The organism is Devosia sp. 67-54 (genome assembly GCF_001899075.1).
GTDB lineage: Bacteria > Pseudomonadota > Alphaproteobacteria > Rhizobiales > Devosiaceae > Devosia_A.
The window spans coordinates 287,939-329,877 of sequence record NZ_MKVA01000009.1 but is presented as its reverse complement, the minus strand read 5'-3'; the positions used below and the strand labels follow the sequence as shown (position 1 = coordinate 329,877).

Here is a 41,939-nt window from a genome sequence, read left to right as displayed (position 1 = left end):
GCTCGAGCATCTGGTATTCCTTGCCGGTCAGGTGCACGCGCTGCGCCTGCACCTCCACCGTCTTGGTGTCGAGGTTGACGGTCAGATCGCCGGTCTGGATCACCGATTGCGCATGGCCCTTGGAGCGGCGCACGATGGCGTGGATGCGCGCCACCAGCTCGTCCTTGTGGAACGGCTTGGTCATGTAGTCGTCGGCGCCGAAGCCGAGGCCGCGCACCTTGTCCTCGATGCCGGCGAGGCCGGACAGGATCAGGATGGGAGTCTGCACCTTGGCGACACGGAGCGTGCGCAGCACCTCGTAGCCGCTCATGTCGGGCAGGTTCAGGTCAAGCAGGATGATGTCGTAGTCATACAACTTGCCGAGATCGACGCCCTCTTCACCGAGGTCCGTCGTGTACACATTGAAACTTTCCGATTTGAGCATCAATTCGATGCTCTGCGCCGTCGCGCTGTCGTCCTCAATCAGGAGCACACGCATGCCGTTCCCCTTAAAGTCGTTCCTGCCTGGAACCGGGGAGCAGCCTTTTGACTGCCACCCCTAACCGAACCCTACTGGATATGACTCAAACCTAACCGGCATTAGTTAACAAAGTTTAATTCTGATCCGCAATATGCAAAGCAATTGCTATGGCATCTTAACTAAGGCATTGATTTCAAATGTTAAAACGCGGCAAGGAAACTTAATATTTTAGGTTAAGAAAGGCTTTTAATCGACTCTGTCGACTCATGCTTGTGGGGTTTTGGGCTGTGGAAAAGCCGCGGGCGTCAAGAGGCGCGCAAGGCGGGGCTCAAAGCCCATGGTTAACGCTTTTTGCTTAACGTTCGGTTACGTTCCCACCGATGCGATTCGAGGACAGCCGATGCGGGCCCTGACCGCCGATATCGAGGCGATCGACGAGGTCGAGGTGTTCGGCCGGGTCAAGACGGTGCAGGGGCTGCTGATCGAGGTCGTGGGCCCGGTGCGCGAGCTGCGCGTCGGCGGCCGCGTCAGGATCGACACCACCGGCGGCGGCACGCTGCAGGCGGAAATCATCGGCTTTCGCGACGGCCACGCGCTCTGCCTGCCCTATGGGCCGCTGACCGGCGTGCGGCTCGGCTGCAAGGCGGTGTTCCAGAGCCATGACGGCGCCGTCTATCCCGGCGAGGCCTGGCTCGGCCGCGTGGTCAACGCCAATGGCGAGCCGATCGACGGCAAGGGGCCGATCGCGCGCGGCATCGCCGGCTATCCGCTGAAGCAGCAGCCGCTGCCGGCGCATGAGCGGGCCCGGGTCGGCGCGCCGATGGATCTGGGGGTGCGGGTGATGAACACCTTCACCACCATGTGCGAGGGCCAGCGCATGGGCATCTTCGCCGGCTCCGGCGTCGGCAAGTCGGTGCTGATGTCGATGCTGGTGCGCAACGCCACCGCCGACGTCGCCGTGGTCGGGCTGATCGGCGAGCGCGGCCGCGAGGTGCAGGAATTCATCACCGAATATCTGGGCGAGGCCGGACTCAGGCGCGCCGTCGTGGTGGTCGCCACCTCCGACGAAGCGGCGCTGATGCGGCGGCAGGCGGCGTATCTGACGCTTACCCTCGCCGAATATTTCCGCGACCAGGGGCAGCGCGTGCTGTGCATGATGGACAGCCTCACGCGCTTTGCCATGGCGCAGCGCGAGATCGGCCTCGCCATCGGCGAGCCGCCGACCGCCAAGGGCTATCCGCCGACGGTGTTCACCGAATTGCCGCGGCTGCTCGAGCGGGCCGGGCCGGGGCTGGTGAATTCGGGCAGCATTACGGGTCTATTTACCGTTTTAGTCGAAGGTGATGACCACAATGAACCCATTGCAGATGCCGTGCGCGGCATCCTCGACGGGCACATTGTGATGGAGCGGGCCATTGCCGAACGGGGACGTTATCCCGCCGTCAATGTGCTGAGATCCATCTCGCGCACGATGCCTGGATGCGTCCCTACCGCGGTGCGGCCGGTCCTCCAGAAGGCGCGGGAGTTCATGTCGGTGTTCGCCGACATGGAGGAACTGATCCGGCTGGGGGCTTACCGGAAGGGATCGGATCCGCAGGTCGATCGCGCCATCGCTCTCAACCCCGCCTTCGAGGCCTTTCTGGGCCAGCAGCGGGAAGAGCGAACCAGTATCGCCGATGGCTACACCATGCTGGAGGCGATCCTGGACAAGGCGGGGAAATGACCCAGTACGTGGTCAATGACTTGAATGTGTAAGGAGTACAAGTCATGAAGTCGCGCAGCGAGAGCCTGATCCGGCTCAAGAAATTCCAGGTCGACGAGAAGCGTCGCCAGGTTGCGCAGATCGAGATGATGGTTGCCGATTTCGAGCGCATGGCCGCCGAGCTCGACCAGCAGATCGAAATCGAACAGCAGAAGACCGGCATCTCCGATGTCGCGCATTTCGCCTATTCCACCTTCGCCAAGGCGGCGATGGCGCGGCGCGACAATCTGCTGGCGTCGGCCGCCGACATGCGCGACCAGCTCGAGGGGGCGCAGGACGCGCTCGCCGAGGCGGTCGAGGACCTCAAGAAGGTCGAGCTGCTCGACCAGCGCGAGCATGGCCGGGAGATGGCGGAAGAGGCCAAGGCCGAGCAGGCCGATTACGACGAGATCGGCCGGCTGCGGCATCGCCGCTGACATCGCTGCCCTGGCGATCCGATACGGGGCGCCGCCGGCGCCCTTTGCCGCTCAGTACGTCTTCATCGTGCGGTGCCGGATGCCGCTGATCTCGATCTCGTCGCCATAGGCCACGAAGCCGAGCTTTTCGTAGAGGCCGACCTTGTCGAGCTGGGCGGTGAGGGCGAAGCGCGTCTCGCCCGCGCCGCGCGCCAGATGCAGGGCGTGCAGCATCATCGCCCTGGCGATCCCCTGGCCCCGACGTTCGCGCCGCACCGCGACCCGGCCGAACTTGGTGTGCTCTGGCAATTTCTGCAGGCGCAACGTGCCGACGACGTCGCCATCGGCAATCGCCACCACGTGCACCGCGGTCGCGTCATGGGCGTCCCGCTCGATCGCCTCCGGTACGTTCTGCTCGAGCACGAACACCTCATGGCGCAGCGCCAAGGCGAGCCGGCCCAGATCGGAGGCAATCGGTACGGCGACAATCAGCGGCAGGGGCATGGCAGGGTCCGGCGGAAACGGCCTGCGACCTCAGCATTGCCGGACGCAAAAAGAAAGGGTCCATGCGATTGCATGGACCCAGGGGTCAGGGAGGGCGCGGCGGTTACATTGCCGCCGAGCTGCTGGCCGGAGCGGTCGACTCCGGAGCGGGTGTCATCGTGTCCGAGGCCGGGGCGTTGGACGCGCCGGGCTGGTCGTCGACGGTCTTGAAGTCCGGCGCGTTGGTCAAATCGTCCTTGCTGGCGTTGAGCACGAAGCGTTCGGTGTTGTCGGCGGCGACGACCCATTGCAGCGCCGAATAGTCCACCGCGACCTGCTTTTCGCCGATGCCGAGGAAGCCGCCGACGCCCAGCACGACCGCGGCGATGGTGCCGTCTTCGTTCACGACGATGTCGCTGATCTTGCCGAGGTTGTTGGCGTCTGCCGCGGTGCCGTCATAGACCGGCGAGCCGATGATCTTGCTGGCTAGGCGGTCGGTGTCGACTCGCGTGTAGCCAGACAGGATGTCGACCGGCTGGCGCGGCGCCGGGGTGGCCATCATGGACGACTCCATCGAGCTTGCCGTCGACATCTGCGACGACATCGCCGAGCTTTCCATCGCCGATGACGGCATCGCCGACGTGTCGGCCGGAGTGGACGAGGTGTCGGCCGGGGTCGAGGCGGAGGTGTCGGCCGGTGCGGACGAGCTTTCCATGGCCGATGAGGAGGCCATCGAGGCATCCGCGGACGAAGAGGATTGCGCAAACGCGCCGCCGATCAGCAGGGCGGTCAAAGCCGTGCCGGTCATCAAAAGCCGGATCATTGGTTTCTCCTAATTTTTGGCTGCCGCAGGGCAGGGTCCAAATTGACAACTTTCTGCGGCGGGAGCTGTTCCAAGGAATTTTTGTGGAACCCGATCGACTTCTTCTGCTGCGTCGGCGATGAGAATTTCATGCTAGGGTGACGCTCGTGTTCCTTTCGGTCTTCGACATCTTCAAGGTTGGCATTGGACCCTCGTCGTCGCACACGATGGGGCCGATGCTCGCTGCGGCGCGGTTTCTCGAACTGGTGTCGTCGCGGCCGTTGCCGCCCGAGCCGCTGGCTCTGGGCTGCCGGCTCTATGGCTCGCTGGCCTATACGGGGGAGGGGCACGGCACCATCCGCGCCGTGCTCTGCGGGTTGTGCGGCATGGTGCCGGCGAGCTACGACCGCGCAATGGCCGATGCGGCCCTGGCCGAGCTGGCGGTATCGGAAACCGTAAGGTTGCCGAATGGCCGGCAGGTGCATCTCAGCCCGCATGCAGTGACGGTGGAGAAGGGCCACAGGCTGCCGGCCCATCCCAATGGAATGACATTCGTTCTGAGCGCGGACGAGGGTCGGGAGGTCGCAGCCGAAAGCTACTATTCGATCGGCGGCGGCTTCGTGCTCACGGCCGAGGAAATGGCTGCCGGGCCGCTCAAGCCCAGCGATGCGGGTGTGCCGTATCCGTTCGACACGGCGGCCCAGATGCTGCAGATGGGTGAGGCCGCAGGCCTCAGCATCGCGGCGATGAAGCGCGCCAACGAGATCGCCGACGGCAGCGGCGATCTCGATGGACGGCTGATGGCGATCTGGGACGTGATGTACCGCTGCATCGATCGCGGCCTCAACTCCGATGGCGTGCTGCCGGGCGGGCTCAACGTGCGGCGCCGGGCCAAGGGTCTCAACGACAAGCTGCATTTGCGCGCCGGCAGCAACGACGCGCCGCTGCATTCGGCGGTCGACTGGCTGCAGGCCTATGCCATGGCGGTCAACGAGGAGAACGCCGCCGGCGGGCAGGTGGTGACGGCGCCGACCAATGGTGCGGCGGGCGTCATCCCGGCGGTGATCCGCTACTATCTCGACCTGGTGCCGGGCGCGTCGCGAGAGCGGGTGCCCGACATGCTGCTGACCGCAGCGGCGATCGGCGGGCTGATCAAGTACAATGCCTCGATCTCGGGGGCGGAGGTCGGCTGCCAGGGCGAGGTCGGCTCCGCGTCGGCGATGGCCGCCGCCGCGCTTTGCGCCGTGCTCGGGGGCAGCAACATGCAGATCGAAAATGCCGCGGAAATCGCGCTCGAGCATCATCTGGGCATGACCTGCGATCCGGTGCGCGGCCTGGTGCAGGTGCCGTGTATCGAACGCAATGGCATGGGCGCGGTGAAGGCGGTCGCCGCCGCATCCCTGGCCGCGCTGGGCGACGGCAAGCACATCGTGCCGCTCGATGCCGCGATCGAGACGATGCGGCAGACCGGCCGCGACATGGACGAACGCTACAAGGAAACCAGCCTCGGCGGTCTGAGCGTCAGCCTGCCGGAGTGCTGATCTAGAAGCCCAGCATGTCCTTGAGGAACATCAAATCGACACCGATGGCGCCGATCGCCGTTGCCGCATACCAGGGCGCCAGCAGTACCCAGGCGATTATCCGGCCGGCGCTCCAGGCGCGTCGTTCCCGGGGCTCGTCATAGCCGTCGAGGCGAGACGTGCGCAGGTTCTGGTTGCTGGCCGGTCTGGGCCGGAGCCGAGGGCGCTCAGGAGCGTCCGGTTCCACCGTAGGTATGGCGACGATCGGGCGTATGGGCGGCCGCGGCGCTTCGCCGGCGGGCCCGGGGCCACGTGCGGCTTCTGAGGCAAGGCGAGCTGCATCCTCCCGGTAAAAACCCCCGGTGGTCTTGGGTTTGACGTCCGACACTTCCGCCCCGACGCAGTCCGCCACTGGCATTCAATGAATCATCGGCACGGCCATTAGTAAACCCGGGGGCTTGTGTGCAATTGCTGCTAATCCACTACTTCGCGCATCCGGCGCCTCACGGGGCTGGCCGATTGATCGGGATCGGACCGTCGGGACCGGGGACGGTCCATGGCGCAGAGCCCGCTGCGAGCACGGTTTTCTGGATGAAGCCGAGCTTGGCGACGACGTGCGGCGTGAGCACGAACGGATAGGCATCGTGCTGCCCCACAGCCCTGTTGAGGTTGTTGATAAGTGAGCTCAGCGGCACCCAGTGTGCGAACAATTCGCCCATCGAGGCGAGCCGGTAGGGGTCGAAATCGATGCGTGTCCGCAGTTCCCCGACCACGTCGACATGGGGGGCGAGACGCACGCCAAAGGCCGCCGCCATCTCAGTTGTGTCGATTATGTGCAGGTGGTGCGCCCACGTCTCCGCCCAGTCCTCCCAGGGATGCGCGGTGGCGTAGGCTGAAATGAAATTCTGCTGCCAATTGGCGGGGGCGCCGGTTTCGTAGTGGCGCTGCAGGGCGGCCGCATAGTCCGCCCGCTCATCGCCGAACAGGGTGCGAAACTCGTCCAGCGCCGGCGTGTTGGCGATCAGCAGGTCCCAATAATAGTGCCCGATCTCGTGACGGAAATGGCCGAGCAGCGTCCGGTAGGGCTCGTTCATCTGCAGGCGACGGCGCTCGCGCTCGGCATCGTCGGCTTCCCCCAGCGCCAGGGTGATGATGCCGCTATCGTGTCCGGTCAGCACCGGGTGTGGCGCGGCCTCCTCCGCCAGGAATTCGAAACGGAGGCCGTGCACGGGGTCCTCACTGCGCGTGGCAAGGGGCAGGTTGAGCCGAAGCAGTGAATAGATCAGCCGCTTCTTGGCGCGTTCGATGATGCGCCAGTTCTCGAGGTTCCGGGCGCTGTCCATCGGCGGGACGATGCCGTTGTGGCGGCAGGCGCGGCAATAGGGATCGGCGCCAGGCTGGTCTTCGACCAGCCAGTTGCAGGCGCCGAAGCCGGCATTGGCGCAATAGACGAAACGTCTGCCGGGCAGGGCCGGCGCGTGGAAATGGCCGCCGCCCTCGTCTTCCAGCGACACCAGCATGTTGGCGTCCGGCCAATAGCCCAGCGTATGGCCGCACTTCTCGCAGACGATGTTCTCGAAATAGAGGACATTGTCGCAATGGTCGCAGCGGAAAAGCTTCATCGATGTCCCCGGTTCACCCGCTGAAAACGCCTGGACCGCATGTCTTCGTTCCGCCGATTGGCGCTTCTTTAGGAAAATCGGTGTCAGGATACTGCATTCACAGGGAGTCCGGCGATGCCGCTGACGCGCTTTCACGACCTGCGGCCTGGCCTCGCCCGGGCGGTGCTGGCGGTATTTGCCGCCGTCACCCTGCTGCTGGTGCTGCAGGCGCTGTCGATCGTGGAACCGCAGCAGGCCGCTGCCGATCGCAAGGGCGACCTCTATATGTACAGCCAGGTGGTCGAGCGCCTGAAGGCCGGGGAACCCTATTATCAGGCGCTGCACACCGAACTGGTCGACGGCGGGTACGGCCTGCAGTCGGTGTTCAACTGGCGGCCGCCCTTCTTCCTGTCGGCGCTGGCGCTGTCGCCGTCGTGGCTGCTGTCGCAGGGCGTGCTGCTGGCGCTGGCGCTGGCCGGGCTGGTGCTGGGGCGACGCCTCGTCTCGGACGTGCAGAGCCTTTGGCTCAAGGTCCTGCTCAGCGCTATGTTCGTGTTCAGCCTGCTGTCGGCCGCAGCGCCGCAGGCCGAGTTGATGTGCGAGCTCTACGCCGGCGCCCTGATCCTGATTTCGGTGTCCGCCTACGGCCAGAAACTGCCTTGGCTCGGCTTCGCCGCCGCGGTGCTGGCGCTGCTGGTGCGGGAGCTGACGGTCGTCTACGCGCTGGTTTGCGTCGGGCTCGCGGTCCGCGACCGGCGCTGGCGTGAGGTCGCGGCATGGGCGGGAGCGCTGGCACTGTTCCTGCTCTATTATGGCTGGCATGCCCAGATGGCGATGTCGACGGTGGGCCCGAGCGATACCGCCTATCGCGATGGCTGGCTGCAGTTCCAGGGCATGGCGTTCGACATCGTCACGGCGCATTTCAACGGCCTGCTGATGCTGCTGCCGTTCTGGGTCAGCGCGCTGCTGCTGGCGCTGGCGGTGCTGGGGCTCCTGGCCTGGCCGGCGGCCGCGGCGGAGCGTGTGCTGCTCGCGGTGCTCGCCTATCTCGCGGTCTTCGCCATCGGCGGCAAGCCGTTCAACAGCTATTGGGGCGCGCTCTATACGCCGCTGCTCTGCTTCGGCATCGCCTGGGCGCTGCCGGCGCTGCGCGACCTGCTGCAGGCGGCCTCGCGCCGTCCGGCGCTGCAGGGCTAGACCGCTCCAACGGTCCTGAGGCGCACTCGCGGGTGCACTTCGTTCTGGCTCATCACCACGGTCTGCGGCCGGAAGCGCTCGATGATGACGCGGACGTGCGGGCGCACCGAGGGCGAGGTGATCAGTACCGGCAATTCGCCCATCTGCGCGGCGTTCTCAAAACCCTGCTGGATGTTGAGGATGAACTGCTGCAGCCGTGACGGCGCCATTGCCAGATGGCGGTCGGCGCCATCGCCCACCATCGCCTCGGCGAATTCGCGCTCCCATTGCGGCGACAGCGTCAGCAACGGCAAATTGCCGTCGGGCCCGAGATTGGCGGCGCAAATCTGGCGGGCGAGGCGCGAGCGCACGTGCTCGGCGATCATCTGCGTGGTGCGGTTGCCGCCGGCGATCTCGGCGATGCCTTCGAGGATGGTCGGCAGGTCGCGGATCGAGATGCGCTCGCTCAGCAGATGCTGCAGCACGCGCTGGATGCCCGACACCGAAATCTGCGACGGGATGATGTCCTCGAGCAGCTTCTGCTGCTCCTTGCTCATGCCGTTGAGCAGGGTCTGCACATTGGCGTAGCTCAGGAGGTCGGCGACGTTGGCCTTCAGCACCTCGGTCAGATGCGTCGAGATCACCGTCGAGGGATCGATGATCGAATAGCCCTTGAGCTCGGCCTCGTCGCGCAGCGCCGGCTCGATCCAGGTGGCGGGCAGGCCGAAGGTGGGTTCGGTGGTGTGATAGCCGGGCAGGGTGATCTCCTTGCCCATCGGGTCCATCACCATCAGCTGGTTGGCGTAGATGCGGCCCTTGCCGGCTTCGACCTCCTTGATCTTGACCATGTAGTCGTTGGGCTCGAGCTGCATGTTGTCGAGGATGCGCACCGGCGGCATGACGAAGCCGAGCTCGGTGGCGAGCTGGCGGCGTAGCGCCTTGATCTGCTCGGTCAGCCGGTCCGAGCCGGTCTCGTCTTCCTTCACCAGGCTCAGCAGGCCATAGCCGAGCTCGAGCTTCAGTTCGTCGATCTTGAGGCTGTCGGCGATCGGCACCTCGTCGGCCGGCTTGGCGCCGGCCTTGGCGGTCATCGTCTCGGCCGCGGCCAGCGCCGCCGCTGCGGCTTTCTTGCCGGTCGAGCGGAAGGCGAGGTAACCGATGCCGCCGGCGAGCGCCAGGAAGGGCAGGATCGGCATGCCGGGCAGGAACGCCATGACGCCGATCACCGCCGACGACATGCCGAGCGCCTTGGGATAGCTGGTGAACTGCGCCACCAGCGCCTTATCGGCCGAGCCGAGCACGCCGGCCTTGGAGACCAGCAGGCCCGCCGCCGTCGAGACGATCAGCGACGGGATCTGGCTGACGAGGCCGTCGCCCACGGTCAGCAGCGTGTAGTTGTTGCCGGCTTCCTGGAAGCTCAGCCCCTGCTGCAGCACGCCGATCACCATGCCGGCGATGATGTTGATGAAGGTGATCAGGAGGCCGGCGATGGCGTCGCCGCGCACGAATTTGCTGGCGCCGTCCATGTTGCCGAAGAAGGCGCTCTCGGCCTCGAGCGTCTTGCGGCGTTCGCGGGCGGTGGCCTCGTCGATCAGGCCAGCGCTCAGATCGGCGTCGATCGCCATCTGCTTGCCGGGCATGGCGTCGAGGTTGAAGCGCGCCGCGACCTCGGCGATGCGGCCCGAGCCCTTGGTGATGACGATGAAGTTGACGATGATCAGGATCGCGAACACCACGACGCCGATTACGAAATTGCCGCGCATCACGAAGCTGCCGAAGGCTTCGATGACGTGGCCGGCGGCGTCCGGGCCGTTGTGGCCGTTGGCGAGGATCAGTCGGGTGGTGGCGAGGTTGAGCGCCAACCGCATCATGGCGGCGATCAGCAGCACGGTCGGAAACGACGAGAATTCGAGCGGCGTCTGGATGAAGAGCGCCGTCATCATGATCAGGACCGAAAATACGATCGAGATCGCCAGCAGGATGTCGAGCAGGAACGGCGGCAGCGGCAGGATCAGGACGACGATGATCGCCATGACGCCGATGGCGAGTCCGATATCGGTCGAGCGCAGCAGCCGGTTGAGGTCGCCGAGCGAGGGCAGGCGGAAGCCGGCCCGCGGGGCAGGGGCGTTGGTCAGGTCAGCCACGGCCCACCTCGGACATCAGTGGAGGGGCTGGGTGGGGGCAGAGTGCATCCAGCTTCAGGACAGTCACTAGGCGCTCTTCCGCACTTCGCCGGGGCCCGGCACGTGCGTGCCTTCGTCGGCGTACTGGTTGAGCTTGTTGCGCAGCGTGCGGATCGAAATGCCGAGGATGTTGGCGGCGTGCGTGCGGTTGCCGAGCACGTGGTCGAGCGTTTCGAGGATCAAATCGCGCTCGACGTCGGCCACGGTGCGGCCCACCATGGAGCGCGAGATCGACTCCGCCACCTGCGCGGCCTGCGTCGCCAGCGACGCGGTGCGGACGACATCGGAGAGGCCGGCGCCGTCGGGCATGACGATCGCTTCGGGTCCGATCTCGCTGCCCTGCGACAGCAGCACAGCGCGATGCAGCGTGTTTTCGAGCTCGCGGACATTGCCGGGCCAGGGTGCGGCGAGCAGCGCCTGCCGGGCCGCGGGCGACAGCGCACGGCCGGGAAGGCCGTTGGCCTTGGCGTATTTGTCGACGAAATGGTCCGACAGCGCGGCGATGTCGCCCGGGCGGTCGCGCAGCGGCGGCAATTTCAGGTTCACGACGTTGAGGCGGAACAGCAGGTCTTCGCGGAAGCTGCCATTGCGCACCGCCTCGCCGAGGTTGCGGTTGGAGGTGGCGATGATGCGGATGTCGACCGGCACCGGCCGGGTGCCGCCGACGCGGTCGATCAGCCGCTCCTGGATGGCGCGCAGGAGCTTGGCCTGCAGCCGCACATCCATTTCGGAGATTTCGTCGAGCAGGAGCGTTCCGCCCGAAGCCTCCTCGAACTTGCCGATGCGGCGGCCGATGGCGCCGGTGAAGGCGCCCTTCTCGTGGCCGAAAAGCTCGCTCTCCAGCAGGTTCTCAGGAATGGCGGCGCAATTGACCGAGATGAAGGCGCGGCTGGCGCGCTTCGACTTGGAGTGCAGGTACTTCGCCATCACCTCCTTGCCGGTGCCGCTCTCGCCGGTGATCAGCACCGAGGCGTCGGACGGGGCGATCTGCTCGGCCAGATGCACGACGCGCGCCATGGCCGGGTCGCGGAACAGGAAGTCGGTGCTTTCGCGCGCCACGGCGGCGATCACCGCCGCGATCAGCTCGGCGTCCGGCGGCAGCGGGATATATTCCTTGGCGCCGGCGCGGATGGCGTTCACGGCGGCGGCGGCATTGGTTTCGGTGCCGCAGGCGACCACCGGAATGTGGATGCGCTCGGCCTCGAGCCCGGCGATCAGGCCGGGAATATCGACCATCACATCGACCAGCAGCAGGTCGGCGCCCTTGCCGCTCCTGAGGCTCGCGAGGGCGATGTCGATGGTGGCCGCATGGGCGACCTTGGCGCCCCCTTGCATGGCAAGTTTGGTGGCTTCCGAGAGCTGGCCTTCGAGAGCGCCGATGATCAATAGTCGCATGCTGCGCTCCTAGGCTGCCTTGACGATTTCGGTCATGGTGACGCCGAGCCGGTTCTCGACGAGCACGATCTCGCCGCGGGCGACGAGCCGATCGTTGATGTAGATTTCCACCGCCTCGCCGACCTGGCGGTCGAGCTCGACCACGGTGCCGATGTCCATCTTCAACAGGTTCGCGACCGGAATCTTGGCGCGGCCGAGGACCACCGACACGCGGACGGGAACGTCGAATACGGCCTCGAGATCGCCGGCGGCGCGTTCGACGATCTGCGAGGGACCGCCACGGTCGGGCGGAGCCATCTCCTCGAGGCCGAGGTCGCCGGATTCGTTGCTCATTGCTCGGGTCCTTCGACAAGTGCGTGGGAATGGCCGCCATGCGCGGCAACATAGGAGGCGACACGGCGGTCGATCTCGGCTTCGAGCGCCGCCCGGTCGCGGGCGATGCCGCCATCCACCCATTCGAGCCGCGCGTCGCCGGTCGCCTGGTCGGGATCGCCGAGCACCACGAGCCGTCCGGTGAAGCCGGAGGTGGCGATGCGGGCGGCGGCGATCTCGCGAACGGCCTCGGCCAACTCCGGGGCACAGCGGATGACGAGGTGCGGAACGGCGTCGAGCGAGGCCAGGCACTCGGCGATCAGCGCTTCGATCTCGGCGGTGGGCTGCGCCGCCACGAGGCTCGAAGCCAGTTTCTTGCCGATGACGGCGGCGAGGTCCGCGGCTTCGGCCAGCGTCTGCCGGCGATGGTCGTCGAGCGCGGCGTTCAGCGCGGCGGCGTGGTCGGCGAGATGCTCGGCGGCCGCGGCGAGGCGTTCGGCAGCCTTCACCACGGCGTTGCGCTCGCCCTCGGCGAGGCCGTCGCGATAGCCCTCGGCGCGGGCGTTGGTGACGATGCTGGCGAGAGCGCTCTCGGTGAGCACCGAATTGCGCTCCTGCCGATGGCCGAGATCGAGGTCGAAGCGGAATTTTGCGGGGGCCGCCGTCATCCGATCATCTCCTCATCGGCCTTGCCTTTGTTGAGGACGATTTCGCCGCGCGCCGCCATGTCCTTGGCGAAGGACACCAGCCGGCTCTGAGCCTCGTCGACGTCCTTGAGGCGCACCGGCCCCATGGCTTCCATGTCGTCGCGCAGCAGCTTGCCGGAACGGGTCGACATGTTGGCGAAGAAGAATTCCTTCACCGCGTCGTTGGCGCCCTTGAGGGCCAGCGCCAGCTCCTTCTTGTCGACCTTGGAGAGCAGCGCCTGGATGGCCGAAGGATCGAGCCGCGACAAATCCTCGAAGGTGAACATCAGCGCCTTGATGCGCTCGGCGCCGTCGCGGTCGCTTTCCTCGAGATTGGTGATGAAGCGCGCTTCGGTCTGGCGGTCGAAGGCGTTGAAGATTTCCGCCATCTGCTCGTGGCTGTCGCGGCGCTTGGAGTGCGACAGCGTCGACATGAATTCGGTACGCAGCGTCGATTCGATCTTTTCGAGGATTTCCTTCTGCACCGGATCGAGGCTCAGCATGCGCTTGACCACATCCATGGCGAGCTCTTCGGGCAGCACCGCCAGCACTTTGCTCGCGTGCTCGGTGGAGATCTTGGACAGGACGACCGCTATGGTCTGCGGGTATTCGTTCTTGAGGTAGGAGGCGAGCACGTCCTCCTGCACGTTGGAGAGCTTCTCCCACATGTTGCGGCCGGCAGGGCCGCGGATTTCCTCCATGATCGCATCGACGCGATCGGGCGGCAGGAACGACAGCAGCAGGCGCTGCGTGGTGTCGGAATTGCCTGCGACGGTGCCGTTGGCCGAGATGTGGGTGACGAACTCCGCGAACAGCGAGTCCAGCATCTCCTGGGTGATCGGGCCCATGCGCACCATGGTGCGCGACAGCACCTTGATCTCCATCTCGTCGAGCTCTTCGAGGATGGGCTTGCCGAAATCGGGGCCGAGCGAGAGCAGCAGCACCGCGGCCTTCTCGTCGCCGGAGAGCTCGCGATGCTGGGCGTCGCCGCCGATCACGAGCTGGCGACGCATCCCCTGGTCGATGCTGGGAGCGGCGGTGGCGACGCTGGTTCCGGCCATGGGCTAGCTCACACTGCGCTCGACAGCCAATCGCGAACGATCAGCGCGGCCTGCTTGGGGTTGTCCTGGACCAGGCTGCCGACGGTCTTGAGCGTCTGGGCCTGTGCTGCGCCCTGGGTCTTGGCGTCCTTCATCCAGCCCGGGATCATCGGCGGCGATGCCGCGTCGTCGCGAACGAGCTCGCTCGCAGGAACCATGGTTGCCGGTGCGCCGGGTACGGCCGGGGCAGGTGCGCCGACCTCGGCGCTGATCGGCAGGGCGAGCGGCTGCGTCTCGGGAGACAGCACGCGCTTGAGCAGCGGGCGCATCACGAAGAACACCAGGGCGAGGGCGATGATCAGCGTCACCAGCATCTCGGCGCCGTTGATCAGGTCGTCGCGGGTGAAGTCGAAGAGGCCGGGCCCGGAGGTGCCCTGCACGGTTGGCGTCGGGCCCTGCGCGAACTGCAGGTTGGCGACGGTGATCTGGTCGCCGCGCTTGTCGTCGAAGCCGATTGCCGACTGCACCAGCGACTTGATCTGGTCGAGCACCGCCTGGTCGCGGGGAGTGTATTTCGAGTTGCCCTGCGGGTCGGTGGTGTAGGTGCCGTCGACCAGTACCGCGACCGAGAGGCGCTTGATGGCGCCGGGGTCGGTCATTTCGGTCTGGCTGACGTTGGAGATTTCGTAGTTGGTGGTCTCCTTGTCGGTCGAGCCCTGCTCGCTGGTGCCGGCGGCGGCGCTCGATGCGTTGCTGTTGGCGCCCGGCAGCTGCGTCGAGGCGCTCACCTGGCCGCTGTTGTTGCTGGCGTCGGTGGAGTTGTTGGCGACACTCTCGGTCTGCGTCGAGCGGACCACCTGGCCGTTGGGATCGAAGGTCTGCGCGGTCTTGGTGACGCGCGTCATGTCGAGGTCGGCGCTGACCTCGACGCGGGCGCGTCCGTCGCCAACGATGTTGGCGAGCAGCCCCTCGATGCTGGTGCGCAGCCGGTTCTCGAGGCCGGTCTTGCGTTCGTCGGCCTCGCCGGCGAGCACCGTCGAATCGTCGCCGTCGCCGACGCCGGCCGCAAGCAGGTTGCCGGTATCGTCGGCGATGGTCACGCGATTGGGCGTCAGCCCCTCGACCGCCGAGGCGACGAGGTGCTGGATGGCGCGGATTTCCTCGTTCGAGAGCTGGCCGCGGACGGACACCACGATCGAGGCGGTGGGGTCCTTCTTGTCGCGCGAGAACAGGGCGCGCTCCGGCAGCACCAGATGCACGCGGGTCGATTTGATGCGCGCCAACGACGAGATGGTGCGCGCGAGCTCACCTTCGAGGGCGCGCACATTGTTGATGTTCTGTACGAAGCTGGTGGCGCCCAGGGTGTTCTGCTGGTCGAAGATTTCGTAGCCAACCTGCCCCTTCTTGGGCAGTCCGTTCTCCGCCAATTGCATGCGGATGCTGGTGATCTGGTCGCGGGGAACCAGGATCGTATCCCCATCCCCCCGGATCTCGTTGGGGATGTTCTGCTTCTGCAGTTCGCCGACGATGGCCGAGGAATCCTCGAAGGAGAGGCCCGTGTACAGCGGCGCCATCTGCGGCGTCGAGGCGCGCATGATGAGAAAGGCGAAGAAGCCGAGCATCAGCACGGCCACCACGGCCATGGCTGCGATCCGCTGCAGACCCAGGCGGTTGAAGAGCTGTAGTACGTCCACTAGACCGACCCGCCGAATGCCCCCGGGTCCGGAACGCTTGGCCGAACCCATAGGCAAAAATTACCTAGCGGATGGTAAAGAAGGTCTTAACGCACCGTTGCGCCTTGCAACGAACAGGCAGGTCTTGCCGATCAGGGTGAAGAAAGGGTGACGCAGAAACGAACGCGCCAGGCAGCGAGGCCGGGCGCGCAGAACTGGCAAGGCGAGAGGCTCAGCCTTCGCGGTAGTGCTGGATCCAGGTGGTGCGCAGGCCGGCGAGGCCGTGCTTGTCGATGGCCGCCTGCCAGTTGAGGAACTCGTCGACGCTCAGCGTATAGCGGGCGCAGGCTTCCTCGAGCGACAGCAGTCCGCCGCGGACGGCGGCAACCACTTCGGCCTTGCGGCGAATCACCCAGCGGCGCGTGTTCTTGGGCGGGAGGTCGGCAATGGTCAACGGACTTCCGTCCGGACCAATGACGTACTTCACGCGGGGACGCATTTGGACGGTCATTTTACTCACTGACTCAACCTGACCTGAAGTCGAGCCTAGCGGATCGCGCTTAAAATTTGCCTAAGCTAGTGTCTACAAGACGTTAAGGATGCACCCCGTCTGCGAATGGAAATGCTTAGGAATCAGCGGTTTGCACGACCAGCCGCATTCGGCGCAGGGCTGGCGATCATGGCGGTTCCGCGGCAGGGTTAACCGAGCGTTACGAGGCGGTACGGACCGAGGTGACGCCGGACAGATTGAGGCGCGCCTTGCCCACCAGAAGCACCGGCTCGCTGCCGGTGAAGTCGACGCCGGTGACGGTGCCGGTGGTCTCGGTCGAGACGTTGATGGTCTTGCCCTCGGCCGTTACCGCCTGCATCGAGATCGTGTAGGTGCCATCGGGCTTGACGTTGCCCTGGTTGTCCTTGCCGTCCCAGGTGAAGGTGCCGGCGCCGGCCTTCATGCTTCCCTGCTCGCTGTAGACGGTGTTGCCGTTCTCGTCCTTGACGTTGACGGTGACGGTGGAGGCATCGCTCACGGAGAACTGCCACTGCGCCTGGCCATTGACCAGCTCGGAGCGCACGCCGGAGGCAGTCACGGTCTTGCCGATGTAGTTCACGGCGTTGGAATTGGTGGTGTTGGCGTTGGCCTGGACCAGCGACGACAGGAAGTCGTTGGTCTTGAGTTGCTGCTCGACGCCGGAGAATTCCACCAATTGCTGGGTGAACTGATTGGTGTCGAGCGGATCGAGCGGGTTCTGGTTCTTGAGCTGCGTGGTCAAAAGCTGCAGGAACGTGTCGAAATTGTTGGCGATCGTCGTCCGGTCGACGACGCTCGAGGACGAAGATGAAGACGAGGAACCAACGCCGCTGACGGTCATGATGCGATCCTACACGAACAGGTTGACGCCGCCGGCAGAGGCGACGCCGCGATAAAGCGTGACTGAGGGAATGGCGGAAGATGCGATGGCGTCGTCGACCGAGTCCGGGGCAAGCGCGAAGCGCGACCCCGATGAATTGCCGTCGTCTGGCCGCCGGTCGCCGCCCATCATGCCGGCGAAGGGGTTTTGCCGCAGCGAGAATTCGAGGTTGGTCTTGGCGCCGTCGAGGCCGGCCTGGCTTAGGGCCTTTTCGAGCGAGCCACGGTCGCGCTGGAACATGTCGAGAGTCTCGGACCGCTCGACGGTCAGGCGGGCATTGATGTTGCCGGAGGCATCGACGTGCATCTTCACGTCGACGCGGCCGAGCTCGGGCGGATCGATGCGAATGGAGAAGCGCGACTGGCCCTGATGCATCTGGCGCATCATCTCGAAGGCAACTTGCGCCATGTTGATAGGCGTGGCGGCGGCCTGGTAGGCGGCCGGCAGGATGCGCGGGGATGCCTGCGCGGCGGGAGCGCCGACTGCATTGGCATTGGGCTGCGTCGTCCCCGTCGGGTCGGACTTGGCGTCGGCCTGCGTGGTGGTCGCGGCGATGACCTTCGCCTCCGCTTTCACGGCGTCGTCGTGCGAGTTGTCGGCCGGCTTGGTGGCTTCGGCGGTTTTGGCTGGCCGAGAGGTGGCCGCTGCGGGCGCCGAGACGGTGGGCTGGGGCGGCGGGTCGAGCGTTGCCGATTGCGTGCCGGTCGCCACGGTCGGGGGCGCCTGCAATTGTGTGCTGGCGGCGATCTGCGGGGTTGGCGACGTGGCGGCCGTGGTTGGCTTGGCGTCCAGCAGCGATCGGACGATCGTGTCGAGGGTGGTCGCGCCGGTGTCGTCGGGCGTCGTCAATTGCGCAAGCACGGTGGGGTCGGCTTCCGCGCCGTTGAGCTTTTGGGTCAGTGCCGCGAGTTTTTGCGCGATGTCGGGGGCCGAGGCGGCAATTGCCGTGCCAAGCTCGGAAATCTGGCTCGCGAGCTGCGCAATCGCCGGCAGCGGCGGGGCCGTGGCCGCGCTGGCGGACGAGGCGGTATCGGTGTCGGCGGTGGTCGTCGGAGCGATAGGCAGCTGGATGCCGAGGCTGGCGAGAAGTTGCGCGATCTGGTCGGACGGGGCCGTAGCCGGCTTAGCATCGGCCTGCGGGCCGTCGGTGCTGGGGGCGTTGGATTTTCCGCCCTTGAGGGCCGCGAGTGGGTCGAAGGTCGCCGCGGGAGAGGTGGCTGTCGCGGTCGGTGACGGCGTGCCGATCAGCGCCGCCAGCGCATCTGCGGTGTCGCCGAGCTTTTGCAGCACTTGCGGGTCCGGCCGGCCGCCATTCGCCACCTGCTGCTGGAGCGTCTTGAGTTCGGCGGCGAGCTGGGCGAGCAGCACGTTGGGCCCGGGTGCGCCGGTGGCCTTGCGGGCCTGGACGTCGAGGAGATTGGACGTGGATGGCGCGCCGATGGTGTTACCGCTGGTCGCGCTGGTGGTCGTTGCCTGGGCGGCCGAGCCGGTGAGCAATTGATCGACCAGCGCCGCCAGGAAGCCGAGGGGGTTGGCGTCCTGCGCTGAGCCCGACGCCGACGTGGCCACGCCACCACCCGGCGCGGTGGAGCCGCTGGTGGTGCTGGGGCCGGTGTAGGCGATGGTCAGGTGCGTCGACAGTTCGACCTCGGTGGACGGAATGCGCCACCGGCAGCGATGCAAGCCTGATGCCAGTTGCTGAAAGTCAGCAATTTCAAGGTTTTGAGCGCCGCGGCGAGGCTGCCGGGCCCGGCAAGTCCGGCCGGTCGCGGCAAAACTTGCCGATGGCGGCGGGGGCTTCTATAGAGCAGCCGTTCACTGGGGCCTTGACCCCCAACTGGATGGCATCGATGGATCTGAATTCGCTTGATTTTCCCAAGCGCCCCAGGGACACGCGCGTGGTCGTGGCCATGTCGGGGGGCGTCGACAGCTCGGTGGTGGCGGGGCTGCTGGCCCGGCAGGGCTACGACGTGGTGGGCGTTACCCTGCAGCTCTACGACCATGGCGAGGCGACGCACCGCAAGGGCGCGTGCTGCGCCGGACAGGATATCCACGATGCGCGGCGAGTGGCCGCGGCACTCGGGATTCCGCATTATGTGCTTGATTATGAAGAGCGATTCCGAAGCTCGGTGATCGAGCCCTTTGCCAATGCCTACCGGCAGGGCGAAACGCCGGTGCCCTGCATTGCATGCAATCAGTCGGTCAAGTTCGTGGACCTGATGGAGGTGGCCAGGGACCTCGGAGCCGACGTGCTGGCCACCGGACATTATGTCAGGTCATCGCTGGTTGCGGGCAGGCGACGGCTCTACCGTCCCGTGGATGTGTCGCGCGACCAGACCTACTTCCTGTTCGCCACGACGCAGGAGCAGCTCGACTTCCTGCGCTTCCCGCTCGGCGGCATGACCAAGCCGGCGGTGCGCGAGCTGGCGCGCGAGCTCGGGCTCGAAGTTGCCGACAAGCATGACAGCCAGGACATCTGTTTCGTGCCGCAGGGCAAGTATGCCGACGTGATCCGGCGGATGCACCCCGAGGCGCTGGCAGGGGGCGAGATCGTGCATCTCGACGGGCGCGTGCTCGGCCGGCACGACGGCATCGTCAACTACACCGTGGGGCAGCGCAAGGGGCTCGGCATCGCCGCCGACGCGCCGCTGTACGTGGTCAAGCTCGAGCATCGGACCGGCCGCGTCGTCGTCGGACCGCGCGAGGCGCTGATGACGCGGACGCTGCGGCTGCGCGACGTCAACTGGCTCGGCGATGCGCCGCTCGGCACGGCCGCCGGCGGCAACGGCCTGCCGGTCGAGGTCAAGGTGCGCTCGACGCGGCCGCCGCAGCAGGGCGCGGTGCAGATGCGCGACGGCGAGGTGTATGTAACGCTGTTCGCCGGCGAGTACGGCATTTCGCCGGGGCAGGCCTGCGTGTTCTACGCCGACGAGAGCGAGACGAGCGAGGTGCTGGGCGGCGGGTTCATCGCGGAGGCGGTGCCGCAGGCGCTGGTGGCGTAGACGCGGGAATGACCGGCGGCCGCCGCAGAAGGGACCGGCTGCGCGGGTCCGGCCCGGGCCGGATATTGCTTAAGGCTTCGTCACCAGCCGGTCTCGCAATAGAGCGTAGCGATTTCGAAATTCTCCGGTGTTTTGCTGTTGAACTCGTCTCGGGTTCACCGCGGAGTGCCGATGTTTGCCATCGACGAGCGCTTTCCCGACCTGACGGGCGGGCTGACGGCCGTGCGCGACGACGTGCGCGGCGTGGCGCTGCGGCTCAAGGAGCGCGGGCCGGGCGGGGAGGGCGACCAGTATCGCTTCGTCCGGCACGGCCGCGAGTATGTGCTGTTCGTCAGCGGCGGCATTTCGCGCGACCGCCGGAGCGTGGTGTTCACCATCGAGCACGGCAATCTCTCGGACGACCGGCCGGGGCTGCTCGCCTCGCTGTCGCGGCGCTTCGTGGTCGGCGATCTGGGCGAATGCTTCCGGGCCTATGCGCGGCTGGTCTATCGCTATGACGGCGACGACATCGAGATCAATTTCCGCGAACCGGAGACGCTGCCGACCTACAAGGAAATGGTGCTGGCGCTGGCGGGCATGCGGACACGCAATCCCAAGCTGCTCGACGAGCTGTACGAAACGCTGGAGGCCGACCAGCCGCTCAGCGGCGACCAGTTCGGAGCGCTGCTGCGCTGCATCAAGGCGCTGAAGCTGCGCAAGACCAACGCGCATGCCTTCGCCTCCGACATGCTGCCGCATGTGGTGATGGCGCTGAAGGGACCGTTCGCGCGGCGCGCGCCGAATTTCGTGCGGCAGGCGATGGATCGCATCGCGGTGACCAGCGTGCTGGTGATCGCGATGATCGCATGGGCGGTGCCGAACGGCATCAGGGTGATTGTGGACATTGTCGGGGGACAACTGCAACGGGAGGCATTATTGGACCAAGTCCTCGACCTCATGGCCGGCGCCCTGGCGCTGTCGATCGGTGGAGCGGCGATCTATTCGACGATCGTCATCCTCCGGCTCGGGCGGCGCGAGCAGATCCTCAACTACATCCGCACCGGCAAGGTCGCGACGCGCCGACGCCGGTCGCCGTTCAAGGCACGGTGATCGGGCTCGATTTCGGCGGCACCGTGGGCTTGAAATGCTCGACGGTGAACGAGCCGGTGACGACGCCCATGATGCCGGCAAGCAGCACGAAGACCAGGATCAGCAGCACGGCGAACCGCGCGGGCGCCGCTTCGTCGTGGTTTGGGTTGCGCGATTGTTCGCCGGGTCGCATCGGAGCCCGCGCCTAAGGGGTGCTCGAGGAGGACGAGGAGGCCGTGGCGTCCTGGTTGGCTTCGCGCAGGGCCTGGTAGTTGCCGACACCGCCGGCGATCCCCCCGATGATCATGACGAGGGCGAGGACCCCCAGCACCAGGATGAGGATGCGCGGTGGCGTCAGTTTGAAAGGGCTGAGGGGGGCTGGGTCGCTCATGGGGGGAGCTAGCCCGAGCGCGCGGGGGAAGGCAAGACTTCAGGTTGTCGCGCGGGAGCCGTCGCCAGTTCGCCTGCATCGTGGTTGTGGCCCCCACCCCCGGCCCCTCCCCGCAAGCGGGGGAGGGGGGCGATGGGCCGGCGCCATTCCGGCGAGAAATAATCGCAAATCGACCCAAGGATGGTTCCGGGCGGGGCGTCTCACTGGCAAAGATGCCAATTCAAGGGTCTGACGAGGGTGAACGGGTCTTTGGTGCTGACGCCGCAATCTGCCGAAATGCCAGCGCGGTCCGCGGTGGCCGCCCGCACGCTGTCGCTGGTCGGCCTCGCCAAGGCGGGTGACCGCGCGGCGTTCGGCCAGCTGGTCGAGGAGCACTACGACTTCATCTTCCGCACCGCCTGCAAATGGACGGGCCGGAAATCGGATGCCGAGGACATCGCGCAGGAAGTCTGCATCAAGCTGGCCACGGCGATCCAGAGCTTCGACGGGCGCTCGGCGTTCACCAGCTGGCTCTACCGCGTGACGCTCAACATGGTGCGCGACATGCAGCGCTCGAGCAGCCGGCGCGACCGCAACATCGACGCATTTACGCTGGTGCATCCGGAAGACGATCCGGGCGAGCAGGAGGAGGCGACGACAGCCCGGGAAATCTGGACCGCGGTGAGCGAGCTACCCGAAAAGCAGCGCGAAGCGATCATGCTGGTCTATGCGGAGGACATGAGCCACGCCGAGGCCGCCGGGATCATGGGATGCAAGGAGGCCACGGTCTCCTGGCACATACACGAAGCGAAAAAGACCCTGAGGGGACTTTTGTGATGGACGACAAGATGACCGACGATGCCCTTTCGACCCTGAAGCTGCTGCGGACCGGCGCGCCTTCGCCCGAAGCGCGGAAGCTGGCGCTCAATGCCGCGATGGTGGCGTTCGACAAGGCGCAACCCAAGGCGGCGGCGCGCAAGGGCGGCTGGCTGAACCGCTGGACGATGGGCGCCGGGCTCGGCGTGCCGCTGACCACGGCGGTGGCGGCACTGGTGCTGCTGCCGCTGGGCACGCAGCTCTATACCGCGACGTCGCACCGGATGGAGGGGCAGCCGCCGGTGGCGGCGCCGGCGACGACCGCGGCGGCAGCGCCGCAGGCCAAGGCCAGCGCGTCGGTGGCGCCGACGGCGCCGGCCAATGCCGCGGCGGGGGATGCGGAAGGGCGGGTTGCGGGCAGCGCCACGACGATGACGCAGGAGGCGGCGCCGGCGATGGACCAGCTCGCGGCCGGCGCTCCGCCGGTCGCGGCGGCGCCGATGACACGCGCCTTCGCGGTGCCCAAGGCCATTGCGAACGCGACGATGAGCGGCATGGCGCAGCCGGTGCCGTACCAGCAGAGCGGCGACACATTCCAGAAATTCACCGAGAACGGCGTCAAGGTGACGGCGGCCGACCCGGTGTCGACCTTCTCGATCGATGTCGATACGGCGTCCTACGCCTATGTGCGCAGCGTGCTGAAGGACGGCTATCTGCCCGCCCCCGACGCGGTGCGGCTCGAAGAGCTGATCAACTATTTCCCGTACGACTATCCGGCGCCGGCGTCGCAGGAGGTGCCGTTCAAGGCGACGATGGCGGTGATCCCGACGCCCTGGAACCCCAGGACGCAATTGCTGGAGATCGGCATCAAGGGCTATGTGCCGCCGCCGGCGGCGCGGCAGCCGGAGAATCTGACGTTCCTGATCGATACGTCGGGATCGATGGACGAGCCCAACAAGCTGCCGCTGCTGAAGCGCGCCTTTGGCCTCTTGGTCGATACGCTCGGGCCGGACGACACGGTGTCGATCGTGACCTATGCCGGCTCGGCGGGGATTGCGCTCAAGCCCACCAGGGCGTCGGACCGGGGGGCGATCCTCGGCGCCATCGATGCGCTGTCGCCGGAGGGGGCGACCAATGGCGCCGACGGCATCGCGCTGGCCTATGAGGTGAATGCCGGCGCCAGGGCGGACGGGACGGTGAACCGGGTGATCCTCGCGACCGACGGCGACTTCAATGTCGGCATCGATCAGCCGGACCAGCTCAAGGCCTATATCAAGACGCAGCGCGACCGCGGGATTTCGCTCAGCGTGCTCGGCTTCGGCCGCGGCAATCTCGACGATGCGCTGATGCAGGCGCTGGCGCAGAACGGCAACGGCAATGCCAGCTACATCGACAATTTCCAGGAAGCGCAGAAGGTGCTGGTGGAAGAAGGCGGCGCCAACCTGGTGACCATCGCCAAGGACGTGAAGATCCAGGTGGAGTTCAACCCGGCGCAGATCAGCGAATACCGGCTGATCGGCTACGAGACGCGGGCGCTCGCCAACGAGGATTTCAACAACGACAAGGTGGATGCCGGCGACATCGGCGCGGGCCACACCGTAACGGCGCTCTACGAGATCACGCCGGTGGGCAGCGGCGCCGAGCTCAACGATCCGTTGCGCTATGGCGCATCGTCGGCGGCACCGGCGGCGAGCAGCGACGAGCTCGGTTTCCTCAAGATCCGCTACAAGGCGCCCGAGGGCGACGCCAGCAAGCTGATCACGGCGCCGATCACCAAGGATCTGGTGGTGGGCGAGCTTGCGGCGGCCGGCAACGACCAGCGCTTTGCGGCGGCAGTGGCGGCCTTCGGGCAGAAGCTCAAGGGCTCGGCCTATGGCGAGACGCTGAGCTGGCAGCAGATCGCCGACCTCGCCAATGGCGCCAAGGGCAGCGATGCCGACGGCTACCGCGCCGAGTTCGTGCAACTGGTCAAGGTGGCGGCGCTGCTCGCCCCCGACCACGCCGGCGGCGGCAAGTCGGTCTACGACGACCCGACCGGCGGCAAGACCGGCACGTCGCGGACCACCGGCGCCAGGCCCGTCACGAACTGACGCATCGATCGCGCTCCGCCTCCCGGCGCGATCCGGACTGGAGCCTGCCCGCGCGGCAGGCTCCTTGTTTTGCGGTTTGACAGCGATCGCGTGAGAACATAAAGTGAACGCGCATGCGACGGGTGCGGCTCACATCGCTCAACGATTTCGCCGAATGGCGGCTGGCGGCGCGCGGGCTGCTGCTGGGCGGGACGCGGCCGGAGCAGGTGGCGTGGGACGATCCGGCGGCGGCCGTCGACCTGTTCGCGATGCCCGAGGACCGGCCCGAGGACATCAGCCGCCGCGCCGTGGGCGTGGTGCCGCCGGGCTTCATCGCGCTCGCCGAAGCGGCGATCTGCCATCGCGATCCGGTGCGCTTCGGCCTGCTCTACCGGCTGCTGTTTCGCCTGCAGAAGGACCGCGGCCTGCTCGAGGCGCGCTCGGACCCCGATGTCAGCAGGCTCCATCGGCTGGCGGCCGAAGTGCGGCGCGACAGCCAGGCGATGCTGGCGGCGATCCGCGACGGGGACGCCGGGCCGCGGTTCGCGGCGTGGGTGGGGCCGCAGCATTACGTGCTCGAGCGGTCGGTGCCCGCGCTGCTCGAGCGCTTCGGCGAGGCGCCGTGGGCCGTGCTGGCGCCGTATCGCTCGGTCGCCTGGACGGGCGCGCGGCTGCTCTACGGCCGGGGCGCGCGGCGCGGCGGGGCGCCCCGCAACGCTGCCGGGGCCGCCGCGTGGTCGGGCTATTTTGCCGCGATCTTCGGCCGGGCGTGGACCATGGCGGCGGCAGGCAACCCTTGGGCGCCTCAACTCATTGCCTCCCTTGTCGACACCAGCATGGAGGCGGCGATGCAAAAGCCCGGCAAAGTGGTGACGCTGCCCGAGGCGGCCCCGGCGGAGGCGATCACCTCGCTGGCCGCGGCCCGCGCGGCGGTGCAGGGCTGTCGGCGGTGTCCGCTCTACGAGCATGCGACGCAGGCGGTGTTCGGCGAAGGCCCGCCGACGGCGGAGGTGATGTTCGTCGGCGAACAGCCGGGCGATCAGGAGGATCTCGCCGGCAAGCCGTTCGTCGGGCCGGCCGGGCAGTTGTTCGACCGCGTACTCGATACGGTGGGGCTCGAGCGCCGGCGCACCTATGTCACCAATGCAGTCAAGCACTTCAAGTTCGAGCCGCGCGGCAAGCGCCGCATCCACCAGCGGCCCAATGCCGGCGAGATTTCCGCCTGCCGCTTCTGGCTGGAGCTGGAGCGCGAGCTGGTGCGGCCCAAGCTGGTGGTGGCGATGGGCGCGACGGCGGTGCAGAGCCTGACGGGCAAGGCCGCCTCGATCAGCTCGCTGCGCGGCAAGAAGCTGGAGCTGCCGGACGGGGCCGCGCTGCTGGTCACGGTGCATCCGTCCTATCTGCTGCGCATTCCGGAGGCGGCGCGCAAGGCCGAGGAGCTGAAGAAATTCGAGGCCGACCTGCGAGCGGTGTGGGCCTATTTCGACCGCCGCGGCGACGAGGTGCGGCAAGGCGGGGCCGCCGGCCACAGGGCTGCTTGACAGGGCAGGGGCCCAAACCTAAGAAGGCCGCGCCCTGGAGCCCAGACACCGGCTTCGGCGCGCGGCGGAGTAGCTCAGGTGGTTAGAGCAGCGGAATCATAATCCGTGTGTCGGGGGTTCAAATCCCTCCTCCGCTACCAGGGCGCACAGGCGCCTTGAAGCCTGCAGAAATCCTGAGAAATCGCGAGATTGTGGTCGTGCGGCCGTCGGACACGTGACACCGCGATGTGTCACTCTGTTTGACCGGAGTCGGCGCAGATGGCGCGTGCCCCTTTTGTCGTCCGCAAGGGTGGACGATACTTTTTCGATAGGCGATTTCTGTCGCGTCGGCGCATGTCTGGCTGCGTGCGTATCATGCACCTCGATGCGACCAGTGCCGACCTTGCAAGCCGTTCGAGCCTGCTCACTGCGGAGATGCCCCGCCTCGACAGCCAGGCTATGGGGATCGATGGGAGCGACCTGGTCGAGCGTCGCGCGCTGGAGCTGATGGTCAACCGGTTCCTGGCGGAGGTTCGGCAATCGGACTACCAGATCGCCTCCGATCCGGTCTTCTGGCCGGCGTGGATGAGCTTTTGCAACGTCAACCAGCCTCTCGAAACCGCGGTGTTTCCGCCACAGCGCCGAAACGTCCACGCTGGATTCGCGCTGCCGCGGTCACGCGACCTCGATCCGGTGGTGATGGCGCTCCGGACGGGCAAGGGCCTCGAAGACGTGCAGTTGTCCGATCCGCTGGTGCCGGAACGGGAGCGGCCAACGATATCTGCGGCAAGCGCGCATGCCTTCTGCCTGTTCGCCGGCAGCGAGACTGCCGGTGACGACAAGCAGCCGCGGGTGAGCAGCATCGAGCCGACATTTGTGCTCGAGGGCGGGGCGCCGGCGCAAAGCAACGATACGGGCCTGCCTGCTCTGGCCGCCGCTTCGTTCCTGTCCCAGGTGCTCTGCGAATACCTGAAGCAGGCGCGAATAAGAGCCGGCACCAATAGCGCGGAAAATGATGTCGGTCTCATCCTGCGCTTCGTCGTTGACCTCATCGGCGATGTGCGGATGTGCGATCTCACTCCGGGGCATTTCGTGACGATCGAGAATGTGCTGCCCGACATTCCACATCCAAGCGCCATTCCAGCAGAGCATTCCACGTCGCTTCACGCCCGCTATTGCTATGCACAGCGTCAAGGGTGGGAAAAGCTTCGCCGCCTGTCGCGTGCGCGGATCACGAACACGTATCACCGCTGTCTGCACGCCTTCTTCCGGTGGGCAGCCGACCACGGCGCCTATGAGGGCAAGCTGCCGCGATTCAAGCTGGTGGCGAAAGGCAACCGGCGTGACCAAAAGCGCGATGCGTGGCGCGCCGACGAGATCGTCAAATTGTTTTCGTTGCCGCTCTTCACGGGCTCGCACTCCAGGGCACGACATTGGAAGGCTGGGGATCGCCTGATCCAGAACGAAATCTATTGGGCATTCCTGCTGATCTTTTTCATGGGTGTGCGGCCCAGCGAAATCGGCCGGACGCGGACCGAGGATGTCACGTTCATCGATGGGCATTGGTACCTCGACTATCGTAACAAGAGCCCCGACGCCGAGGGTGAGGAGCAGGTGAAGGCGGAAGCATCCGCGCGGCTCGTTCCCATCCACCCTTTGTTGCTCGACCTGGGTCTTCTCGATCGTCACGCGGATCTGGTCCGGGCGGGAACGAAGATGCTGTTTCCGGAATGGAAGCGATACCGTCGCCGGTCCACTGGCGAGATCATGTGGGGTCATACGTTCTCAAAAGCCTGGCAGTACGTACGTGCAACTTTCGCCTTCGAGCGTCAGGATCTGACTGTGTATGGTGGCCGGCATACACGCGCGACCTGGTACGACGAGGCGAAGCTGCCAAAGCGAATCCGCATACGCGCCTTGGGGCATAAAGCCAGCGATGTGGCCGATAGCTACGGCGCGCAGCACCTGACGCGGACGGAGACGGAGCTTGTGCTGAGCGTAACCAATTCGGTGGAAACGAAAGTCGCCGACATTCTGCTGACGGCCAAGTTGCGCGCGATGGAGGGCGAGCTCGTGGTCATCAAAACCTGGTAGGCCGTTGTCCATGCAACAAGGCGTAAGACCGCGCCGCCTCATCGTCGGAACCTGGGCCAAATAGAACAAGACATCGTGTGGGCTGTGCTGCTGACCGTCTGACGAGCGCGGTGACCGCATCCGCTTCGGCTCGCCTGCGAGCGATACAAGGAAAGCGAAGCTAACTCGAGATGGCTTCGCAAGCTCGATCGTGGAGCAACCTTTTCGGTGCCGGACTCAGCATTTTGATTCTCTCCGCAAGAATGCGTTTGCAATCCCGATCGATCCAAACGACCGTTTTGGTGGGAGGTCTGGCTAGAACATGAGTGTAGTGAATGAGTTCGACATCGAAAAAAGCGGTACGCGACGCTGATCCGAAAATTCCCGAGAATTTGCGGACGGAAGCAGCCCACGTGGCGTTCTGTGTCGTCGCCGCCCTCGGTGAAATGCGCGAGCGCGCGCTGACAATTGGTCAGCTGCTCCTGCCGATGAAGAGCCGCCTGGCGCGCGGGACGTTCACCGCGTGGGTGCAGTCGGACTGTGGTCTGCATATCCGAACAGCGGAAAACTATATACTCGCCTGGTGCGTCACGCAGGCATGTCCCGCGCTCAAACTGGCGAGGTCCTTCAAGCTTTGCGCGTTGTATGAGTTGGGCAGGATCGTGGACTCGGAGGAAGAGCGCGGGGCTGTTCTATCTGAACTCATTGCCGATCGGCCGACCGCCAAACCCGCTGAGGTGATTGTAGAACTCAGGGCGAAACTTGGCCTGCCTGCTGCGAGCCATCGCGTGCTGCCTGCCGCGATGCAACGCGTTCCTGCGATCAGCCAGCGTATCGAGCCCTCGCTTGTCGCTGAAATGGCCGAGTTGCTCGGAGACAAGCTGAGGGACTTCGTTACCCTGGTGGGTGAGTGCGGAGCGGTCGCGGTTTGCGAGGCTCTGATCGAGTTTCAGCGCCACGCTGCCCAAAACGAAAACTTTTCGTTTTCGGCCGGCGACTGATCCTCGGATGGCGTCAGCAAGGTCGGCAGGCGAACACCAGGCGAGACTGCGACCCACACGCTGCAGGGACATAGCCCCGTGCGAACGTGCGGATCGCAGGATCTCGCGCAACAGTGTGCGAACGCGGCCGTAGGCACAAAGCGCCAGGACGACCGCCGTACTGGCCGGAAATAGCCGCGGTCAGCCTTTGAGGAGTCCCCGCTTGTCCACGTTTTGAGGGTTCATCTTTTGACCAAGCCCGGCCGCACAAACTACGGCAATGTACCCAGGAAGCATCAGTCCGAATAATTGTCATTCGAACTGGATCAATACTTCAAAGGGCGACTCGACATTGCCAGAACCGAGGAATTAGCTCCTGAGACGTTGGCGGGGGGCTACAGATGCAGCGCCTGACAGAGTTTTTGCCTGGGTGGGTGCTCGGGCGGGGGAGGCATCTTCAGCCTTCGATGCTGGCCCTGGCGGCGTCGATTACTCTTCTGATGAATAATGGGGCGGAAGCATTAGAGATAGTCTCTTCACTGCAAGGACAAATACAAAAACTAACAAGTGAATTGGCCTTGGTCCAGACGGATGGCGATTATCCTAGAATTAAGACTCTAAATCTAGACACGGCCAGATCCTCTATTTCAGCCGGGAAGAGGTCCTTGCGGGCCTCAACAATACGATAAAGAAGCTGACCTTCCTTGGCGGGCCGGATCCCCTTTACGGCATTGTCGAGCCACTTGGCACAAATCCCAACAATGGCACATTCATTACAGCGCTGGGCTTCACCAACAGCGAGTTGGTGGCCGCAGGCTACGCCAATGCAGACGACGGCACACTCCATGCCATTAAATGGACGCTGAACGGTGGCACCGTCGATCTGAGCACTCTTGGCACGCCATTGCAGGATCCGCAGGCCAGCCAGCCTCTGCTGGCAGGATCGCAAACCTTCGGTATCAGCGCGGACGGGACCGTCATCGTCGGCGGCAGCACATCACCTACCGTCATGAACGGCTATACCGCCTTCCGCCGGACGTCCGGCGACAACACTATGCGCGATCTCGGGTCGCTCCTGGGCGTTGGCGGCAAATCAACGGCCTACGGCGTCGATGGAGATGGGGACGTCGTGGTGGGATCGTCCGAGGTGGGCGCACCCAACACGGTCCATGCCTTCCGTTGGGTGCTGACCCCAAACACGACGACCGGCGTCATGTCGGACCTCGATCCGACCAGCGTGTTCCACCGCTCGCTCGCCACCGCCGTGAATTTCGACGGCAGCGTGGTGATCGGAGACGCCGACTTCAAAGCGATGCGGTGGGACGCAACGAACGGCATGACGCAGCTCGGCGTGCTGTCGGGCGACACCGTGTCGATCGCCAATGCCGTTTCCGACGACGGCGCGGTGATCGTCGGCACGTCCCTGCCCAACGGCAATCCGGAGACATCCTCGGGCGCAGGCGAGGTCGACAGCCATGCCTTCCGCTGGACCGCCGCGACCGGGATGAAGGATCTGACGACGCTCCTCGCCGATGCGGGCGTCGACATGACAGGGATCAGCCTCGTCGGCGCCACCTCGGTGACGGGCGACGGACAGTTCATCGTCGGCAACGGCGTCTTCCCCGACACCGACACGAACTCGATGGACGCGTTTCTGGCCCGCTATTGCGATGCGACCGTCGCCGTGGCTTGCGCCGCAACCTATGCCGGCCAGGGCAGCGGGGCGATCGGGGGGATAACCGGTCAGCAGAGCGTGGACAATTCCCTCGCGCAACTCGCCGACCAGCAGAATTCCGTTCCGGCGCAGTTGGGCGGCACTGCCGATCTGCTCCTCGGGGAATTGCAGCCGATCGAGGAGGACGGTTATGGCCAGATCTTCGGCTCGGTCGGCTCGTTCACCCTTGGCGGGCACGGCCGCTATAATGCCGGCAACGGCCTGAGCGTCCTCGGCGGCGCCGCGCTGGTCGACCAGTCGGTGGCCGGCGCGAGCGCGGGCGGACCGCTGTTCGGCGTGGCGGTACGCTACGTCGCCCCGGTGCAGCTCGATACACTTGCGCTCAAGCCGTTCGCGGAAGGCGGCCTCTGGACGGCACCGAGCCTATCCATGCATTTTTCGCGCAGCTACGCCAACGGCAGTGGTGTTGCAACCGGAGAGTCCGATGCCTCGGGTTCGGCGTTCAGTTTTTACGGGCGGGCGGGCGTACTGGTGACGCCGACGCTCGATGACGAGCTGGCCTTTTCGGTGACGCTGGCGCGCAACTGGCTCAATGTCGGTGCGCATTCCGAGACGCTGTCGGCCGGCAATCCGTTTCCGGCGAGCTTCGAGGCATCGAGTTCGGGCAGCACCGAGATCAAGGGCACGGCGCAGTGGACGCGTCACCTCGACAGCACGCTCAATCTCACCCTCTCCGCCTCGGCCGGCCGGAGCGTTGGGGGAACCAATGCCGTGACCGGCGACGTGAGCGGCTTCGGCGTCCTGACCGGAACGACCGGCGACTACACGTTTGGCGAAGTCGGCGCGAAGCTCGACTGGAAGTTCAGCGAAGCTGCAAGTGCGCAGGGGTTTGTGCTTTCCCGCTTCAGCAATGGCATCGGCGTCCACACCCAGTTCGGCGCTGGGCTGTCGATGGCTTTCTGACGGCCCCGTAACCGGCGCCCGCGCACAAAAAGAAGGTGCCAGGGAGTCGGGGCATTAGTGACGATCGCCCTGAGCTTATGACCGATGTCATAAAGTCGACCCACCAACTCACCACCTGCAAGCATTGCGACCCGAGGGGGAGACTGCTTCACGTCCAAAGGCGACCCCAGGTCTCCGGGCCGATCAGGAATGGCTTCAGCCCGGCGAAGCACCGAAGCACCTGGCGGCGTTTCAACTACCGGCGAACAACAACCTCACCGGCATTACTGGTGGCATGGACCTGGAACGCCGACTTAGCGATCTTCAGTCCAACTGTGCTAAGTCTCCTTCATGGGCTGCTCCTTTTGTGCGGTCCTCAGAACACCGCAACCTGGCATACCGCGATGCCGGGGTGCGTTTTCCCGATGCCGCGCGCGTAGCCTTCCACCACAAGGAGTATCTGAAGAGCACGCTTGGCAACTGGACGTATGCCACGATGCGCGGCGAGAGCCGTCGGTCGATCAGCGAGCGCAAGTTGATGGCGGTGATGGTCGCTAGGCTCAGGACTCATTGATCCAGAAGATGCAGGTTGCAGCGAAGGCGATAGCGGACAGGTGTGACCGACAGTAATGCCGACGTGTGTCGGGTCTTTCTGCGGGGAAAGACCCGGGTTCAGGTCGAGCCGCTGGAACGCGCGAAGAAGCCCATTCAAAAAGCGCAACCTGTGCTTCTCGAATGATGTGTCGAACATCGGCGCATCGAAGACGAACTTGTAGCTGCTAGCCAGGTATTTGGCGCGTCTACCTTGAGCAGGGACTCGATTGCGGGATGCAGGCGCGATAAGTCGCGCGGGATGGTAACCGTCCCAACCAGCTTGCGTACGCGATCGATGATCGCCTCTGCCGGTTCATCAAAGTGCGGCGGCGGTCCGATTTCGATGTCCGTCAGATTGGTCGCTGCGGAGTGTCGATAATAGTAGTTGTGGCGCCCGCGACGAATGAGTTCTTCGACATCCCGCGCGTCTACTTTGGCACGCAGGGCCGCAAGGTCGCGGCTCTGCGTCTCGATCATGCGGTTCTGGTTTCCAATGAGAACGCGCAGATTGTCGTCGCGAGCGTGAAATCCTAGATCATGGCCGGTTACGGCAACTCGATCACGATGATCGTTCCGGAACTGCCGGCATGACCGGTTTGGACCGACCCGCTTGATGTTGTGAGACCTGAGGTCGCGGCGTAACGGCCGAGCAGCGAGCTTCCGCTGACGTTCTGAATCTTTGAATATTGGATCGACGCGCTATTGATAGTCCACATTGCACCGGAACCGGAGACCGTGAGGCCGCCCTTGTTGTCGTCCATGACACCGGCCGCACCGGAAGAGCTGCCGGTTATCGAAATCCAGTTCGTGCCGTCGCAGAACTGCATCGCCTTGTAATCGACGTTGTAGATGAATTCGCCTTCGGTAGCAGATGGGTTTGCGCAGTTGGCCCATGCGGCGGAAGGACTAAGTAGCGCCAGGGCAACCCGGCCGACTACGCAAAGATACCCTCTCGGTAGTGCCGCATTCATCCGTCCCCTAGGTCGAACAGTCACCAGACCGGCACTGAGCGCAGGCTGGTGACCGGGAGTTGGTAACCGCTAATCGTAGAGAAACGGCGCGGCGCTCTTTGGCCGTGAGGCTTGGACATACAACGCCGCCTCCCGGCCATGGGCCGACGAGGCGACACCTTTCCGGCAGTGTCCGCCGCTACGACTGGTGGGTTACGAGCCCAGAACCGGCACAGGCCGGTCCATCGTTCGATTATTCCCTGAAACGGCATTCTACGTCAATCGTTCCGCATCGCGGCCTGCGCATGATGGCTGAGGACCGGAGCTGCACCGTTCCGCTCCCGGTGCTTGTCGTCGGTCCAAAGTTGCCAGCGGTCATAGACCAGGCCTTTGTCGACCCGTTGCACTTCCTTTCCGGAGCCAAGATCGCGCCATTCCCAGGAAAAGCGGCCCAGGCCGTCTATGTAGGAGGTCGCAAAATTCATGGCCCAGCCCGAGCGCGTCAGGACCAGCAAACCCGCGCGGCGGCTCACCTCGAAGTGGCCAGGTCCGGCGTCGGAGCTGCCGTCCGGCTCGATAAGCCAGTCCGATCCAAGGTTGGCGCAGAGTTCATCGTCGTTGATGCGCCGGAGTCGCGGCCGCTCGTCGCCTTCCAGCATGCCGCCCAGCGCCTCGCGGTCGTCGTTGAACTCGAAAACGATGGCGGTGGCGCGATTGCCGTTTTCCTCGAACACAAGGAGATCGCTTACCTGCGCGTCTTTCGCCCGGATCAACGTTCCCGGCCCCAGAACTTTGCCCATTTTGAGTATCCATCAGCGAAATCGGGTAAAAGCGAGCGGGTTGTACGGCGATTCCCGGAGGCGGCATTGGCCGCGAAAGTATTCTTCTGATATTCCCATGCCGACGAGGCGCTCCGCGACCAATTGGAGCGGCAGCTCGATACCCTGCGGCGCCAGGGCGTCATCGAGACCTGGCACGACCGCCGCATCGGCGCGGGACACGACTTCGGGCACGAGATCGATCATCATCTGGAGGAGGCGGACATAATCCTGTTGCTCGTCTCGTCCGACTTCCTCTCATCGGACTATTGCCAGGACGTTGAACTCCAACGGGCCATGGAGCGGAACGCCGATGGAACGGCGACTGTGATCCCCGTTATCCTGCGCGAATGCCTGTGGCAGCGCGCGCCGTTTGGACGGCTCCAGGCGACGCCGACGAACGGACGGGCCGTGACGCAGTGACCCGACCGCGACCAGGCGCTGACCGAAGTTGCCCGTGCCATCGAGGCGGCGGCTGCCCGGTTTGCTGCGCCGCAGGAAAGCAACTGGAGGGGAGCGAGCCAGCCCGTTCAGCGGCAGCCGAGCGGCGCCGCACCCGGGGCGGTGTCCGGGTTACGCTCAAGCAATCTCCGGCTGGCCAAGAGCTTCACCGACCGCGACCGTGACAGGTTTCTCCACGACGCTTTCGAATTCATGGTCCGGTTTTTCGAGAAGTCGCTGGCCGAGCTCTCGACGCGCAACCCCGGGATCGAAGGCGACTTCCGGCGCATCGACGCCAACCGGTTCACGGCGGCCATCTGCAAGGACGGCAAAGCGATGGCGAAGTGCAGTATTTTCGTGGGCAATAGCCTGGGCAAGGGTATCGGGTTCAGCCATGGCGACAGCCACAGCGGCACGTCCTACAACGAGAACCTGACCGTCGAAGCGGACGACCAGTCGCTCTTTCTGCGGCCAATGGGCTTCGGCATGGGCGGCGAGCGCGACACCAAGCTTTCGGAGGAAGGCGCCGCCGAGTTCTACTGGTCGATGCTGATTTCCAACCTGCAGTAGCACTCGAAGCGATATCGGGCAGAGGTGGGTATGGCTGCGCCGACTCTGCTAAACAGAAGATTGACCATCGAGCCCGCATCCACGGAATTGATGACGCTCTACCCGACGCGGGCGGAGCGGCTCAACAACTGCGCATGCGCCTATTGCGGACAACTGCTCACACCCGAGACCAAGTTACGCGAGCACGTTATCGGGCGCAGGTTCGTGCCCGGGGTAAGCTCGATGCTGCCTGGAACCTGATCCTGAATGCCTGCCGCGATTGCAACAGCCGCAAAGCCGATCTTGAAGACGACATTTCTACGATCACGATGCAGCCCGACGCATGGGGCCAGTACGATCACCGAGGACCAGGCGGCAATGCGCGACGCGGAACGCAAGGCACGTGAGGCGCGAAGCCGCCGCACCAAGAAGCACGTGGGCGAGAGTGCGGAAAGTTTCACGATCGAAGGGCAGCTCGGTCCGGGCATTGGGCTGGCATTCAATTATACCGGGCCGCCACAACTCGACCAGGATCGCGCGTTTGAACTGGCACGGATGCATCTGACCGCGTTTCTTTCCATGCAAACATACAACCGCGAAGAGATGCGAGGTCGATACTGGCTAGGCGACTTTCTGCCGATGCTGACTTCGGGCGGGGAGACTGGGGCAATCCGGTCATGCGGGGTTTCATGGACGCCATCGCGCCCTGGGATGTAGGTGTGTTGGCGATTGCGACTGACGGCTTTTTCAAAGCGATCACGCGAAAGCATCCCTCGGGCAACACATGGGCTCTCGAATGGAACCGGTCGTATCGCCTGATCGGTTTCTTCGGCGAGCTGGAGCCAGCCAAAGCGGTCTCCGATACTCTTCCGTCGCTATCCGCTAAGGAAGTCTACCGCACGGAACGCGAACGTCTCGCTTATCGGAGCGAGGTCGCGCTTCGCGACGAAGACGATATTCTCTTCGACGTGCCGCCCAAGTCCTGCAACTCGGACAAGCCGGATTCGGCGTCGTATGCCACCTGCTGTGATGCACGTCGTAGAGCCGCTTCGGATGATAGTGACCTGCGGTCCACGACGCGGGGACAGGCTCGCACCGAGACCGAGAACCCGTTCCCCTGGATGAGCGAAGCGATGGATCTGAAGAAGGAAAAGAACTTCTTCGTGATCGAATACCAGAACGGCGGCGCGCTGAACTGGGATTGAGGTCTACAAGCTGCGGGCGGCGGCCGTAAAATCTGGACCGGCCGCTGCTCGAAGGTTAGGCGCCGAGCTTGAGCTGATCGGCGATGATGCGGTCGACAAGGGCTTCGCTGTCGGTATTGTAGGGCGTTCCGGCGGCGCTGCGCATTTTGAAGTGACGCACGGGCTCGCTCAGGATTCTGCTCAAATCCGTCTCGCAGGTAAAGTCGCCGGCGACGCGCTTGACCTTGGAATTGTCGAACAGCACCGACGCGGTCTTGTCGCCCAGCAGCGGGCCGGCCCAGTCGGGCCGGTAGCGGATCACCGTGTCGGTAGGGACGTGGACGATCCTGGCTTCAACGCCGAGCCCCCGCGCTATCGTCTGGTAGATCGCGTCCCAGGTGAAACCAACGTCGCCCGTGATGTGAAAATCCTCGCCCCGCGCTTTCTCGTTGCCGAACAGCTTGACGAAGGGCCTGGCGAAATCCTCGGCGCGCGTGAGGGTCCAAAGGCTGTTGCCGTCGCCGGTCACGAGGACGGGCTTGCCGGCCAGCAGGCGATGGCCGACCACGTCACCCTCGTTGAGCACGGTGGGGAGCGTGGTCCGGACAGTCTGGCTGGGGCGCACATTGGTCCATGGCAGATCTGATCGCTTCATCAGCGCCTCGCAGGCAATCTTGGCCTGCGAATAGGGCCAGTATGGATTTTCGACCGCCGTGTGCGCTTCGGTCGTGACGTATTCGAAGATGCTTCGCTTGTAGACCGAGGCCGACGAGATGAAGATGTATTGTCCGGTCCTGCCCGCGAAGACCTCGATGTCCTGCTGCATCTGGTCGGGCGTGAACACGATGAACTGGGCCACGACGTCCCAATTGCGGTCGCCGAGCCTGCTGTAGCTCGCCCGGTTCTGCATGTCGCCGACAATGGTTTCGACGCCGGCCGGCAACGCCTCGTCGCGCTGGCCGCGGTTGAAAACCGTGACCTTGTGGCCCGCCTCGAGCGCGCACTCGACACAGCGCAACGACACCTTGCCCGTGCCGCCGATGAAAAGGACGTTCACATCAATCTCCGATGTTGTGGTTCATTGACCGAAATACGGACATTATGATCGTATCTCAGATTTAACTGCAAGGCTGCATCATGAGCGTTCGGGGCCGTAGTCAGCTGCGATTTCCATGCGATTGGGAGCGACTCAAATCCGAATTTTGCGATCAGGCGCTCGTATTTTGAAATACGCCATGAAAAGCATTTGTTGCCAAAGATAGCGGCAACAAAATCAGCATCATGTTGATATCAAAAGGATTATTGGTCGCTTTTGGGGATTGCAAGCCGACCTTTGTTGGCCTAATGTCATCGCATTACGAAATATATGCCCACATTGTGGTCATAAAAATCGGAAGCAAGATAGCGAGAGGACTTTCCAGAATGAGACTGCTGACCAAGGAAGACGTCGTCGGGATCTTCCCCCCGTTGTGTTCCCCGTTTGACCAGAATGAAGAGCTGGATCTGGAGCTGCTGCGCACGGAAGTGCGGTACAATCTCTCGCTCGGCGTCAGGGGTGTCTGCATCGGCGGGAGCACCGGCGAGGGTCATGCCCTCGACGGCCAGGAAATCGGCGAGATGGTGAAGGCGGCGCAGGAAGAAGTCGCCGGACGGATTCCGGTGATGGCCGGCATCATCACCACCTCGACCCGTGAGGCGGTCAAGCGCGCGAAGATCGCCCGCGATGCCGGCGCGCAGGCCGTCATGGTGACGCCGCCGATCTATCAGATCTGCTCTGACGACGGCATCTACGATTTCTATTCCACCATCCATAAGGAATCGGGCCTTCCCATCGTCATCTACAATGTCCTGACGAATGCGCCGGTGACGCCGAAGCTCATGCAGCGCATGGCGGCCAATCTGGAGGAGACCGGGCTGATCGCGACCAAGGAGAGCATCGGCGGCTCGCTCGAAACCCTTGGTGAGCTGCTGATGACCATCGACGACAAGATCTCCGTCACCTGGGCGCATGACTGGCTGCTCTATCCGGGCCTCGCGCTTGGCGCGAAGGGATCGATCTCCGGCGCCGCCGCCATCCTGCCGCGCCATTCGCTGGCGCTGTGGGACGCCTTGCAGCGCAGCGACATCGCCACGGCGCAAAAGCTGCACTTCGCCATCACCGATGTGTGCAGTCAGGTGAGCCGCTACAACTGGCCCGCCGGCGTCAAGCTGGCCGTCAACCTGCAGGGGCGTAAGGTCGGACCCACCCGCGCGCCGTTCAACCGCGTGCCCGACGAGCAGGTCCAACGCATCAAAGACGCGCTCGATCGGGCCAATGCGATCGATCTCAAGGTCGCCGCCTGACCGTTGACATTGCTGCCGAGGCCGATGCTTATCGCACTGCCTCATGCGCAAATTGCATCATCGGGGGCAGCAGTGCCGGCATGCCTCTGTCAGGATCAGTCTCCAGGTGCACCCATGAAGAAAATCCTCAACGACCCCTTCGCCTATGCCGATGAAACGCTGGAGGGCATGACGCTCGCCTTCCCGCGGCACTATGCCTTCGCTGCTGAGTCACGCCGCGTGATCGTCCGGCCGTCCGGTGCCATCCGGGGCAAAGTCGGGATCGTTACGGGCGGCGGCTCCGGCCATCTGCCGGTCTTTGCCGGCTATGTCGGAGCCGGCCTGCTCGACGCCTGTGCCGTTGGCGATGTGTTCGCGTCGCCGTCTGCCGACGAAATGGCCATTGCCATGCGCGCGGCCAATGGCGGTCGCGGGGTGCTGCGTCTCTACGGCAATTACGGCGGCGACGTCATGAATTTCGATCTCGCGGGCGAGATCGTCGAGATGGACAATATCGAGAGCACCACCGTGCTGCTCGCCGACGACGTCGCCAGCGCCCCGCGCGCCGAGCGCGAAAAGCGCCGCGGTGTTGCAGGCATGGTCTATGCCTTCAAGATCGCCGGCGCTTCGGCGGCGCGCGGCGACGACCTCGCCGCTGTCACGCGCCTCGCGCAAAAGACGGCGGATTCCGTGCTGTCCATGGCCGTTGCCCTGTCGCCCTGCACGGTGCCGCAGGCCGGCAAGCCGACATTCGAGATCGGCGAGATCGAAATGGAAATCGGCATGGGCATCCATGGCGAGCCGGGGGTGACGCGTGGTCCGCTGGCGCCCGCCGACTCGATTGCCGATTCGCTGCTCGATCCCATCCTGGCCGAGCAGGGGCCCGGCAAGGGGAGCCGCGTCTCGATTCTGCTCAACAGCCTCGGCGCCACGCCGGCAGAAGAGCTGTTCATCCTCTATCGCCGCCTCGCGTCCCGCCTCGCCGAGGCCGGCGTCACCATCGTCCGGCCGCTGGTCGGCCGCTATGCCACCTCAATGGAAATGTCGGGTGTCTCGTTGAGCGTCCTCAGGCTCGACGACGAGCTCGAGCCGCTGTTGGCGGCACCAGCCGACTGCGCCTTCTGGACGGTGGCGTGATGAGCCTGACGACGCGGTCCGTGCAGGCCGGCATTGCCAGTGTCCACCGGATGCTCGAGGCCGGCGGTCACGAAACGCTCACCGAGCTCGACGGCAAGATCGGCGACGGCGATCTGGGCATCACATTGCTCAAGGCGTTCCGCAAGCTCGACGAGGTGGCGCCCGACCTGCCCCAGGATCTGGGGCAGGCGCTGGCCGCTTGCGCGCAGGCGATCGCCTCGGTTTCAAGCTCCAGTTTCGGCACACTTCTGACCACGGCCGTGCTGTCCGCCGCCAAGGAGCTCAAGGGCCAGCAATCGGTCCCGTGGGAGCGCCTGCCCGCGCTGCTGCAAGGGGCCGGCGCGGCCATGGCCAAACGTGGCCGCGGCAATCTTGGCGACAAGACGGTGCTCGATCCGATCGACGCTGCCGCCTCCGCCGCGCTTGGCTTGTCCGATGCGCCGGACATTCTTGCGGTCATGCGCCATGCGACACAGCAGACGATCGACCGGTTCCGCGACAGGCCCAACAGGCTCGGCCGTGCGCGCATCTTCGGCGACCGCACCATAGGCCTCGACGACCCCGGTATGGTGGCCTTCAAGCTGATGCTCGATGGGGTCTCCGGCTAGTTGTTCAGTCCCAACACACCTCATGTCGGGACTGAACACCTAGCTCTCAGTCTGCTGTAACGTGAGTCTAGTCACGCCCCTCCGGCAATGCGGCGGGGCGCGGCGTAGGGCGGCATGCGTCAGAGATATTTGCTCAGCGTGAAGCCGGCGAGCCGGATGTGCTGGCGCGCCACGGTGTAGGACATAAAGAGCTCATGTCCCGGCCCGTATTGGACGAAGGGGTAGAAGCAGCTCGACTGCATCTTCGCCTGCAGCACCACGCTGCTGTTGGCGAGATTTTCGGTATCGACGCGAATGATGCCGATATGCTCCCGATCCTTGGGCGCGTGAAAGAGGTAGAGCTGATCCTGGTAGACGATGAAGTCCGACCGCGACTGGCAATCGGCAATCAGCACCGGCGTCGCCCAGCGGTCGCGCACCAGATCATACGCCGTGAGGAAGCCATAATGGCTCTCCTGCTGCCGTACGAAATAATAGCACACATCGCCGATGACGTAGACCGCGTTCTCCCATTTGGACTGGGTGAGGAAGCTCGGCTGCGACACATACTCCCAGGTGACCAGGTCCCGGCTCTTGATGATGCAGGTGAAATCCCCGGTGTACGCGCCCGAATAATAGTAGAGCTTGCCATTTTCCCTACGGGTCGACAGCTTCTGCATGATGCCGATGTCGATATACATGTGCTTGTAGCCGACGCCGTTCTCGGTCAGCGCCGCCTGCATGCCCGTGGTGCTGAAATCGTTCACGATGTCGCCGACCTGGAAGCGGTTCACCTGCACCGGCCCCAGGGCCTGCGTCGAGATGGTGAAGGAGCGATAGAGCCGATAGTAATTGCCGCCGATCTGCGCCGTCCACAGGACATACAGCGTGTCGTCGTCCTTCTGCATGAGGATCGTGTCGTAGAGTTTTTCGACGACATTGCCGTAGCAGTCGTCGCCCACCGACTGCATGTCCAGAAAGACCTTGTTCGTCGGATCCGCGATCGGGCAGTAGACGAGCCGCGCCGTCTGGCTGTCGGGATCTTCCTTGTGCTCCTTGGTGTTGGCGTAATAGGTCACGTAGAGCGTGTCCTGCGTGAACACAAAGGTGGAGACGTGGACCATGAGGTCGCGCTCCGTCACCTTGCCCGCCTGATGAAGCGCCTCGGTCTTTTCGAAGTCCGAGATGAAGCGATCCTCGATCTCCTGCGCGAATGCCTTGCCCTTGGTCAGGGCCTCTGCCGAGGCCTCGTCGGAGATGATCCCGGCGGGGTCCGCAATCGGCTGGCCCGGGATGATGATCGGCGTCCTGGCAGTCGGGTGGTCCGGACTGAAAATGCTCGTGGAGGTCGTCGCGTTGCGGGGCATAAGGGTTCTTTCTCCGCCGCAGCCACGCCGTCATCACTAACGCGGCGATGCATGGCAGGCTGTGGATGATGGTTCGTAGAATGGACTAATGCACCATAATGCGGGCAAACTCAAGCGACGAAAGTCGCTTTATGGGCGCGATTCTGCGCGATTCTGATCGCGTGCGTGCCGGGATCCGGACACGGCTCTTCAAGGACATACCGCCGCCTGAAATGCTTGCGAGAGTCCTGGTCCTCACGCGTCCGGGCTGACGGAGTTTCTGCGCGTGGCGGGCCGCTTCGGCGTGGCGACAGGGGGGACCTTTTCGGCCTCTTCCTGTTCGTGCGGCCGATAGCCGAGCTGGGCCGAAATGGCTTCGGCGTAGTGCTTCACGAGGTCGGCAAACGCCTCGATGCGCTCCGGCGCGAACCGCCGGGCCGGTCCGCTGACGCTGATGGCGGCAAAAACCCTGCCGGACGCACTGCGGATCGGGGCCCCGACGCATTTTGTTCCAGGCGTTAGCTCTTCGTTGTCCACAGCGTAGCCGTTGGCACGAATGGTCTGCAGCTCCTCCAGCAGAACCCGCGGGTCCGTGATGG

Annotated in this window: 42 protein-coding genes, 1 tRNA gene and 1 pseudogene (1 of these 44 cut by a window edge); 21 read left to right on the top strand and 23 right to left on the bottom strand. The window is 64.8% G+C overall.

The window, feature by feature from the left end; all coding sequences use genetic code 11:
* On the bottom strand, nt 1-478 hold a 478-nt coding region (locus BGO82_RS16755; RefSeq protein ID WP_291306753.1), incomplete at its 3' end, for a response regulator transcription factor.
* A 382-nt stretch (nt 479-860) separates the two neighbouring features.
* On the opposite strand from BGO82_RS16755, the gene fliI reads away from it, so the two are divergent.
* Nucleotides 861-2,183 carry a flagellar protein export ATPase FliI gene (fliI, locus tag BGO82_RS16750; RefSeq protein ID WP_291306752.1) on the top strand — a complete coding sequence of 441 codons (1,323 nt, stop codon included), beginning with the start codon at nt 861-863 and terminating at the stop codon, nt 2,181-2,183.
* A gap of 44 nt (nt 2,184-2,227) precedes the next feature.
* Nucleotides 2,228-2,638, top strand: a complete 411-nt coding sequence (gene fliJ / locus BGO82_RS16745) for a flagellar export protein FliJ (RefSeq protein ID WP_291306751.1) — start codon at nt 2,228-2,230, stop codon at nt 2,636-2,638.
* Nucleotides 2,639-2,689: 51 nt separating this feature from the next.
* Here fliJ and BGO82_RS16740 read toward each other — a convergent pair whose 3' ends face one another.
* Nucleotides 2,690-3,121 carry a GNAT family N-acetyltransferase gene (locus tag BGO82_RS16740; protein WP_291306750.1) on the bottom strand — a complete coding sequence of 144 codons (432 nt, stop codon included), beginning with the start codon at nt 3,119-3,121 and terminating at the stop codon, nt 2,690-2,692.
* A gap of 103 nt (nt 3,122-3,224) precedes the next feature.
* Nucleotides 3,225-3,662 carry a PRC-barrel domain-containing protein gene (locus BGO82_RS16735; protein WP_291306749.1) on the bottom strand — a complete coding sequence of 146 codons (438 nt, stop codon included), beginning with the start codon at nt 3,660-3,662 and terminating at the stop codon, nt 3,225-3,227.
* Between BGO82_RS16735 and BGO82_RS16730 the strand changes: the two genes are divergently transcribed.
* On the top strand, nt 3,661-3,936 hold the full coding sequence (locus tag BGO82_RS16730) for a hypothetical protein (protein ID WP_291306748.1): 276 nt from the start codon (nt 3,661-3,663) through the stop codon (nt 3,934-3,936). The two genes, BGO82_RS16735 and BGO82_RS16730, sit on opposite strands and share 2 nt — an antisense overlap.
* Before the next feature lie 133 nt (nt 3,937-4,069).
* Nucleotides 4,070-5,443, top strand: a complete 1,374-nt coding sequence (locus BGO82_RS16725; protein ID WP_291306747.1) for an L-serine ammonia-lyase — start codon at nt 4,070-4,072, stop codon at nt 5,441-5,443.
* Nucleotide 5,444: 1 nt separating this feature from the next.
* On the opposite strand, the gene BGO82_RS16720 is transcribed toward BGO82_RS16725, so the two are convergent.
* A complete protein-coding gene (locus BGO82_RS16720) occupies nt 5,445-5,840 on the bottom strand; it encodes a hypothetical protein (protein WP_291306746.1) in 396 nt (131 codons plus the stop codon).
* Nucleotides 5,841-5,925: 85 nt separating this feature from the next.
* Nucleotides 5,926-7,044 (bottom strand): putative zinc-binding metallopeptidase, encoded by a 1,119-nt coding sequence (locus BGO82_RS16715; protein WP_291306745.1) that lies wholly within the window; start codon nt 7,042-7,044, stop codon nt 5,926-5,928.
* 114 nt (nt 7,045-7,158) lie between these two features.
* On the opposite strand from BGO82_RS16715, the gene BGO82_RS16710 reads away from it, so the two are divergent.
* On the top strand, nt 7,159-8,220 hold the full coding sequence (locus BGO82_RS16710; protein WP_291306744.1) for a hypothetical protein: 1,062 nt from the start codon (nt 7,159-7,161) through the stop codon (nt 8,218-8,220).
* Here the strand turns inward: BGO82_RS16710 and flhA are convergent.
* From flhA to BGO82_RS16665, 9 genes are all read right to left on the bottom strand, one after another.
* Nucleotides 8,217-10,343, bottom strand: a complete 2,127-nt coding sequence (flhA, locus tag BGO82_RS16705; protein WP_291306743.1) for a flagellar biosynthesis protein FlhA — start codon at nt 10,341-10,343, stop codon at nt 8,217-8,219. The two genes, BGO82_RS16710 and flhA, sit on opposite strands and share 4 nt — an antisense overlap.
* Before the next feature lie 66 nt (nt 10,344-10,409).
* Nucleotides 10,410-11,777, bottom strand: coding sequence for a sigma-54 dependent transcriptional regulator (locus BGO82_RS16700; protein ID WP_291306742.1), 1,368 nt, complete (start codon nt 11,775-11,777; stop codon nt 10,410-10,412).
* A 9-nt stretch (nt 11,778-11,786) separates the two neighbouring features.
* The gene (fliN, locus tag BGO82_RS16695; RefSeq protein ID WP_291306766.1) at nt 11,787-12,074 is read right to left on the bottom strand and encodes a flagellar motor switch protein FliN; all 288 of its coding nucleotides are present in this window, start codon (nt 12,072-12,074) and stop codon (nt 11,787-11,789) included.
* Nucleotides 12,075-12,106: 32 nt separating this feature from the next.
* Nucleotides 12,107-12,757 (bottom strand): FliH/SctL family protein, encoded by a 651-nt coding sequence (locus BGO82_RS16690; RefSeq protein WP_291306741.1) that lies wholly within the window; start codon nt 12,755-12,757, stop codon nt 12,107-12,109.
* Nucleotides 12,754-13,788: a flagellar motor switch protein FliG gene (gene fliG / locus BGO82_RS16685; protein WP_291306765.1), complete on the bottom strand. Its 1,035-nt coding sequence runs from the start codon at nt 13,786-13,788 to the stop codon at nt 12,754-12,756. The genes BGO82_RS16690 and fliG overlap by 4 nt, the downstream gene beginning before the upstream one ends.
* Nucleotides 13,789-13,844: 56 nt before the next feature.
* Nucleotides 13,845-15,560 carry a flagellar basal-body MS-ring/collar protein FliF gene (fliF, locus tag BGO82_RS16680; RefSeq protein WP_291306740.1) on the bottom strand — a complete coding sequence of 572 codons (1,716 nt, stop codon included), beginning with the start codon at nt 15,558-15,560 and terminating at the stop codon, nt 13,845-13,847.
* 160 nt (nt 15,561-15,720) lie between these two features.
* Complete coding sequence (locus BGO82_RS16675) at nt 15,721-15,999, bottom strand: DUF1153 domain-containing protein (RefSeq protein WP_192658665.1); 279 nt, start codon at nt 15,997-15,999, stop codon at nt 15,721-15,723.
* A 199-nt stretch (nt 16,000-16,198) separates the two neighbouring features.
* Complete coding sequence (locus BGO82_RS16670) at nt 16,199-16,858, bottom strand: flagellar hook assembly protein FlgD (protein WP_291306739.1); 660 nt, start codon at nt 16,856-16,858, stop codon at nt 16,199-16,201.
* Between the two features lie 9 nt (nt 16,859-16,867).
* A complete protein-coding gene (locus tag BGO82_RS16665; protein WP_291306738.1) occupies nt 16,868-18,466 on the bottom strand; it encodes a flagellar hook-length control protein FliK in 1,599 nt (532 codons plus the stop codon).
* 281 nt (nt 18,467-18,747) lie between these two features.
* On the opposite strand from BGO82_RS16665, the gene mnmA reads away from it, so the two are divergent.
* Both mnmA and BGO82_RS16655 read left to right on the top strand, forming a co-directional pair.
* Complete coding sequence (gene mnmA / locus BGO82_RS16660) at nt 18,748-19,899, top strand: tRNA 2-thiouridine(34) synthase MnmA (protein WP_291306737.1); 1,152 nt, start codon at nt 18,748-18,750, stop codon at nt 19,897-19,899.
* Nucleotides 19,900-20,070: 171 nt separating this feature from the next.
* A complete protein-coding gene (locus tag BGO82_RS16655) occupies nt 20,071-20,988 on the top strand; it encodes a hypothetical protein (protein ID WP_291306736.1) in 918 nt (305 codons plus the stop codon).
* Here BGO82_RS16655 and BGO82_RS16650 read toward each other — a convergent pair.
* Complete coding sequence (locus BGO82_RS16650; protein WP_291306735.1) at nt 20,975-21,160, bottom strand: hypothetical protein; 186 nt, start codon at nt 21,158-21,160, stop codon at nt 20,975-20,977. The genes BGO82_RS16655 and BGO82_RS16650 overlap by 14 nt on opposite strands.
* A 12-nt stretch (nt 21,161-21,172) precedes the next feature.
* Nucleotides 21,173-21,358: a hypothetical protein gene (locus tag BGO82_RS16645; RefSeq protein ID WP_291306734.1), complete on the bottom strand. Its 186-nt coding sequence runs from the start codon at nt 21,356-21,358 to the stop codon at nt 21,173-21,175.
* Nucleotides 21,359-21,634: 276 nt separating this feature from the next.
* Here BGO82_RS16645 and BGO82_RS16640 point away from each other — a divergent pair, with 276 nt between their 5' ends.
* The 7 genes from BGO82_RS16640 to BGO82_RS16610 all read left to right on the top strand — a co-directional run bounded on the left by BGO82_RS16640 (nt 21,635) and on the right by BGO82_RS16610 (nt 31,433).
* Nucleotides 21,635-22,174 carry an RNA polymerase sigma factor gene (locus tag BGO82_RS16640; RefSeq protein WP_291306733.1) on the top strand — a complete coding sequence of 180 codons (540 nt, stop codon included), beginning with the start codon at nt 21,635-21,637 and terminating at the stop codon, nt 22,172-22,174.
* An 11-nt stretch (nt 22,175-22,185) separates the two neighbouring features.
* The gene (locus tag BGO82_RS16635) at nt 22,186-24,243 is read left to right on the top strand and encodes a VWA domain-containing protein (protein WP_291306732.1); all 2,058 of its coding nucleotides are present in this window, start codon (nt 22,186-22,188) and stop codon (nt 24,241-24,243) included.
* 113 nt (nt 24,244-24,356) lie between these two features.
* Complete coding sequence (locus BGO82_RS16630; protein ID WP_291306731.1) at nt 24,357-25,763, top strand: UdgX family uracil-DNA binding protein; 1,407 nt, start codon at nt 24,357-24,359, stop codon at nt 25,761-25,763.
* A gap of 63 nt (nt 25,764-25,826) precedes the next feature.
* Nucleotides 25,827-25,903 (top strand) — tRNA-Met (locus BGO82_RS16625).
* A 214-nt stretch (nt 25,904-26,117) separates the two neighbouring features.
* Nucleotides 26,118-27,836 (top strand): hypothetical protein, encoded by a 1,719-nt coding sequence (locus BGO82_RS16620; RefSeq protein ID WP_291306730.1) that lies wholly within the window; start codon nt 26,118-26,120, stop codon nt 27,834-27,836.
* A 314-nt stretch (nt 27,837-28,150) separates the two neighbouring features.
* Nucleotides 28,151-28,816, top strand: a complete 666-nt coding sequence (locus tag BGO82_RS16615; protein ID WP_291306729.1) for a hypothetical protein — start codon at nt 28,151-28,153, stop codon at nt 28,814-28,816.
* Between the two features lie 784 nt (nt 28,817-29,600).
* Complete coding sequence (locus BGO82_RS16610; protein WP_291306728.1) at nt 29,601-31,433, top strand: hypothetical protein; 1,833 nt, start codon at nt 29,601-29,603, stop codon at nt 31,431-31,433.
* Between the two features lie 355 nt (nt 31,434-31,788).
* Here BGO82_RS16610 and BGO82_RS16605 read toward each other — a convergent pair whose 3' ends face one another.
* From BGO82_RS16605 to BGO82_RS16590, 4 genes are all read right to left on the bottom strand, one after another.
* Nucleotides 31,789-32,163 carry a hypothetical protein gene (locus BGO82_RS16605; RefSeq protein WP_291306727.1) on the bottom strand — a complete coding sequence of 125 codons (375 nt, stop codon included), beginning with the start codon at nt 32,161-32,163 and terminating at the stop codon, nt 31,789-31,791.
* Nucleotides 32,121-32,483: a hypothetical protein gene (locus BGO82_RS16600; protein WP_291306726.1), complete on the bottom strand. Its 363-nt coding sequence runs from the start codon at nt 32,481-32,483 to the stop codon at nt 32,121-32,123. The genes BGO82_RS16605 and BGO82_RS16600 overlap by 43 nt, the downstream gene beginning before the upstream one ends.
* Before the next feature lie 68 nt (nt 32,484-32,551).
* Nucleotides 32,552-32,977: a hypothetical protein gene (locus BGO82_RS16595; protein ID WP_291306725.1), complete on the bottom strand. Its 426-nt coding sequence runs from the start codon at nt 32,975-32,977 to the stop codon at nt 32,552-32,554.
* 257 nt (nt 32,978-33,234) lie between these two features.
* Entirely contained in the window at nt 33,235-33,756 is a 522-nt protein-coding gene (locus BGO82_RS16590) for a hypothetical protein (protein WP_291306724.1), read from the bottom strand.
* Between the two features lie 102 nt (nt 33,757-33,858).
* On the opposite strand from BGO82_RS16590, the pseudogene BGO82_RS16585 reads away from it, so the two are divergent.
* The 4 genes and pseudogenes from BGO82_RS16585 to BGO82_RS16570 all read left to right on the top strand — a co-directional run.
* Nucleotides 33,859-34,197: pseudogene (locus BGO82_RS16585) on the top strand (toll/interleukin-1 receptor domain-containing protein); the annotation flags it as partial.
* 141 nt (nt 34,198-34,338) lie between these two features.
* Nucleotides 34,339-34,785 carry a hypothetical protein gene (locus tag BGO82_RS16580; RefSeq protein ID WP_291306723.1) on the top strand — a complete coding sequence of 149 codons (447 nt, stop codon included), beginning with the start codon at nt 34,339-34,341 and terminating at the stop codon, nt 34,783-34,785.
* A gap of 246 nt (nt 34,786-35,031) precedes the next feature.
* Nucleotides 35,032-35,481, top strand: a complete 450-nt coding sequence (locus tag BGO82_RS16575; RefSeq protein ID WP_291306722.1) for a hypothetical protein — start codon at nt 35,032-35,034, stop codon at nt 35,479-35,481.
* Complete coding sequence (locus BGO82_RS16570) at nt 35,454-35,969, top strand: hypothetical protein (RefSeq protein WP_291306768.1); 516 nt, start codon at nt 35,454-35,456, stop codon at nt 35,967-35,969. The genes BGO82_RS16575 and BGO82_RS16570 overlap by 28 nt, the downstream gene beginning before the upstream one ends.
* A 55-nt stretch (nt 35,970-36,024) precedes the next feature.
* On the opposite strand, the gene BGO82_RS16565 is transcribed toward BGO82_RS16570, so the two are convergent.
* On the bottom strand, nt 36,025-37,011 hold the full coding sequence (locus tag BGO82_RS16565; protein WP_291306764.1) for an NAD(P)H-binding protein: 987 nt from the start codon (nt 37,009-37,011) through the stop codon (nt 36,025-36,027).
* Between the two features lie 218 nt (nt 37,012-37,229).
* On the opposite strand from BGO82_RS16565, the gene BGO82_RS16560 reads away from it, so the two are divergent.
* The 3 genes from BGO82_RS16560 (at nt 37,230) to BGO82_RS16550 (ending at nt 40,015) form a co-directional block, all read left to right on the top strand.
* Complete coding sequence (locus BGO82_RS16560) at nt 37,230-38,291, top strand: dihydrodipicolinate synthase family protein (RefSeq protein WP_291306721.1); 1,062 nt, start codon at nt 37,230-37,232, stop codon at nt 38,289-38,291.
* A gap of 114 nt (nt 38,292-38,405) precedes the next feature.
* A complete protein-coding gene (locus tag BGO82_RS16555; RefSeq protein ID WP_291306720.1) occupies nt 38,406-39,407 on the top strand; it encodes a dihydroxyacetone kinase subunit DhaK in 1,002 nt (333 codons plus the stop codon).
* The gene (locus BGO82_RS16550; protein WP_291306719.1) at nt 39,407-40,015 is read left to right on the top strand and encodes a dihydroxyacetone kinase subunit L; all 609 of its coding nucleotides are present in this window, start codon (nt 39,407-39,409) and stop codon (nt 40,013-40,015) included. Before BGO82_RS16555 ends, BGO82_RS16550 begins: the two co-directional genes overlap by 1 nt.
* 119 nt (nt 40,016-40,134) lie before the next feature.
* Here the strand turns inward: BGO82_RS16550 and BGO82_RS16545 are convergent, their stop codons facing one another.
* Nucleotides 40,135-41,361, bottom strand: a complete 1,227-nt coding sequence (locus tag BGO82_RS16545) for a hypothetical protein (RefSeq protein ID WP_291306718.1) — start codon at nt 41,359-41,361, stop codon at nt 40,135-40,137.
* A 234-nt stretch (nt 41,362-41,595) separates the two neighbouring features.
* Nucleotides 41,596-41,939 carry the 3' end of an IclR family transcriptional regulator gene (locus BGO82_RS16540; RefSeq protein ID WP_291306717.1) on the bottom strand. The gene runs 505 nt beyond the window's last position, so the window shows 344 of its 849 coding nt (coding positions 506-849); its start codon lies off the right edge, out of view — the gene reads right to left on this strand; the stop codon is at nt 41,596-41,598.

Coding starts and splice junctions, on each gene's coding strand:
- fliF (WP_291306740.1), bottom strand. CDS start 15,560: ATGGGTTCGGCCAAGCGTTCCGGACCCGGGGGCATTCGGCGGGTCGGT.
- BGO82_RS16720 (WP_291306746.1), bottom strand. CDS start 5,840: ATGCCAGTGGCGGACTGCGTCGGGGCGGAAGTGTCGGACGTCAAACCC.
- fliJ (WP_291306751.1), top strand. CDS start 2,228: ATGAAGTCGCGCAGCGAGAGCCTGATCCGGCTCAAGAAATTCCAGGTC.
- BGO82_RS16730 (WP_291306748.1), top strand. CDS start 3,661: ATGGACGACTCCATCGAGCTTGCCGTCGACATCTGCGACGACATCGCC.
- BGO82_RS16710 (WP_291306744.1), top strand. CDS start 7,159: ATGCCGCTGACGCGCTTTCACGACCTGCGGCCTGGCCTCGCCCGGGCG.
- BGO82_RS16635 (WP_291306732.1), top strand. CDS start 22,186: ATGACCGACGATGCCCTTTCGACCCTGAAGCTGCTGCGGACCGGCGCG.
- BGO82_RS16600 (WP_291306726.1), bottom strand. CDS start 32,483: ATGATCGAGACGCAGAGCCGCGACCTTGCGGCCCTGCGTGCCAAAGTA.
- BGO82_RS16545 (WP_291306718.1), bottom strand. CDS start 41,361: ATGCCCCGCAACGCGACGACCTCCACGAGCATTTTCAGTCCGGACCAC.
- BGO82_RS16670 (WP_291306739.1), bottom strand. CDS start 16,858: ATGACCGTCAGCGGCGTTGGTTCCTCGTCTTCATCTTCGTCCTCGAGC.
- BGO82_RS16700 (WP_291306742.1), bottom strand. CDS start 11,777: ATGCGACTATTGATCATCGGCGCTCTCGAAGGCCAGCTCTCGGAAGCC.
- BGO82_RS16655 (WP_291306736.1), top strand. CDS start 20,071: ATGTTTGCCATCGACGAGCGCTTTCCCGACCTGACGGGCGGGCTGACG.
- BGO82_RS16590 (WP_291306724.1), bottom strand. CDS start 33,756: ATGGGCAAAGTTCTGGGGCCGGGAACGTTGATCCGGGCGAAAGACGCG.
- BGO82_RS16595 (WP_291306725.1), bottom strand. CDS start 32,977: ATGAATGCGGCACTACCGAGAGGGTATCTTTGCGTAGTCGGCCGGGTT.
- BGO82_RS16555 (WP_291306720.1), top strand. CDS start 38,406: ATGAAGAAAATCCTCAACGACCCCTTCGCCTATGCCGATGAAACGCTG.
- BGO82_RS16605 (WP_291306727.1), bottom strand. CDS start 32,163: ATGTTCGACACATCATTCGAGAAGCACAGGTTGCGCTTTTTGAATGGG.
- BGO82_RS16645 (WP_291306734.1), bottom strand. CDS start 21,358: ATGAGCGACCCAGCCCCCCTCAGCCCTTTCAAACTGACGCCACCGCGC.
- BGO82_RS16620 (WP_291306730.1), top strand. CDS start 26,118: ATGCACCTCGATGCGACCAGTGCCGACCTTGCAAGCCGTTCGAGCCTG.
- BGO82_RS16715 (WP_291306745.1), bottom strand. CDS start 7,044: ATGAAGCTTTTCCGCTGCGACCATTGCGACAATGTCCTCTATTTCGAG.
- BGO82_RS16560 (WP_291306721.1), top strand. CDS start 37,230: ATGTTGATATCAAAAGGATTATTGGTCGCTTTTGGGGATTGCAAGCCG.
- BGO82_RS16575 (WP_291306722.1), top strand. CDS start 35,032: ATGCCTGCCGCGATTGCAACAGCCGCAAAGCCGATCTTGAAGACGACA.
- BGO82_RS16735 (WP_291306749.1), bottom strand. CDS start 3,662: ATGATGGCCACCCCGGCGCCGCGCCAGCCGGTCGACATCCTGTCTGGC.
- BGO82_RS16675 (WP_192658665.1), bottom strand. CDS start 15,999: ATGACCGTCCAAATGCGTCCCCGCGTGAAGTACGTCATTGGTCCGGAC.
- fliN (WP_291306766.1), bottom strand. CDS start 12,074: ATGGCTCCGCCCGACCGTGGCGGTCCCTCGCAGATCGTCGAACGCGCC.
- BGO82_RS16615 (WP_291306729.1), top strand. CDS start 28,151: ATGAGTTCGACATCGAAAAAAGCGGTACGCGACGCTGATCCGAAAATT.
- BGO82_RS16740 (WP_291306750.1), bottom strand. CDS start 3,121: ATGCCCCTGCCGCTGATTGTCGCCGTACCGATTGCCTCCGATCTGGGC.
- BGO82_RS16690 (WP_291306741.1), bottom strand. CDS start 12,757: ATGACGGCGGCCCCCGCAAAATTCCGCTTCGACCTCGATCTCGGCCAT.
- BGO82_RS16640 (WP_291306733.1), top strand. CDS start 21,635: ATGCCAGCGCGGTCCGCGGTGGCCGCCCGCACGCTGTCGCTGGTCGGC.
- BGO82_RS16650 (WP_291306735.1), bottom strand. CDS start 21,160: ATGCGACCCGGCGAACAATCGCGCAACCCAAACCACGACGAAGCGGCG.
- BGO82_RS16570 (WP_291306768.1), top strand. CDS start 35,454: ATGGACGCCATCGCGCCCTGGGATGTAGGTGTGTTGGCGATTGCGACT.
- BGO82_RS16550 (WP_291306719.1), top strand. CDS start 39,407: ATGAGCCTGACGACGCGGTCCGTGCAGGCCGGCATTGCCAGTGTCCAC.
- mnmA (WP_291306737.1), top strand. CDS start 18,748: ATGGATCTGAATTCGCTTGATTTTCCCAAGCGCCCCAGGGACACGCGC.
- fliG (WP_291306765.1), bottom strand. CDS start 13,788: ATGCGTCGCCAGCTCGTGATCGGCGGCGACGCCCAGCATCGCGAGCTC.
- fliI (WP_291306752.1), top strand. CDS start 861: ATGCGGGCCCTGACCGCCGATATCGAGGCGATCGACGAGGTCGAGGTG.
- BGO82_RS16630 (WP_291306731.1), top strand. CDS start 24,357: ATGCGACGGGTGCGGCTCACATCGCTCAACGATTTCGCCGAATGGCGG.